The organism is Litorivita pollutaquae, from assembly GCF_003205515.1.
GTDB classification, from domain to species: Bacteria; Pseudomonadota; Alphaproteobacteria; order Rhodobacterales; family Rhodobacteraceae; genus Litorivita; species Litorivita pollutaquae.
The window spans coordinates 171,415-226,877 of the sequence record NZ_KZ826484.1; the positions used below are offsets into that span (position 1 = coordinate 171,415).

57 protein-coding genes and 1 tRNA gene (2 of these 58 only partly in view) are annotated in these 55,463 nt (G+C 59.1%); 27 read left to right on the forward strand and 31 right to left on the reverse strand.

Going from position 1 to position 55,463, the window contains the following annotated elements:
• The 3 genes from DI396_RS09425 to dapF all read right to left on the reverse strand — a co-directional run.
• On the reverse strand, positions 1–591 hold the 5' portion of the coding sequence (locus DI396_RS09425) for an FMN-binding negative transcriptional regulator (protein WP_110795959.1). The gene continues 51 nt to the left of window position 1, outside the view; the window shows 591 of its 642 coding nt (coding positions 1–591); its start codon is at positions 589–591; its stop codon lies off the left edge, out of view.
• Between the two features lie 63 nt (positions 592–654).
• Positions 655–1,923: a tRNA (N(6)-L-threonylcarbamoyladenosine(37)-C(2))-methylthiotransferase MtaB gene (gene mtaB, locus DI396_RS09430; RefSeq protein WP_110796049.1), complete on the reverse strand. Its 1,269-nt coding sequence runs from the start codon at positions 1,921–1,923 to the stop codon at positions 655–657.
• On the reverse strand, positions 1,923–2,756 hold the full coding sequence (gene dapF / locus DI396_RS09435; protein ID WP_235851805.1) for a diaminopimelate epimerase: 834 nt from the start codon (positions 2,754–2,756) through the stop codon (positions 1,923–1,925). Before dapF ends, mtaB begins: the two co-directional genes overlap by 1 nt.
• 107 nt (positions 2,757–2,863) lie before the next feature.
• Here dapF and DI396_RS09440 point away from each other — a divergent pair.
• Together DI396_RS09440 and DI396_RS09445 are read left to right on the forward strand one after the other, a co-directional pair.
• A tRNA-Lys gene (locus DI396_RS09440) sits at positions 2,864–2,939 on the forward strand.
• Between the two features lie 261 nt (positions 2,940–3,200).
• Positions 3,201–3,695: a hypothetical protein gene (locus DI396_RS09445; RefSeq protein ID WP_110795960.1), complete on the forward strand. Its 495-nt coding sequence runs from the start codon at positions 3,201–3,203 to the stop codon at positions 3,693–3,695.
• Positions 3,696–4,176: 481 nt separating this feature from the next.
• On the opposite strand, the gene DI396_RS09450 is transcribed toward DI396_RS09445, so the two are convergent.
• Together DI396_RS09450 and DI396_RS09455 are read right to left on the reverse strand one after the other, a co-directional pair.
• Complete coding sequence (locus tag DI396_RS09450; RefSeq protein WP_110795961.1) at positions 4,177–4,881, reverse strand: winged helix-turn-helix domain-containing protein; 705 nt, start codon at positions 4,879–4,881, stop codon at positions 4,177–4,179.
• Entirely contained in the window at positions 4,853–5,182 is a 330-nt protein-coding gene (locus DI396_RS09455; RefSeq protein WP_235851816.1) for a hypothetical protein, read from the reverse strand. The genes DI396_RS09450 and DI396_RS09455 overlap by 29 nt, the downstream gene beginning before the upstream one ends.
• Positions 5,183–5,361: 179 nt before the next feature.
• Between DI396_RS09455 and DI396_RS09460 the strand changes: the two genes are divergently transcribed.
• From DI396_RS09460 to DI396_RS09470, 3 genes are all read left to right on the forward strand, one after another.
• The gene (locus DI396_RS09460; protein ID WP_110795962.1) at positions 5,362–5,700 is read left to right on the forward strand and encodes a hypothetical protein; all 339 of its coding nucleotides are present in this window, start codon (positions 5,362–5,364) and stop codon (positions 5,698–5,700) included.
• A gap of 188 nt (positions 5,701–5,888) precedes the next feature.
• On the forward strand, positions 5,889–6,545 hold the full coding sequence (locus DI396_RS09465) for a ribonuclease HII (RefSeq protein ID WP_110795963.1): 657 nt from the start codon (positions 5,889–5,891) through the stop codon (positions 6,543–6,545).
• A 90-nt stretch (positions 6,546–6,635) separates the two neighbouring features.
• Entirely contained in the window at positions 6,636–7,739 is a 1,104-nt protein-coding gene (locus DI396_RS09470; RefSeq protein WP_204362825.1) for a site-specific DNA-methyltransferase, read from the forward strand.
• A gap of 121 nt (positions 7,740–7,860) precedes the next feature.
• On the opposite strand, the gene DI396_RS09475 is transcribed toward DI396_RS09470, so the two are convergent.
• Both DI396_RS09475 and DI396_RS09480 read right to left on the reverse strand, forming a co-directional pair.
• Positions 7,861–8,991 carry an alkane 1-monooxygenase gene (locus tag DI396_RS09475; protein ID WP_110795964.1) on the reverse strand — a complete coding sequence of 377 codons (1,131 nt, stop codon included), beginning with the start codon at positions 8,989–8,991 and terminating at the stop codon, positions 7,861–7,863.
• Positions 8,992–9,029: 38 nt separating this feature from the next.
• Entirely contained in the window at positions 9,030–10,100 is a 1,071-nt protein-coding gene (locus DI396_RS09480; RefSeq protein WP_110795965.1) for an A/G-specific adenine glycosylase, read from the reverse strand.
• Between the two features lie 90 nt (positions 10,101–10,190).
• Between DI396_RS09480 and DI396_RS09485 the strand changes: the two genes are divergently transcribed.
• The 3 genes from DI396_RS09485 to DI396_RS09495 are packed head-to-tail and all read left to right on the forward strand — an operon-like array spanning position 10,191 to position 12,524.
• Positions 10,191–10,703: a DUF721 domain-containing protein gene (locus tag DI396_RS09485; RefSeq protein ID WP_110795966.1), complete on the forward strand. Its 513-nt coding sequence runs from the start codon at positions 10,191–10,193 to the stop codon at positions 10,701–10,703.
• 13 nt (positions 10,704–10,716) lie between these two features.
• A complete protein-coding gene (locus DI396_RS09490; protein WP_110795967.1) occupies positions 10,717–11,397 on the forward strand; it encodes a DsbA family protein in 681 nt (226 codons plus the stop codon).
• An 11-nt stretch (positions 11,398–11,408) separates the two neighbouring features.
• Entirely contained in the window at positions 11,409–12,524 is a 1,116-nt protein-coding gene (locus DI396_RS09495) for a CaiB/BaiF CoA transferase family protein (protein ID WP_110795968.1), read from the forward strand.
• 167 nt (positions 12,525–12,691) lie between these two features.
• Here the strand turns inward: DI396_RS09495 and lpxK are convergent, their stop codons facing one another.
• The 6 genes from lpxK to DI396_RS09525 all read right to left on the reverse strand — a co-directional run bounded on the left by lpxK (position 12,692) and on the right by DI396_RS09525 (position 19,066).
• Positions 12,692–13,684, reverse strand: a complete 993-nt coding sequence (lpxK, locus tag DI396_RS09500) for a tetraacyldisaccharide 4'-kinase (RefSeq protein ID WP_110796053.1) — start codon at positions 13,682–13,684, stop codon at positions 12,692–12,694.
• Positions 13,684–14,901 (reverse strand): 3-deoxy-D-manno-octulosonic acid transferase, encoded by a 1,218-nt coding sequence (locus tag DI396_RS09505; RefSeq protein WP_110795969.1) that lies wholly within the window; start codon positions 14,899–14,901, stop codon positions 13,684–13,686. The genes lpxK and DI396_RS09505 overlap by 1 nt, the downstream gene beginning before the upstream one ends.
• A gap of 8 nt (positions 14,902–14,909) precedes the next feature.
• A complete protein-coding gene (locus DI396_RS09510) occupies positions 14,910–15,152 on the reverse strand; it encodes a DUF4170 domain-containing protein (protein ID WP_110795970.1) in 243 nt (80 codons plus the stop codon).
• 117 nt (positions 15,153–15,269) lie between these two features.
• Entirely contained in the window at positions 15,270–16,058 is a 789-nt protein-coding gene (locus DI396_RS09515) for an inositol monophosphatase family protein (protein WP_110795971.1), read from the reverse strand.
• The gene (locus DI396_RS09520; RefSeq protein ID WP_110795972.1) at positions 16,045–17,391 is read right to left on the reverse strand and encodes a TldD/PmbA family protein; all 1,347 of its coding nucleotides are present in this window, start codon (positions 17,389–17,391) and stop codon (positions 16,045–16,047) included. The genes DI396_RS09515 and DI396_RS09520 overlap by 14 nt, the downstream gene beginning before the upstream one ends.
• A 157-nt stretch (positions 17,392–17,548) precedes the next feature.
• Positions 17,549–19,066, reverse strand: coding sequence for a DUF2125 domain-containing protein (locus DI396_RS09525; protein ID WP_110795973.1), 1,518 nt, complete (start codon positions 19,064–19,066; stop codon positions 17,549–17,551).
• Between the two features lie 129 nt (positions 19,067–19,195).
• On the opposite strand from DI396_RS09525, the gene DI396_RS09530 reads away from it, so the two are divergent.
• From DI396_RS09530 to DI396_RS09545, 4 genes are all read left to right on the forward strand, one after another.
• Positions 19,196–19,975 carry an SDR family oxidoreductase gene (locus DI396_RS09530; RefSeq protein ID WP_110795974.1) on the forward strand — a complete coding sequence of 260 codons (780 nt, stop codon included), beginning with the start codon at positions 19,196–19,198 and terminating at the stop codon, positions 19,973–19,975.
• Positions 19,972–20,583 carry an enoyl-CoA hydratase/isomerase family protein gene (locus DI396_RS09535; protein ID WP_110795975.1) on the forward strand — a complete coding sequence of 204 codons (612 nt, stop codon included), beginning with the start codon at positions 19,972–19,974 and terminating at the stop codon, positions 20,581–20,583. Before DI396_RS09530 ends, DI396_RS09535 begins: the two co-directional genes overlap by 4 nt.
• A 108-nt stretch (positions 20,584–20,691) precedes the next feature.
• Positions 20,692–22,029 carry a mechanosensitive ion channel family protein gene (locus DI396_RS09540; RefSeq protein WP_110795976.1) on the forward strand — a complete coding sequence of 446 codons (1,338 nt, stop codon included), beginning with the start codon at positions 20,692–20,694 and terminating at the stop codon, positions 22,027–22,029.
• Entirely contained in the window at positions 22,026–23,207 is a 1,182-nt protein-coding gene (locus DI396_RS09545; protein WP_110795977.1) for a TIGR03862 family flavoprotein, read from the forward strand. The genes DI396_RS09540 and DI396_RS09545 overlap by 4 nt, the downstream gene beginning before the upstream one ends.
• Positions 23,208–23,230: 23 nt before the next feature.
• Here the strand turns inward: DI396_RS09545 and DI396_RS09550 are convergent, their stop codons facing one another.
• The 4 genes from DI396_RS09550 to leuS form a co-directional block, all read right to left on the reverse strand.
• Positions 23,231–23,824: a glutathione S-transferase family protein gene (locus DI396_RS09550; RefSeq protein ID WP_110795978.1), complete on the reverse strand. Its 594-nt coding sequence runs from the start codon at positions 23,822–23,824 to the stop codon at positions 23,231–23,233.
• 107 nt (positions 23,825–23,931) lie between these two features.
• The gene (gene holA, locus DI396_RS09555; protein ID WP_110795979.1) at positions 23,932–24,957 is read right to left on the reverse strand and encodes a DNA polymerase III subunit delta; all 1,026 of its coding nucleotides are present in this window, start codon (positions 24,955–24,957) and stop codon (positions 23,932–23,934) included.
• The gene (locus DI396_RS09560) at positions 24,954–25,469 is read right to left on the reverse strand and encodes a hypothetical protein (RefSeq protein ID WP_110795980.1); all 516 of its coding nucleotides are present in this window, start codon (positions 25,467–25,469) and stop codon (positions 24,954–24,956) included. Before DI396_RS09560 ends, holA begins: the two co-directional genes overlap by 4 nt.
• Positions 25,456–28,014: a leucine--tRNA ligase gene (leuS, locus tag DI396_RS09565; RefSeq protein WP_110795981.1), complete on the reverse strand. Its 2,559-nt coding sequence runs from the start codon at positions 28,012–28,014 to the stop codon at positions 25,456–25,458. The genes DI396_RS09560 and leuS overlap by 14 nt, the downstream gene beginning before the upstream one ends.
• 147 nt (positions 28,015–28,161) lie before the next feature.
• Here leuS and DI396_RS09570 point away from each other — a divergent pair, with 147 nt between their 5' ends.
• Complete coding sequence (locus tag DI396_RS09570) at positions 28,162–29,421, forward strand: glycosyltransferase (protein WP_110795982.1); 1,260 nt, start codon at positions 28,162–28,164, stop codon at positions 29,419–29,421.
• A gap of 110 nt (positions 29,422–29,531) precedes the next feature.
• On the opposite strand, the gene DI396_RS09575 is transcribed toward DI396_RS09570, so the two are convergent.
• Complete coding sequence (locus DI396_RS09575) at positions 29,532–30,032, reverse strand: DUF3576 domain-containing protein (protein WP_162617196.1); 501 nt, start codon at positions 30,030–30,032, stop codon at positions 29,532–29,534.
• 331 nt (positions 30,033–30,363) lie between these two features.
• On the opposite strand from DI396_RS09575, the gene DI396_RS09580 reads away from it, so the two are divergent.
• Positions 30,364–31,233, forward strand: coding sequence for a porin (locus DI396_RS09580; RefSeq protein ID WP_110795983.1), 870 nt, complete (start codon positions 30,364–30,366; stop codon positions 31,231–31,233).
• 116 nt (positions 31,234–31,349) lie between these two features.
• Positions 31,350–32,012, forward strand: a complete 663-nt coding sequence (locus DI396_RS09585) for a YggS family pyridoxal phosphate-dependent enzyme (RefSeq protein WP_110796055.1) — start codon at positions 31,350–31,352, stop codon at positions 32,010–32,012.
• Here DI396_RS09585 and DI396_RS09590 read toward each other — a convergent pair.
• Positions 32,009–32,521, reverse strand: a complete 513-nt coding sequence (locus DI396_RS09590) for a L,D-transpeptidase family protein (RefSeq protein WP_235851806.1) — start codon at positions 32,519–32,521, stop codon at positions 32,009–32,011. The genes DI396_RS09585 and DI396_RS09590 overlap by 4 nt on opposite strands.
• Positions 32,518–33,609: a GTP cyclohydrolase II gene (ribA, locus tag DI396_RS09595; RefSeq protein WP_110795984.1), complete on the reverse strand. Its 1,092-nt coding sequence runs from the start codon at positions 33,607–33,609 to the stop codon at positions 32,518–32,520. Before ribA ends, DI396_RS09590 begins: the two co-directional genes overlap by 4 nt.
• 178 nt (positions 33,610–33,787) lie before the next feature.
• Here ribA and DI396_RS09600 point away from each other — a divergent pair, with 178 nt between their 5' ends.
• Positions 33,788–34,474 (forward strand): response regulator transcription factor, encoded by a 687-nt coding sequence (locus DI396_RS09600; RefSeq protein ID WP_110795985.1) that lies wholly within the window; start codon positions 33,788–33,790, stop codon positions 34,472–34,474.
• Positions 34,475–34,667: 193 nt separating this feature from the next.
• On the opposite strand, the gene DI396_RS09605 is transcribed toward DI396_RS09600, so the two are convergent.
• Positions 34,668–35,198, reverse strand: a complete 531-nt coding sequence (locus DI396_RS09605; RefSeq protein ID WP_162617197.1) for a hypothetical protein — start codon at positions 35,196–35,198, stop codon at positions 34,668–34,670.
• 192 nt (positions 35,199–35,390) lie between these two features.
• Between DI396_RS09605 and DI396_RS09610 the strand changes: the two genes are divergently transcribed.
• The 4 genes from DI396_RS09610 to DI396_RS09625 are packed head-to-tail and all read left to right on the forward strand — an operon-like array spanning position 35,391 to position 38,037.
• The gene (locus DI396_RS09610; protein ID WP_110795987.1) at positions 35,391–36,179 is read left to right on the forward strand and encodes an exodeoxyribonuclease III; all 789 of its coding nucleotides are present in this window, start codon (positions 35,391–35,393) and stop codon (positions 36,177–36,179) included.
• A gap of 53 nt (positions 36,180–36,232) precedes the next feature.
• Positions 36,233–37,138 (forward strand): thioredoxin family protein, encoded by a 906-nt coding sequence (locus DI396_RS09615; protein ID WP_110795988.1) that lies wholly within the window; start codon positions 36,233–36,235, stop codon positions 37,136–37,138.
• A 27-nt stretch (positions 37,139–37,165) separates the two neighbouring features.
• Positions 37,166–37,822, forward strand: coding sequence for an LON peptidase substrate-binding domain-containing protein (locus DI396_RS09620; protein WP_110795989.1), 657 nt, complete (start codon positions 37,166–37,168; stop codon positions 37,820–37,822).
• Positions 37,819–38,037: a Trm112 family protein gene (locus DI396_RS09625; RefSeq protein ID WP_407936305.1), complete on the forward strand. Its 219-nt coding sequence runs from the start codon at positions 37,819–37,821 to the stop codon at positions 38,035–38,037. Before DI396_RS09620 ends, DI396_RS09625 begins: the two co-directional genes overlap by 4 nt.
• A gap of 3 nt (positions 38,038–38,040) precedes the next feature.
• Here DI396_RS09625 and DI396_RS09630 read toward each other — a convergent pair whose 3' ends face one another.
• Positions 38,041–39,291 (reverse strand): UbiH/UbiF/VisC/COQ6 family ubiquinone biosynthesis hydroxylase, encoded by a 1,251-nt coding sequence (locus tag DI396_RS09630; RefSeq protein WP_204362830.1) that lies wholly within the window; start codon positions 39,289–39,291, stop codon positions 38,041–38,043.
• Between the two features lie 50 nt (positions 39,292–39,341).
• Here DI396_RS09630 and DI396_RS09635 point away from each other — a divergent pair, with 50 nt between their 5' ends.
• From DI396_RS09635 to DI396_RS09655, 5 genes are all read left to right on the forward strand, one after another.
• Entirely contained in the window at positions 39,342–40,673 is a 1,332-nt protein-coding gene (locus tag DI396_RS09635) for an amidase (RefSeq protein WP_235851807.1), read from the forward strand.
• A gap of 177 nt (positions 40,674–40,850) precedes the next feature.
• A complete protein-coding gene (locus DI396_RS09640) occupies positions 40,851–42,029 on the forward strand; it encodes an aminotransferase class I/II-fold pyridoxal phosphate-dependent enzyme (protein WP_110795990.1) in 1,179 nt (392 codons plus the stop codon).
• Between the two features lie 16 nt (positions 42,030–42,045).
• Positions 42,046–45,222, forward strand: a complete 3,177-nt coding sequence (locus DI396_RS09645; RefSeq protein WP_110795991.1) for a DNA translocase FtsK — start codon at positions 42,046–42,048, stop codon at positions 45,220–45,222.
• A 180-nt stretch (positions 45,223–45,402) separates the two neighbouring features.
• On the forward strand, positions 45,403–46,014 hold the full coding sequence (locus DI396_RS09650) for a LolA family protein (protein ID WP_110795992.1): 612 nt from the start codon (positions 45,403–45,405) through the stop codon (positions 46,012–46,014).
• A gap of 58 nt (positions 46,015–46,072) precedes the next feature.
• Positions 46,073–46,492 carry a VOC family protein gene (locus DI396_RS09655; protein WP_110795993.1) on the forward strand — a complete coding sequence of 140 codons (420 nt, stop codon included), beginning with the start codon at positions 46,073–46,075 and terminating at the stop codon, positions 46,490–46,492.
• Positions 46,493–46,645: 153 nt separating this feature from the next.
• On the opposite strand, the gene DI396_RS09660 is transcribed toward DI396_RS09655, so the two are convergent.
• Both DI396_RS09660 and DI396_RS09665 read right to left on the reverse strand, forming a co-directional pair.
• Positions 46,646–47,236, reverse strand: a complete 591-nt coding sequence (locus DI396_RS09660; protein WP_110796060.1) for a transglycosylase SLT domain-containing protein — start codon at positions 47,234–47,236, stop codon at positions 46,646–46,648.
• A gap of 110 nt (positions 47,237–47,346) precedes the next feature.
• The gene (locus tag DI396_RS09665; protein WP_110795994.1) at positions 47,347–48,228 is read right to left on the reverse strand and encodes an AEC family transporter; all 882 of its coding nucleotides are present in this window, start codon (positions 48,226–48,228) and stop codon (positions 47,347–47,349) included.
• Between the two features lie 84 nt (positions 48,229–48,312).
• On the opposite strand from DI396_RS09665, the gene hspQ reads away from it, so the two are divergent.
• Complete coding sequence (hspQ, locus tag DI396_RS09670; RefSeq protein WP_110795995.1) at positions 48,313–48,639, forward strand: heat shock protein HspQ; 327 nt, start codon at positions 48,313–48,315, stop codon at positions 48,637–48,639.
• A gap of 517 nt (positions 48,640–49,156) precedes the next feature.
• Here hspQ and DI396_RS09675 read toward each other — a convergent pair.
• Together DI396_RS09675 and DI396_RS09680 are read right to left on the reverse strand one after the other, a co-directional pair.
• On the reverse strand, positions 49,157–49,630 hold the full coding sequence (locus DI396_RS09675) for an ATP-binding protein (RefSeq protein ID WP_110795996.1): 474 nt from the start codon (positions 49,628–49,630) through the stop codon (positions 49,157–49,159).
• A 31-nt stretch (positions 49,631–49,661) separates the two neighbouring features.
• The gene (locus tag DI396_RS09680) at positions 49,662–50,000 is read right to left on the reverse strand and encodes an STAS domain-containing protein (protein ID WP_110795997.1); all 339 of its coding nucleotides are present in this window, start codon (positions 49,998–50,000) and stop codon (positions 49,662–49,664) included.
• Between the two features lie 93 nt (positions 50,001–50,093).
• Between DI396_RS09680 and DI396_RS09685 the strand changes: the two genes are divergently transcribed.
• Positions 50,094–51,266, forward strand: a complete 1,173-nt coding sequence (locus DI396_RS09685) for a thiolase family protein (RefSeq protein WP_110795998.1) — start codon at positions 50,094–50,096, stop codon at positions 51,264–51,266.
• 400 nt (positions 51,267–51,666) lie between these two features.
• On the opposite strand, the gene DI396_RS09690 is transcribed toward DI396_RS09685, so the two are convergent.
• From DI396_RS09690 to DI396_RS09710, 5 genes are all read right to left on the reverse strand, one after another.
• Complete coding sequence (locus DI396_RS09690; protein ID WP_110795999.1) at positions 51,667–51,987, reverse strand: hypothetical protein; 321 nt, start codon at positions 51,985–51,987, stop codon at positions 51,667–51,669.
• A gap of 27 nt (positions 51,988–52,014) precedes the next feature.
• Entirely contained in the window at positions 52,015–52,362 is a 348-nt protein-coding gene (locus tag DI396_RS09695; protein ID WP_162617198.1) for a hypothetical protein, read from the reverse strand.
• Positions 52,359–52,655 carry a hypothetical protein gene (locus tag DI396_RS09700; protein WP_162617199.1) on the reverse strand — a complete coding sequence of 99 codons (297 nt, stop codon included), beginning with the start codon at positions 52,653–52,655 and terminating at the stop codon, positions 52,359–52,361. The genes DI396_RS09695 and DI396_RS09700 overlap by 4 nt, the downstream gene beginning before the upstream one ends.
• Positions 52,656–52,798: 143 nt before the next feature.
• Positions 52,799–54,349 (reverse strand): DHA2 family efflux MFS transporter permease subunit, encoded by a 1,551-nt coding sequence (locus DI396_RS09705; RefSeq protein WP_110796002.1) that lies wholly within the window; start codon positions 54,347–54,349, stop codon positions 52,799–52,801.
• Positions 54,336–55,463 carry the 3' portion of an HlyD family secretion protein gene (locus DI396_RS09710; protein WP_110796003.1) on the reverse strand. 33 nt of this gene lie beyond the right edge of the window, so the window shows 1,128 of its 1,161 coding nt (coding positions 34–1,161); its start codon lies off the right edge, out of view; it ends in the stop codon at positions 54,336–54,338. The genes DI396_RS09705 and DI396_RS09710 overlap by 14 nt, the downstream gene beginning before the upstream one ends.

Consider the following 55,463-nt stretch of genomic DNA (forward strand, 5'->3'; position numbering starts at 1 on the left):
CGGCTCACTTCCAAATCCAAAGCCGTCCATTTGCTTTGACGCGGCAATACGTGCCGATTCCGGCTTGTTTTGACCCAGCTTCCAAGTGCCATCAATCGCCGTGACCGCCATGCGCACCGGCACGACTTGGCGCAGCATTTTCGCGGTGATCTCTTCAGGCATCTTATCCATCGTCCAGGGCGTTTTAGGCAGGAGTAGAGCCTCATTCTTCGCGGAGATCCGATCCAGTATTCCGGAAATTTCTTCCTGTTCCACCAATTCCAATGTGCCGGTCACATGCACGGCGACATAGTTCCATGTGGGCACTTGGTCGTCGAGCTCATACCAATCGGGCGAGACATAGCTATGCGGACCAAGCACGGCGATAGATGCGGGCAAGGGGCCGGATTTCAACGCGCGGGCAATGGCGTTCGAGCGGATGAGATGCATTTCAGCCGACGTGCCATCTTCGGCCAGAATAAAAGGTATATGCGCCAGAACCGGAGGCGCGCCAGCGGGGCCGTTCACACAAAGCATGCCAAATCCCGTGCTGCGGGCAAAGTCGATGTTCTGCGTCCTGGTGGCTCCGCGGAAAATGGGATTGGGATACATAGGGTCGCTCCGTTGGTTGCGGCCGGCCCTTGCGCGCCTGCGCATGCGGAGGGTGCCAGCAGTTTATGCGGTCAGTTGGCCGGCGCGGGTTCCGGTGATCGTTGCGGTGACGATCTGCCCCTCGGGTTGGGGCACATCGAAATGCACCTCGGTGAATTGTTCGGTGCGTCCCATATGTGGGTTTTCCATGAGAATCTGGTGGCTCTTGCCGATCTGGTCTGCGAGGTGACGCGCCACGCGCGCATCCCCGGCCGCCCGTAGGCGCGCTGCACGCTCTTTAATCGCGCGGCCATCCACGGCGGGCATACGCGCGGCGGGGGTGCCTTGGCGCGGCGAATAGGGGAAGACATGCAGCCACGTCAATTCGCAATCCTCGACCAGCCGCAGGGAATTTTCGAACATGGCTTCGGTTTCGGTTGGAAAGCCCGCGATAATGTCGGCCCCAAAGGTCATGTCAGGGCGCAGGCGGATCGCTTCTTTCGCAAAGCGGATGGCATCATCGCGCAAATGGCGGCGCTTCATCCGTTTGAGGATCATGTCGTCGCCGTGTTGCAGGCTCAAATGCAGATGCGGCATGAGACGCGGTTCGGTGGCAATCGCCTGCATCAGGTTTTCATCGACCTCGATGCTGTCGATCGACGAGATCCGCAAGCGCGGCAGATCGGGCACCAATTTGAGAATGCGCATCACCAGATCGCCGAGCTTCGGCGCGGCGGGCAGGTCGCCCCCCCAAGAGGTCAAATCAACACCGGTGAGCACGACCTCGTTGAACCCCTTGTCCACCAAACGTTTGATTTGATCGACCACAACCCCCGCAGGGACAGAGCGCGAATTGCCACGGCCGTAAGGAATGATGCAGAAGGTGCAGCGGTGATCACAGCCGTTTTGCACCTGCACATAGGCGCGGCTGCGGGTGCCGAACCCGTCGATCAAATGGCCGGCTGTTTCGGTGACGGACATGATGTCATCGACCGCGACACGTTCGGTTTCACCGATGAAATCGGGACCGGATTGGGCGGCAAGGCGGGACCATGTGTTTGCCTGCATCTTTTCGGTATTGCCGATCACGCGGTCCACTTCGGTCATGGCGGCGAAGGTTTCCGGTTCGGTTTGCGCGGCGCATCCGGTGACGATGATTTGCGCCTCGGGGTTGCCGCGGCGCAGCTTGCGGATTTCCTGGCGGGCCTTGCGCACGGCTTCGGCGGTGACGGCGCAGGTGTTGACCACAACCGCGCCCTCCATGCCCGCCTGTGCGGCGAGATCTTTCATGGCTTCGGTTTCATAGGCGTTAAGCCGACATCCGAGCGTGGTAAATTTGGGCGGGCTATGCATCATAGTGAGGCAAGAAACTGTGCGGTGAACGTGCCGTTTGCGACATGCATCGTTGCGCCGGTCATCCAAACCCCATCCTCACGCCAGTCAATTTCAAGGCTGCCGCCGTCAAGTTCAATCAAAACGCGCCGCCCTGTCAGCCCGCGCCGCGCGGCGGCAACGGCCGTGGCGCATGACGACGAGCCAGAGGCCATGGTGATGCCCACGCCCCTTTCCCACACCCGCATACGCAGGTGGTCAGGTCCAATGATCGAGGCAACTTGCACGTTCGTGCGTTCAGGGTAGAGCGGATGATGCTCGTAGCGCGGTCCGAACTCTTCGAGCGGTATCCGTCCGGCATCTTCAACGAAAAACGTGCAATGGGGGTTGCCCATGCCCGTGGCGGTCGGCGCGCCTTCGATGGGCAATTCCAGCGTATCCATGTCCTCGGCCAAGGGAATCTCGTCCCATGCCAATTGAGGCGCCCCCATATTCACCGAGGTGAGGCCATTTCCGGCATCGACGGCATAGAGATCGCCGCGCTCGGTGGTCAGGTGCAGAGTGCTTTTGTCACTCTCGTCCATAAGATACCGCGCGATGCAACGGGTGGCATTGCCGCAAGCGCCCGAGCGCGATCCATCGGAATTATAGAACACCAGATGCGCATCGGCGGTCGGGGCGGTTTCGATCACGGCCAATTGGTCGAATCCGATTCCCGTGTGACGATGCCCGACGGCCCGCACCAATGCTTCCGTAACGTCATAGACGTGCGTGCGGGAATCAATGACAACAAAGTCGTTTCCCAGCCCGTGCATCTTCATAAAGGGCATATCGATATGGTTTTGAGCGCTCATGAGACCGCATATAGACCCGCCGGATTGATGAATCCAGCCAAGCGATGACAAATCTTGGTTTTTCGGGGTTGACCCTGCCCGCCGGTGTTTCTAGAAGCGCCTCCAGTGGGCCTGTAGCTCAGTTGGTAGAGCAACTGACTTTTAATCAGTAGGTCTCCGGTTCGAACCCGGACGGGCTCACCACTCATAACAATGTGACGAATGACGATTGATCGTTCTAGTGGTTACCTTATTGCCAGAGAGCGCAAAAATAAATTTGGAATATCAGCCAATGCTGCGCGTCTAGACGCGGTTTGCGAGATATTCGGAATGCTAACCGCACGCATTCGCGTGGCTAGTGAAAGATATAGGCCCCCAAAAAATAGAAGATCATAATCTTTTTGGCGTCGCAGTGTTGGACCCTGAATGATAACTGGTGTGTGATGTGAAGAATGGGATGTGAGCATGATAGTTGCTGAAAATGGGGTAATTGAAAACTTCCAGGTTATCGCGTGTATCGTATCTTTTTCTCTCTTTGTCTGGGGGGCAAAAGTTCAGTTCGGAAAAAACAACTTAGATTGGGCGGCGGTGTCGCTCTTCTTCAGTTTGATTCCGTTCGTTGGCGCAGGACGCGAGTTAAGCTTCGGTGCGGTTCTTAGTCTTCATGGAACGGGTTTGCTTTACACGAAGTATTTTCTATCAGTGGTTTTAGTATTAATGCTGTCGCTGTCTTTGATACTTTTGGTTGTGGCCGCCCGTAGGAAAAAACTGCACTGGAGGCAGGCACTATCGGGACATGTGTTTTTGGTTTTTGCGATTTTGAGTATTATAATTGCGCAGATGTTCGAAAAAGGTCAGTTGGGTTTTCCAAAGAATCAAATCCTCGAAGAGCTAATGGAACTCTTGGCGTATTTGCTTTTGGTGTACCTATCTTTCTATCGGCTTAAATCCACGAGATAGGGACTATCATGCGGAGGTGGCTCTTCCACACGCCTGCGAGCCTTGCGGGATAGATGGCAGAACAGAAAATAGCCTCTTCCCATCACCCTCTTGACGCGTTCTGGCCGTTGGACACACGGTCAACCTTTACGCATGGTGGATGTGAGTTTCCTTTGAAATCCTTGGCCTCTTTGTGCTCCCGCCTCGGGTGACGCAGGTTATTTCAATGGAGCTTCACGCCGTTCGCCGGTCGTGTGAACACGGCATCGGCAATGGGATTTCGATGAAAAATTTGATCACGACGGCAGGCATGGCGATCTTCATGCATGCATGTGTTAAAGGCATTTTGTCCTGCGCCCGGCGGTTCGCAAATTCCCGTTTGAGGCGTGAGGGGGAACCTTCGACCACGACTTGTTTTTCACCGGTTACATTTCCCTACGCCGCCGTCTAAGCGCGGCGCTTGCCATGGCCAGCGGCCAGCCGATGTTTGCGGGTAGGGGGGTTAGATGACGCGGATAACGTCTTTGCCGACCGATAACATATACCCGCGTCGGGCGATGTTTTTGACTAAAAGCTCACTGACCATTTGATTGCCCAATGTGTCACGCAGCCGTTTGATCCGCGTTGCGCCTGCGGCTTCTTCGCAATCTGTCGCGGCGCGTCCGGAGATCACACCTTCGATTTCCGCGCCGGTCATGACGTCGTCATCCATGCGCGCCTCTGCCAGAACGCTTAAGGTTTCCATCGCGGCGGCGGTCAGCTTGAACCCCATATTGTTGAGGTAGACAGTGTTTTCCTCGCGGCTGATCAACAAAGACGACACCTGAATGCCGGCGCGTTCAATTTGTGCCATGCGGCGATTCATCGTCACCAACATCACCAAAAATACCAATGCCGCGACCAATAATGCGGCGGCAAATAGCATCAGCACGAAGATCACCGTGCGATAGCCCGCCAATGTGTCGGAAAACGCCGTGCCCGATTGGGCGAGAATCTCAAGCAACTTGATCTCGGCCTGTGCGGTTAAATCGGCGTTCTCGACAAACAACTGCTCGACTCGAGCGTTGAAGGCATTGGCGCTGGGCAGGGCGGCAAAGAGCACGGCGGCGGCGGCGGTCAACGCCAGAACAATCGCCGTGATGCCACCATAGATGATGCGGCTTCCCGAACGCCGCACGTCAGAAGCGGAGGTAGTACGGTCCGGCATTGGCCTTCCTTTTCTCGAGGTCTGTGGCATCAAACACCGACAGGATGGTGAGCAAGGTCCAACCGTTTTGGCCCAACCGTGCGGCAACTTCTTGCGTGGCAGATTCTTTGGAGCACGCGCCGCGCAGCGCCATGACGCCGTAATGTAACTTCAAGGGCGATTCTTGCTTGGCCTTATAGTCGGCATAACATTCTGCGGCCCGCGCGGGCGCGGCGGTCAGACTTAAGCCAAGCCAAGCAGCACCGGCCAGAAGGGCAAGGCGCGATGCCGCTTTGCGGTGGGGAAAATATCTATGTGTCATCATGCGGGGCACTTTGCGCGCCGCCGCAGTGATATTCAATAACCAAGGGAAAATTGGCCGGATGGACGACGTTGATATCCGATAACAACCCGGCGTTATTGCCTGTCTTTACCCGCCGCGCCCATCGTTGGTCATCATCGACCCCAGTGCATGACGCACCAACATGGAAAGGACACCCTATGTCCCGCAAATTCATCTCTGGCATTCTTGCCGCTTCCATTGCCATTTCGGCCCTGTCTGCCGTTCCTGCCCGCGCCAATGAGCGTGATGCGGCGCGGGTTGTCGCCGGGCTTACCGCCTTGTTTATTCTTGGCAAGGCGATTGAAAATGGCCGCCGTGACAAAGCCACCGTGACCCGTCACCCGGGCCCTTCGCGGGCCGAGATCCTGCGCCGGCAGCGCGAACAAGAGCGCGCCCGGGCGCGTGCCCGTGAACGTGACCGGCAGCATGGTCATGGCGCATGGCGCGATCACGATCATCACGCCCGCAAAACCCAGCCGCGTAGACATATTCGCTAAGGTGGCCTGTCCCTGTGGTTGGGTGCCGTGACAGTTGCCGGGGTATATATCCGGTGATCGGGATGGCCCGCCGCCGAGCAGAGCACATATAACGTGCCGGCGGGCGGGAGAGGCGGCTTTGACGGGCTGCCTCTCCCCTTGCGATATGCGCCCTTGCCAATGTGGGCATGCTGCGCTTTGACAGGGGGATGAACACGCAGCCCAAAACCGCCCCCGATTATTCGTTTGAAACCCTTGCACAAGAGAACGGCCATTTGATCGTTGCCGGTGTGGACGAGGTCGGGCGCGGTCCTTTGGCCGGTCCTGTCACGGCCGCCGCGGTGGTCCTCGACCCTGCTGATATCCCCGAGGGTCTCAACGATTCCAAGAAACTATCGGCCAAACGTCGCGAGGCATTATATGCGCAGATTATGGCGGGGGCCGAGGTTTCAATCGCCCACGCATCCGTCGAAGAGATCGACGACATGAATATCCTGCGGGCCTCGCATTTGGCGATGGAGCGGGCCGTGGCCGGATTGCTGCGCCGCCCCGATCATTTGCTGATTGACGGAAATATGATCCCGCGCGGTCTCACGGCGGAGGGATATTCCACCGAGGCGATCATCAAGGGCGATGCCCGTTCTGTGTCGATTTCGGCGGCCTCAATCATGGCCAAAATAAGGCGCGACCGCATCATGTGGGATTTAGCGCAACAGTTCCCCGGTTATGGGTGGGACACCAACGCCGGATACCCATCAAAAAGTCACAGGTTGGCGCTCCAGAAATTAGGGGTAACCCCACACCATAGACGTTCGTTCAAACCGGTCCACAACATCTTGTATCAATCAAAAAAACTAAGTGACTGATTCAAAAAAGAATTTGACCGCGAATCGTCTTTGACTCATCCTGACCTCAACCAAAGAGCGCAAACAATTGCGCCGGTACCAGAGGCAGATATGAAGACAATGACCCAAGCAAAGAGCGCGCCTGCGCTCCCTCTCAACACGATTCTTGATGGCGATTGCATCGAGGCGATGAACTCTCTCCCGGAGAATTCTGTCGATCTTATTTTCGCCGATCCTCCCTATAATCTCCAACTCAAAGGCGATTTGCACCGGCCCGACAATTCGCGGGTTGATGCGGTGGATGACCATTGGGATCAATTCTCCTCCTTTGCCGCTTATGATAAATTCACCCGCGATTGGCTCAAAGCCGCGCGGCGGATTTTGAAACCGAATGGCGCGATTTGGGTGATCGGCTCATATCACAACATTTTCCGTGTTGGTGCGGCGTTGCAGGACGCCGGATATTGGATTCTGAACGATGTGGTCTGGCGCAAATCCAACCCGATGCCGAATTTCCGTGGCAAACGGTTCACCAATGCGCATGAAACGATGATCTGGGCCTCTAAGCAAGAAGGCGGCAAATACACCTTCAATTACGAGGCGCTGAAATCGCTCAACGAAGGTATTCAAATGCGTTCGGATTGGGTTTTGCCAATTTGTAACGGCGGTGAGCGGATCAAGGATGAAAACGGCGAAAAAGCCCATCCAACGCAAAAACCCGAAAGCCTGCTGCACCGCGTTCTGGTCGGATCGACCAACCCCGGCGATGTCGTGCTTGACCCGTTCTTTGGCACCGGCACCACCGGTGCGGTTGCCAAGATGCTCGGCCGTGAATTTATCGGGATCGAGCGCGAAGAAGCCTACCGCAAAGTGGCGCAGAAACGTATCGCAAACACCCGCAAATTCGACCGCGAGGCCTTGCAGGTCTCGACCTCGAAACGCGCCGAGCCGCGCGTGCCCTTTGGCCAATTGGTCGAACGCGGCATGTTGCGCCCCGGTGAGGAGCTCATGTCGATGAATGGCCGTCACAAAGCCAAAGTGCGGGCGGACGGCACGTTGGTTGGTGATGATGTCAAAGGATCCATCCATCAGGTCGGTGCCAAACTCGAAGGCGCGCCCAGTTGCAATGGCTGGACCTACTGGTGCTTTAAACGCGATGGTAAAACCGTGCCCATCGACATTTTGCGCCAACAAATCCGCGCGGAAATGGGTTAACCCCGCCGCGCGCATCCCCCAGTTTTATCGGAGTTGTTCTTGGGAACACCGCCGGTGCTTGCGGCTTGGGTCGCGGCACCTACTTGCCTCGCCTTTATTGGCGGGGCTTTTTTGCCTGTAGCTATGTCGTGCCGTGATCGCCGGTTTTATAAGGCTGCCAATCTGCAATCTCGGGGTAATGCTGTTTGCGCCACGCCCGCACGCGCGGGTTCATCTGGCGACGCCACAGCGGCGGGACCATCGCAATCGATGCCATCAGCGGATAGCCGAAGGGCAATTGCGGTGCGGCGTCCGCCGCGTAATTTTGCAGCAAGGGAAACCGTCGGTCGGGTTTGTAATGGTGATCCGAATGACGTTGCAAATTGATCAAAAGCCAATTGGACGCCCGATGCGCCGCGTTCCATGAATGATGCGGTTTCACGTGTTCGAATTTACCACCGCCGAGATATTCGCGCGTTAAACCATAGTGCTCGACATAGTTCGTTAGCTCCAGTTGCCAGACTGCCGAAAACGCCTGCCAAAGGAACAACAAAAGCCCGATCCAACCGCCCAGAACAACTGCGATGGCAAGCATGGCCAGTTGCAGGCCGGCATAGAGCCAGAAAGGATTGCGCCGGTTCGTCGGGCCACGACCCAGACGGGCGAGCATCGCAACCTCTGCGGCCCACGCCGATTTCGGACAGGCACGCAAGACCCGCCAAAAGAACCGGTGGAACCCTTCATTATAGCGTGCGGTCACCGTATCACGGGGCGTGGCGACATGGATGTGATGCACCAGCAAATGCTCGGACCGGAAATGTGAATAAAGCACCATGGCCAGCAACAAATCCCCAAGTCGCCGCTCCAGCCTGTTTTTCTGATGCAGCAATTCGTGGCTATAGACGATGCCGATCGAGCCGGAGATCACGCCGACCCCAAAGAACAGAACGATCATTTCTAGCGCGTTCAAATGATCGCTATGCGCGACATAATAGATCAAACCGAACACGGTCACGAACTGCACCGGAAACCAGATCATCGTGATCGCGCGATACCAAAACAGATCTTCGGTTTTGGTTTGCGGATCTGCGTTTTCAAGGTTCAGCCCGGTCAGCGCATCCAAAAGTGTGAACAACCACCAACCCGACAGCGGCAACAACAGCACCGTCCATCCGCCAAAGATCGCGCCAACCCACGCCAGAGGCACCAGACCGAGCGACAGCCAGAACGGCGCAGCATTGCGAAAACGACGAAGAGTGGCGGCCGGGATCATCGGGTCTGTCCATACATCACGATAGAGTCAGGGCAGTGTCACTCTTTGCGGGCCCCAAGTGCAAGATCAAATGCCTTACGCATCACCGTCGGCAGATCAGAGGCGCGAAACGCATGCGGGGCGATGAATTGCATCTCGTCGGGCGCCTGCGCCATCGGCAGATCCGCGACCCTCACCGCAAGGCGTAGATGAAAATGCGTAAACGTATGGCGGGCTTCTTCAGATAAGGCGCGCCAATCGGCCTTGATGGGCGGAGCTTCGATAAATTCATCGCCCCAAACGGCCCCAGGCCATCCGAGCATCCCACCCAAAAGCCCCGTATCGGGGCGACGTTCCATCAAATAGGCGCCGTCACTGCGCCGTCCAATATAGACCACACCAAGCCTCAGGGGTTTGGGTTTTTTCGGGGTTTTCTTTGGCAGTTGCGCCGCCGTGCCCCGCGCCCGCGCCGCGCAGGGGCCACGCCATGGGCATATGCCGCAGGCCGGAGATTTTGGCGTGCAAATTGTCGCGCCCAAATCCATCACCGCCTGGGCGTAATCGCCGCAGCGCTCCGGCGGGGTCAGTGCCGCAGCGCGTGCCATCAATTCGGGTTTCGCAGCGGGCAGGGGGGTGTGAATATCATAAAGCCGTGCCATCACGCGTTCGACATTGCCGTCCAACACCGTTTCATGCCGATCAAAGGCAATCGCAGAGAGGGCAGAAGCGGTATAGGGGCCGATGCCCGGCAGTTTCAAAAGCGCGGCATGATCGGATGGAAAGCGCCCCGCGTGCTCGGCCGTCACCACGCGGGCGCATTTGAGCAAATTGCGCGCACGCGCGTAATATCCAAGCCCCGCCCATTCCCCCATCACATCACCGTCTTCGGCAGCGGCCAAATCTTCCACGCGCGGCCACCGTGCGGTGAAACGGGCGAAATAATCTTTGACGGCCGCGACGGTGGTTTGTTGCAGCATCACTTCGGACATCCAGATCAAGTAGGGATCGGGGCGCACCCCGTCGCGCGATTGTGCGGGCGGCACGCGCCAAGGCAAATCGCGCGCATGCACATCATACCAAGCCAGTAACCCATCGCTGAGCTTCTCATGATTGACGCTGCTTTCTATCATCTCACGTAATCTTTATGCCTCTGCCGCGTTTCGGGGCTGTTTTGCGGCGCCGCTGCCACTAGAATAGCGTTCACACATAGGATTCAAGTCATGGCCGACCGGCGCAAACCGACCACACGAGGCTTCGCACAGACCTCTAGCCTCTTGCAGGACCGGATCCGCAAGGCGGGCGAGACGCGCGGATTCGCGGTGACGCGGCTTTTGACCCATTGGCCCGAAATCGTCGGGGACGACATCGCCGCCATCGCGCGGCCCGTGGATGTCAAATATGGCCGCAGTGGATTTGGCGCAACGCTCAGCCTTTTGACCACCGGCCCCCATGCGCCGATGCTGGAAATGCAAAAAGAGCAGATCCGTGCCAAGGTCAACGGTGTTTATGGCTACAATGCGATCTCGCGCCTGCGGATCACCCAAACCGCGCCGACGGGATTTGCCGAAGGCCAAGCCGAATTCACCTATCGCCCGAAACCCAAACCCAAACCGGAGCCGAAACCCGAGGTTGTCGCCGAGGCGCAGAGCCTCGCCGCGCCGGTGGGTGACGACAAATTGCGCTTCGCGCTTGAAGCACTGGGCCGGAATATCTTATCCAAGACGAAACGCTAGAAAGGGTTTGTTGATGAACCGTAGAACGATGATGGTCGGGGCCGCAAGTGCGGCAATTGTGGCAGGTTTGGGAGGCTGGATCGGCTTCGCGGGCCGCGGTGCGGGCACGCCACCGAACCCGCTTGGCGCGGCCAATGCAGCCGATGACACCGCCGAGATTGACACCTCCGGCATCAAGGAAATGACCCTGGGCGATCCGAATGCGCCAATCACCGTGATTGAATACGCCAGCTTCACCTGTCCGCATTGCGCCAGCTTCCACGAAGACGTGCTCAAGCCGTTCAAAGCCGAATATGTCGATACGGGCAAAGTCTACTTCATTTATCGTGATGTCTATTTCGACCGCTTCGGCCTTTGGGCTTCGATGCTGGCGCGCTGTGGTGATGGCATGCGCTTCTTTGGCGTTGCCGATCTTTTGTATGCGCAACAAAAACAATGGCTCGGCGGTGGTGATCCGGTGTCGATCGCCAATGCTCTGCGCAAGATCGGGGCGATTGCAGGGTTGGACGAAGACACCGTGACCCAATGTCTTGAGGATGGAGACAAGGCGCAGGCCTTGGTCGCATGGTATCAAAAGAACGGCACGGCTGACGATATCACCGGCACGCCGACCTTGATCATTGATGGCGAGAAACAGGCCAATATGAGCTACGGTGAACTCAAGACTTTGATCGACAGCAAGTTGAGCGATTGATGCCTAACGCAATGCCTGCGCCATTGGCTGGCGTCAAAGTCATCGAATTGGCCCGCATTCTGGCGGGTCCATGGGCGGGGCAAACCCTTGCCGATCTGGGCGCGGAGGTCATCAAGATCGAATCCCCTCACGGCGACGATACCCGCTATTGGGGGCCGCCCTTTGTGGAACGCGATGGCGACAAAAGCGCCGCCTATTTTCACGGCTGCAATCGCGGTAAAACCGGCGTGACGATTGATATCTCGACCCCCGAAGGTCAAGCGCAGGTGCGTGAATTGATCCAGGACGCCGATATCCTGATCGAGAACTTCAAGGTCGGCGGATTGGCCAAATACGGTCTTGATTACGCCAGCCTGAGCGCGGTGAATCCTGCGCTGATCTATTGCTCGATCACCGGCTTTGGCCAAACCGGCCCCTACGCCCACCGCGCCGGATATGATTATATCATTCAGGGCATGTCGGGTTTGATGTCGATCACCGGAGAGCCGGATGGCGCGCCGCAACGGGCGGGTATCGCGGTCACCGACTTGTTTACCGGTGTCTATTCGAGCACGGCAATCCTCGCAGCCCTGCACCAACGCGGCAACAGCGGACAGGGGCAACACATCGATATGTCGCTGCTCGATACGGCGGTTTCGGTGACGGCCAATCAGGCGATGAATTACCTGACCACCGGCACCCCTCCGGGGCGGACGGGGAATTACCACCCCAATTTGACACCCTATCAGACATTCGAAGTCAGCGATGGATACATCATCATTGCCACCGGAAATGATTCGCAATATCAACGGCTTTGTCGTATTTTGGGGCTGCCTGAAATGGCCGAGGCACCGGAGTATCTGATCAATCAGGACCGTGTTGCGAATCGCGAGGAGATGATCCGCCGGTTGTCCGAGGCCTGCCTTGGATTCACCCGCGACGCATTGTTGGCCGCATGTGAGGCCGAAGGTGTTCCGGCCGGACCGATCAACCAGATGGACGACGTGTTTGCCGATCCACATGTCAAAGCCCGCGGGATGCAAATTGAGCTCGACGGCATTCCCGGCGTGCGCTCGCCGTTCCGCTTTTCCGGTGCGGATCTGGTGCTGAACCGGCCAAGTCCGAAATTGGGCGAAGGCAACGGTTAAAGAACGCGGCGCGCCGAAAAGAGCTGGAAGAACGGGCCGCGCCTATCGCGCGGCTCGGAGCCTCCGGCGGGGATATTTATGGAAAGTGGAAAGCGCGGCCCGAACAGGTGGGGCCGCCGTCTCACGGGGCGGGCGTATCGTTGGGGTGTAGTGCTCGCGCCTAGGGTTTAGGGCAGGATCCTGTCCAATGCCGCATCGAGCGCCGATGTGTCGGGAATGTCGAGCCGCACGGGCAGGGTGAGCACCTTTTGCCGGAAGCTGGCGGGCAGGCGCACCGCGTCTTTTTCGGTGGTGACCATCTGTGCGCCAAGCGCCTTTGCCTCGGCCTCGAGGCGCGCCATCAATGCTGGCGTCAGCGGTTGGTGATCGTCCAAAGCTTCGCTGCGCAGCAGGGTCGCGCCAAGGCCGCGCAGAGTCGCGAAAAACTTCTCTGGATGGGCGATACCGGCAAAGGCCAAGACCTCGGTATCTTGCCAATCCAATCCCATTTCCAAAGGCCGCACCGCGCCGGTGACATGCGGTATGGGGATCGCGCCGCGCCATGTTGCGGCAAAGGTTTCTTGCGGGGCGGATTCCCCCAGTGACAGCAGCAGATCGGCGCGCGGTAATCCGTCGCTCACCCTCTCGCGGAGGGGTCCGGCCGGCAGGCATCGGCCATTGCCAAAGCCTTTGGTCGCATCCACGACGACGATCGACAGGTCTTTGTGCAGTTGCGGATTTTGGAAACCGTCGTCGAGAAGGATTACATCCGCCCCCGCTTCGGCAGCGGCGCGCGCGCCCGCTGCACGGTCCTTTGCGACCCATGTGGGCGCGAAGGCGGCGAGCAATAGCGGCTCGTCACCGGTTTGATCGGCCTTATGGGTGATGGGATCGACGCGGGCGGGACCGGTGAGCGATCCGCCATACCCGCGCGACACCACATGCGGCGCCAGCCCGCGCGCTTGCAGATGGGCGATGAGAAAAATCGCGGTCGGGGTCTTGCCGGTGCCGCCCGCATTGATATTGCCGACGCAGATCACCGGAACCTTAGCCCGGGCGCCCGCATCCGCCGCGACCCTGCGCCGTGTCAGCGCGCCATAGATCCACCCGAGCGGCGCCAGCAGGCGGGTTTGCCATGCCGGTTGGTCGGGCGGGCGATACCAAAACAGCGGTGCGCGCATCATCCGGCCTCCATCAAATCGAGCGTGTCTTGCACCAGATCGAGCACCTGATCAGTCACTTCCGCGCCTTCGGTGGCCACCCCCCACGCGGCAGCCGCCATGGAGGCGGTTTGATCCGGTGCCATTAACCGGCCAAGAGCCGCGGCGAGAGTTTCGGCATCTCTCACGATCCGCGCGGCCCCTTGGGCGGCAAAGCGTGAATAAGCGCCCAGATAGCGACCGATATTCGGACCATAAAGCACCGCAGAGCCAAGCGCGGCGGGCTCGTATGGGTCGCGCCCGCCAGCCCCGCCCACCAAGGAACTCGCCATAAAGGTAATGGGCGCGAGGCGATACCAAAGCCCCATTTCACCGCGCGTGTCGGCCAGAAGGATTTGCGTGGTTTCGGTCGGCCCCTCGCCCTCGGACCACACCGAGACGCGCCAGCCGTCGGCGCGCAGCCGGCGCAGCATCTCCGGCCCGTCGCTTTCGTCATCGGGGACGAGGATCATCAAGAAACGCGGCGCATAGCGCGAGGCGCGCCGGTGCGCATTGGTCACCACCTCCAGCTCTTCCACTTGGACCATCGCGGCGAGCCAAACCGGACGCCCGGTGAGATCCTGTGCCATGTCCTCGCGTTCGGTTTCGTTACACGGCAGGGCAGTGCCGCCCTGTTGGAGTGGGCCGGACACTTCGATCTCTTCGGCCGCCACGCCCAACTTGCGTAAGCGCTGCGCAGCATTGGCATTGGTGGCGAAATAGGCGCTGAACAGCTCCAACAGCCCGCGACTCATGTCAGGCAGCCAGCGCCAGCGGGCCTCTTCAAACCCGCTTTCTTCGGCATCCAGAAGGATCATGGGAATGTCTTCTTCGGCGGTTTGGGTGACCAAAGCCGGGCGTAGATATCCGCCGGTCCAGAGGCACAGGTCGGGCTGCCAATGGGACAAGAAATGCTCCACGTGGTCCACGTATTCCGGGGGCACCTGTTGCCATATCATCCCGTCACGCAAATGATCCGGCGCCGGGATACCATCCGATGTGGTCAACAACAGCGCCAGATCGGGCCGTTGCAGCTGTAGCCGGTGGAGCAATTGCATAAGGGCGGCAGCTTTTTCAAGGCTTGTCGCATGGCCCCAGATCAATTCGCCGCTGGGCCGCGGCACAGTGATCGGTTCGGGCCGCTGCGGCGCGCGCGCGGCAAGCGCCATATAGGCCTTGAGGCTGAGCGAACGCGCCATAGAGGAATTTAGCCGACAGGTTCGGTGGACGACGTTTCGATTTCCTCGTCGTGCAACCGATGAATATGCGCCAGAAAATACCGCATATGGGCATTGTCCACGGTGCGCTGCGCGTTTGATTTCCAAGCGTCATAGGCCGAGGCGTAATCGGGGAACATGCCGACGATATGGATGTCTTTGACGTCCTTGAATGTGGTGCCCGAAGGGTCAACCAATTCACCGCCGAAAACGAGGTGGAGCCGCTGTGTCATAGGGAAAATCCTTTTGGGTGCGTGCGGGGCGCAGGGTATCTCACCGCGCGCCAGCGTCAAGGTGACGATCGGCGCGACAGTAAGGCCGATGACATGAAGCCGGTGAGGTTACGGCGTTTATTCGGGCAACTGGGGGGCCAATGCGTCAACCAACGCGCTGTGGATATTCGGACCGGCCGACACCACACCGTTCAAAAGCGGGCGGGCATTGTTGAACAACAATGGCGTGCCGGTGCGGTCCGAGGTCCGCGCGCCTGCCTCGCGGCCAATCAAGTCGCCGGCTGCGATGTCCCATTCCCAACTGCCGCGCAGGGTCAGCATCGCGTCGAACCGCCCCTGCGCCACAAGGCTCATGCGAAAGGCCAGCGAGGGCCGGTAATGGCGGCTTAAATCCGGCACACCGTCGCGCCAATTGCTGCCGTCATAGCTGGGCTTGGCGGCCAAAACCCGTGCCCCCGGGAGGTCGCGGCGCGCCGAGGCGGTCAGGCGCTCGCCATTGAGTGTCGCGCCTTGGCCCTTGGCGGCCAAATACATCCGGTCGAGCACCGGCAAATAGACGGCGGCGGCGATCACCTCTCCGCGTTCGGCGATGGCAAGGGCATGCGCCCATGTGTCGTCGCCTTTCATAAAGCTGCGGGTGCCGTCGATGGGATCAACGATAAATACCCGTTCAGCGTGCATGCGCTCTTCGTCGTCTTCGCATTCTTCTGACAGCCACCCGTAGTCGGCGCGTGCGGCGCGCAGATCGGATTTCAGCATTGCATTGACCGCCAGATCGGCTTCGGTCACCGGCCCTGCGCCATCAGGTTTGTCCCATGACTGCGCCGCCCCGCCGGTATAGCGCATGGCGATTTTACCGGCCGCCCGCGCGGCCTCTTCGAGAAGTTGCAGGTCAGTCTCCGGCAAGGGTCATCCCTTCGACCAAGAGCGACGGCACCACGGTCGACAGATATCCGCGCGCGTCATTGGCGGGGATCAGTTTGCGCAGCATATCGCGCAGGTTGCCCGCGATGGTGCATTCGTTGACGGGATAGGCAATTTCGCCATTTTCGACCCAAAACCCCGCCGCGCCGCGCGAATAATCGCCGGTATTGGGGTTGATCGTTGCGCCGATCATCGAGGTGACCAAAAGGCCGGTGCCCATGTCGCGGATCAAATCCGCACGGCTGGCTTTGCCCTGTGTGAGGGCAATATTATAGGTGCCCGGATGCGGCGGGGCGCTTGGGCCGCGCATGGCGTTTCCGGTCGGGGCCATGTCCAATTTGCGCGCGGTGGCCAGATCCAGCGTCCATCCCATCAGCACGCCGTCTTTGACCACGGCGCGTTTGGCGGTGGGCAGACCTTCGGCGTCAAACGGGCGCGATGCGCGGATGCCGGCGCGGTGCGGGTCTTCGATCACCGATAGGCCTTCGGGCAAAACCTGCGCGCCCAGATCGTCGCGCAACCACGATCCGCCGCGTGCGATGGCGCTGCCGTTGGCGGCTGAAAGCAGGTGACCGATCAGAGATGAAGAAATCCGTTCATCATAAAGCACCGGAAAGCTACCGGTGGGTGGGCGGCGTGCGCCAATGCGCTCCAAGGCGCGGGCAGCCGCCGTTTTGCCGATCTCTTCGGCAGAGCGCAGGTCCTTGCCGAAAATCCGGCTGTCGCCATCGCTGTCGCGCTCCATGCCGGCACCGGTGCCGGCAATCGCCACCCCGTAAAGATGACGTTCCGAGCGTGCGTAACCGCCGGAGAATCCGTTGCTGGCGGCGATATGCACCGCAGTGCGACCGTATCCGGCGGCGGCGCTGTCCATTTGGGTGATGCCCTCGACGGCCAATGCGGCCTCTTCAATGGCGCGGGCGTCTGCTTCGAGATCGGCGGGGGAGGGTTCGCCGGCGGGATCGAATAATTTCAACGCCTCGGCGTCCCAATTGCGCGCCAATTGGTCGTCGCTGGCCAAACCGATATGCGGGTCTTCGGGGGCTTCTTTGGCCATGGCCACGGCGCGTTCGGCCATGATGGTCATGGTCGCGTCCGAGGTGTCCGACGACGACACGCAGGCTTGGCGTTTGCCGACGAATACCCGCAATCCGATGTCGGTGCCTTCGGAGCGTTCAGCATGTTCCAAGGCGCCTGCGCGCACGTCGATGCTGATGCTGTCGCCGGAATAGGCCATAGCGTCGGCCTCATCGGCACCGGCACGGCGGGCGGCGTCCAAAAGCGCATGCGCAAGATCATCGAGGGGCTGGGTCATGGGGTACTCCGCGTAGGGTCTCAAGGGAGGTAGACCGCGCAAGCCCTGCTTGCAAGGGTCGGGCGGTGATCAAGGCAGATCAAAGCAAAGGCCGCGCCCGAGATACAGGCGCGGCCCTTCATTTGGGTAAAGATCGGGCAGGGCCGCCCAGCAGGACCTATTTGAGGCGCTGCCCGTTGGCCAAGACATGACCTTGATCGTTGACTTCGATTTTCGATTTCAACGTATCCTCACCATCGCCCGGCACCGCGAAAAGGCCCATCATCATCCGCGCGCCCATGGCTTTGTCGGCAGGCAAAAGGCCAATTTCGATCAGATTGTCGATCAGAGCATTGGCACCGGTCAGTTTCAAATCCACCGAGCCTTCGGGCGCGGGCGTGCCCGGAAAGCTGGAGGTGTCGGTTTTATCAAAAGTGAAATCGCCCGATCCGGTCAATTCCGCCCCCGCCACATCCAAACGCAACGCATTGATGGTCAGGCTTTCCGGTTCGCCCACTGGGCCGGTAAAGCCCTTCATGGCTTCGGGATTAAAGATATCGGCAAAGAGTTTCACCTTGCTGCTGACATCCACCAAAAGCGTCGCCGGATCGCGAGGCAGTTTGCCGGTCGGGTCGAACAGACCCCATAGCATTTCAGACATGGTCAGATCGGACAGGCCGACCCGCAATGCGGCATCACGGGCCTCGTCGCCGGGTGTCGAAGGCATGGCAAGGGCGAAATCGAACGCGTTAAAGGCAACTTCGATCGGCAGAGGGAAATCCGACGAAAGCGCCGTGGTCTTGCCACCTGTGCTGCCACCGGCATAGCGCAGACCGTCGGCATCCATCGCGACGCTCAACCTGCCGGTTGCGGATTGCGATGTCATGTCGATGGTTTTCTCACCGGTTTCGGTGATCTTGGCGGCTGATTGACCGTCCGCATAGGCAAAGTCACCGGTAAAGGCGAAGCCTGCCGCGAGCATTTTGGACAAATCGGTCGTGTCGAAGGCGTTTGGGTAGGACCCTTCCCCTGCGAAGGTCAACGTGTTCAAGCCGCCGGATACTTTAAACGCTCCGCCCTCGGCTTCGGGCAACACCATATCCACGTCATAGGCCATGCTTTGCGCGCTCAGGCGTTGTGTCATATTGCGGATATTGCCGGTCGTCATCGTCGACAGGCCTTCAAGGTCGGCCATCGTTGCTTCGGCTTTGTTGATCTTAACCGTTTCGCGGTCGGCAGTGACTTGATTCAGGCGGACGGTGACGGCATCGGCGGAATATGTATATGCCATTTGCGCGGCATCGCCGGATACGATCATTTCGAAATCGTCGAGCAGATAGCTCAGCCCAAGTTGCACAGCTGCGCCAGTCTTGGGTGTCATATTGGCCGTCATCGGCATCGTCTCGGCGAAGTCTACCGACACGCGGCCATCCCCCAAATTGCGCAGGTGAATATCCCCCACTTGCATTTCGACGGTGCCTTCGCCTTCGGGAAGCTCCATGCGCATGATGGTATCGGAGACGGTCAATGTGTCGCCGGAGGTGCTTTCGGTGCCGGTCAGAGTATAGCCGTAGTTTGTGATATACTCCTGCCAGTCGATCCAAACCTGCTGGGCTGTGACATCGGCCAATGTGGCCGCAGGTGTCATCAAAAATGCGAGGGCGGATACGCTGCCCAGTTTCCGTAGTCCGGTCATAATGACCCCCTTTTTACAATGTTGCTCTATACTTCGGACCTCATGGGCGCGGGGTCAAGGGCGCAAGCGGCTGGACCCCGCGCGATGAGCGGTTTACCACAAGGGGAAATCGACACAGGGAGTGTGACAATGGCAGACCCGATATCTGACATGGGCGGCAAATCCGTATTGATCACCGGTGCCAGCCGCGGCATCGGAGCAGAGGCCGCGCGGGTGTTTCACGCGGCGGGGGCCAATGTGGCGCTGGTTGCGCGCAGCAGTGCCGCGACAGAAGTCCTGGCCGAAGAGTTGAATGCCAAAGGTGGCGCCAAAGCGATGGCAATCCCCTGTGACGTTTCCAATTTCGCGCAGGTCGAGGCGGCGGTGAATACCGCGAACAACGCCTTTGACGGGCTCGATGTGTTTATTGGCAATGCGGGCGTGATTGATCCGATTGATCCCATGGCCGAAGCCGACCCCGCAGCATGGGGCCGTCTGATCGACATCAACCTCAAGGGTGTGTTTTACGGTATGCGCGCGGCGTTGCCGGTTATGACCGCCGCAGGGGGCGGCACGATTTTGACCGTGTCCTCGGGCGCCGCCCATGGCCCTGTTGCCGGATGGAGCGGATATTGCGCCTCTAAAGCAGGGGCGGCGATGCTCACCCGGTCGGCGCATTTGGAATATGGCGGCGCGGGCCTGCGGATTATGGGGTTGTCGCCCGGCACCGTGGCCACACAAATGCAACGCGACATCAAAAGCAGCCGCGTCGACAATGGCGTGCGGCGATTGGAATGGGACGACCACATCCCCGCCGATTGGCCCGCGCGGGCGCTGTTGTGGATGTGCAGTGCCGCGAGCGACGGGCTTTGCGGCGAAGAAATTTCATTGCGTGATGAAGGCATCCGCAAACAGGTGGGCTTGATATGATCGAACTGGATAAAACCGACGGCCTTTGGACCGTAACGATCAACCGTCCGGACAAGGCCAATTCCCTGACCGAAGCCATGTTGACGGAATTGGTTGAGATCGCGGAAGCGGCGGGCGCGGCGCGGGCATTGATCCTGACGGGGCGCGGCAAGGTTTTCTCGGCGGGTGCGGATCTGGAGGCGGCCAAAGCCGGCCTCGCGGTCAGCCCGTTGTGGGAACGCCTGTCTTCGGCCATCGCGGCGCTTGACGGGATCACCGTGGCCGCGCTCAACGGCACTTTGGCGGGCGGGGCGACGGGCATGGTCCTTGCCTGCGATTTGCGGATCGCGGTGCCGACAGCGAAATTCTTCTATCCGGTGATGAAGCTCGGCTTCTTGCCGCAGCCCTCCGATGTGGTGCGTATGAAGGCCCTGATCGGGCCGGCGCGCACCAAGTTGATCCTGATGGGCGGGCAGAAAATCACGGCTGAAGACGCCTTGTCCTTCGGGTTGATCGACCGGATTGTCGAGGGTGAGGTATTGCATGAAACTGCGCGCGCTCTGGCCGCTGATACGATTGCCGCCCGGCCCGAGATCGCGCATGGGATCAAGGCGATGTGCCAATCTTGAGGGTGCCGGGCCGTTGCAACGGCGGCTTTTTCTTGAATACCTCTGCCTGCGCGGGTCTTATCGCGCGGGCAAACGGGGGATGGCACAGGTGAGAACGGTGGGTTTGGGATGAACGGTCAATCTGAATGGGTGCAAAAGGCGCTGGGCCTTGTCGAGCAAGGTAAGGAGCTGGCGTTGACATGGTTGGTCAGCCCCGCCGCATGGTCGCAATTCGGCCTGTTGGTTCTGGCTTATCTGGCGGCGCTTGTGATCACCCGCCGCCTGCGACCCGTCGCCATGCGCCTTTTGACGCCGTCCGCAGACAGCGCGCATATCCTTGCAAAGTTGCGCCGCTTCGGTTTGCTCTTTGTGCCGCTGCTCTTGCCGCTTATTGCCTATGTCCTCACCGGCATCGGGGAAAGCGTGACCCGCTCGCTTTTCGGCTCTGGCGCGGTGATTGCCTTTGGCAAGCGGCTGTTTTTGTTCCTCGCCGCGCGCATTCTGGTGCGCGAGATCATCACCGAGCCGTTCTTGAAAATGCTGGGCAAATATATCCTGATCCCGGTGATGGCGATTTATACGCTGGGGCTGCTTGATCCGGCCATCGCCAAATTGTCAGCCACGATGATCAACATTGGCAATATTTCCTTTTCGGTGATGTCCTTGGTGCGGGGCGTCATCGCCGGATCGCTGTTGTTTTGGTTCGGACGCTGGTCGAACGACCAATCCGCCGCCTATATTGGCAAGAATGAAGAAATGCGCCCCGCCACGCGCACCTTGGCGATCAAGACGGCCGAGATCCTGATTTTCGGCATCGCCTTCTTGTTGTTGATGAACATCATGGGCATTTCCTTGACCTCGCTGGCGGTTTTGGGTGGTGCGATTGGTGTCGGGTTGGGGTTCGGGTTGCAAAAGATCGCATCGAATTTCATCTCCGGCGTGATCTTGTTGCTCGAAGGCCAAGCGACTGTTGGCGATTTTGTCGAGTTGGACGGCGGCGAGGCAGGGACGATCGTTAAAATGACGGCCCGTGCCGCAGTTTTGGAAACCTTCGATGGTCGCTGGGTCGTGGTTCCGAACGAAGATTTCATCACCACGCGCGTGGTGAATTACTCTGACAGCGGGTCGGCCAATCGCTATGAAGCGCCATTTTCCGTCAGCTATGACACTGATATCAATCTTGTACCCGCGATCATCGAAAAGGCCGTCGCCACCCACCCTGATGTGCTTGACGCGCCTTATCCGCCCGATTGCGAATTGCGTGGCTTTGGCGATAGCGGCATAGATTTTGCCGTCGAATTTTGGGTCAATGGATTGGATGACGGGCCGAATAAATACTCGTCCGATGTGCTGTTCCTGATCTGGAATGCGCTCAAAGATGCCGGTATCGAAATCCCCTATCCGCACCGCGTTGTGGAATTCAAAAACGGTCTGCCGACCGCAGATCCCAAGGCCGGTCCGGTGTGAGCAACGCACCACAGGCATTGGTGATCGGCGCGGGACCGGCGGGATTGATGGCCGCCGAAAGCTTGGCGCGCGCCGGCGTCGCCGTGACGGTGGCAGAGGCCAAGCCGTCGATCGGGCGCAAATTTTTGATGGCGGGTAAATCCGGCCTCAACCTGACCAAAGACGAATCTTTGGACGATTTCATCGCCGCCTACGGCGATGCGGCGGACGCCCTTGCGCCGATGTTGCGCGCCTTTGGGCCGCGCGAGGCGGCGGCTTTTGCCGAAGGGTTGGGACAAGAGATTTTTACCGGCACCTCCGGTCGCGTGTTTCCGCGCGCGATGAAAGCCTCGCCCTTGCTGCGCGCCTGGGCGGGGCGCTTGGCGGAGATGGGCGTGGCGGTGCGCACCCGCTGGCGGTGGAGCGGATGGGACGGTGATGCCTGTCTGTTCGAGACGCCCGAGGGCGCGGTGCGCGAGGCACCCGACGTCACTGTTTTGGCCTGTGGCGGCGCAAGCTGGGCGCGGCTCGGATCGGATGGGGCATGGGCGGCGTGGATGGGCGATGTGCCCATTGCCCCGTTCCGGCCCGCCAATATGGGATTTGTTATTGATTGGTCGCCGCATATGCGCGCGCATTTGGGGGCGCCCGTGAAAGGCGTGGCATTGCGCGCCGGCGCGGTCCGTTCGCGCGGCGAATGTGTTTTGTCACAGCGCGGAATTGAGGGCGGCGGCATTTATGCGGTCGCCGGCGCCATGCGTGATGGCGCGCCGCTGACGTTGGATTTGTTGCCGGATTTATCCGAAGCCGATATTCGTGCGCGCCTCGCCCGTCCGCGTGGTAAATCCAGTATGGGCAGCCACCTGCGCAAAACCCTTAAATGGTCTCCTGTGAAGCAGGCCTTGTTGATGGAGTTTGGCCGTGCAGATGGCGCTTTGCCCGATGACCTCGCGCCCTTGATCAAGTCGCTTCCGATCCGCCACCAAGGGCCGCGCCCGATGGATGAGGCGATCTCGACCGCAGGCGGCATTGCTTTTGAGGGACTGGACGAAAACTTGATGCTGCGCGCGCGCGTAGGCGTGTTCGCCGCCGGGGAAATGTTGGATTGGGAAGCGCCCACAGGGGGGTATTTGCTGACGGCAAGCATGGCCACGGGGCTTTGGGCGGGTCAGCACGCGGCGCAATATGCCGGACGCTGACCCCCTGTATTGTTGCGCGGTGATTACTTTGCCGCCGCGCGTTTGAACGCATCGCGGTCCTGCATCCGGCTCTTGTAAGCCAGAAGGGTTTCGTCCTCGACAGCGAATTTGGCATTCTCGGCCCAATTGAGGCAATGGGTCGCCAGAATATCCGTGATCGTCATTTCGTCACCCATTACAAACTCCCCGCCGTTTTCAGCGAAGATCGTGGCGAATTTGGCGATGTTGCGGGCAAATTCGGCCCGCAGGGTCGGGCGAAGCTCCGGCACGCGCTCGGCTTCGGGCAGGACGAAGGCGTGCCGCGCGGCGGCCCATAGAATGCCTTCCAGATCGTCCAGAATCATATGGGTGACCGAATCCTGTTTGGCCCGTGCGATGGTTCCGGCAGGGGCGGTCAGTGCCCCGTGCTTATCCGCCAGATAGGTCACGATTGCCATGCTGTCACGGATCGCGTCATCGCCATCCAAAAACACCGGAATTTTGCCCAGAATGCTGTGCTTGCGCACGGTTTCCCCATGCGGGCCTTCATTGATATGCGTATAGTCCTGCCCCAATTCTTCGAGCATCCACAACACGCGCAGGCCGCGAGAGCCGGCCATTCCGATGACTGTATACATGAGCATCCTTCCTTATTGTCTCGCGCCGAACAGACCCGAGCCATGCGGCGAAATCCACCCCTCATGTCGCTGGCGACGTAAGGTCAATGCGACAATGTCATCGGTCGTCAGCGTTTGGACATCATTGCCAACCGGATCATCATCCGTTCCACCAAGGCCATGGCCGGTGCATGTTGCCCCGCAGAGCGCAGCGCCAGATCGGTGTCGGTGAGAGTTTGCAATGCATCTTCAAGGCGTTGCACACGCCATCCCTGAGCTTGGCGGATCATCCGGTCGCGGCGCGGGCCAAAGACCGGCGGGCGCAATTTTGCGACCCCGCTTGACGCGCCTTGCGGATCGCTTGCCGCCGTGTAGAGCATCCGAAAATGCCGCATCGCCATGATGCAAAGCGCGACGGGCTGCACGCCCTGACTTTTTAGACGGCTCATGATCGGGCCGATTTCGGCGGCTTTGCCTTCGGCCACGATATTGAGCACATCATCCAACGCCGCCTCGGTCGAAACGGGGGCGCAGGCGAGGATATCGGCGGCGCAAAGCGGGGCGTCATCACCGATTTTATAAAGCGCCAGCTTTTCCATCGTTTGGCGAAAATCACCCGGATCAATCGTGCGTGCCAAGGCGGTCAGATCATTCATCACCTCGCCAGAGGGTTGCGGCAGGCCGGATTTGGCGATGATGGCTTCGATTTCGGCGCGGCCGGGCGGCTCATCATAGATCGCGGCGGCATAGGCGTTGGGATGGCTTTCAAAAAACTTGCGCAGCTTTGAGTTGGCTTTCAACGCGCCTGCGGTGATCACCACCTGCGCGTCCCCTTCTTGCCAATCGTCCAGCGCAGAGAGGATTTTCGCCGCCAAAGCTTCGGTCGCATCCTCGACAAAAGCCACGCGTGGACCTGGGAAAAAGCTCTGGGCCTTGATTGCATCATTGAGCTGCGCGGGATCTTTGCGCAATTCACTCGCCGGTATCCGCGTCAGCCGCATTTCTTCCTCGCCTTGCGGGCCAATCAATGCGGCAATCACCTCTTGGCGGCGCAGCGCCACGCGCATGGTATCCGCGCCAAAAATCAGCAGACCGGTTTTGCGCCCGTCCGGTTTTGCAAAATATCCGGCCGCATCGCGGGGGCTGAGCTTCATTGCGACCTCGGCGCGGCAAAAGACGGCGCGGCGGCGATCAGTTTAGCGGTGATCATATCCGCCAGAATCACCATCAACCGTTCGCGCGCATCGCGGCTGGCGGCCATGGTGGCCACCGTGGTGCTGGTGGCGGAATAGCCGGTGAAGTTTTGCACTGTGCCGGTGTTCACCACGGCGCCGGTGGCCAGATCGCGCAACGCATAGGTGGCTTTGCCAGTGATGTTAAAGCGCAAGGTGATGTTATCGGCGCGCACCGCCTTGCGGGTCTCGCCGGTGGTGATGGCGATCGACAATCCGTAATCCGCCACCGCACCGCGGCCCAGTTTGCTTTCGATTTGCTGCGTCATCAAATAGGCGTCGCGGTCCAGCGGATCATCGACCCGCAGGCGGTCTTGCAATAAGGACGCGCCGCCCTGAGGGCCGTAAGACGGCGTAAAGCCGCAGGCCGCCAAAGTCGCGAGCCCGCCCAGAGACAAAAGGCGCAACGCGCCGCGCCGGTTAGATGACCACATTCACAATCCGCCCGGGGACGACGATAATTTTTTTGGGCTGGGCCCCGTCCAGCGCCTTTTGCACAGCATCCTGCGCCAGTGCGATTTTTTCAACCTCTGCCTTGTCCATATCTGCCGGCACGCTGATTTCCGCGCGGCGTTTGCCATTGATCTGGATCGGCAAGACGACCTCGTCATCTTTGAGCATGGCCTCTTCCGCCACGGGCCACGGCGCAGAGGCAACAAGCCCCGTCCCGCCCAAAAGCGCCCAAATCTCCTCGGCCAGATGCGGCGTCATCGGTGACATCAATTGCGCCAGAGCTTTCGCCGCCGTGCGCTTGGCCTCTCCGCCGGCTTTGGATTTCGCCAATGCGTTGGTAAAGGCATAAAGCCGCGCGATCGAGGCGTTGAAACCAAAGCTTTCTACGCCGCCGGTCACGTCATGTATGGCCTTGTGCATTTCGCGCAGCAATGCGTCATCCGCGCCATTCGCGGGACTGTCGTCACTCGCGATTTCGGCGCAGATGCGGTGAACGCGGCTGAGGTGTTTGAAGGCGGCTTCGGCCCCCGATGCGGTCCATTCCACGTCGCGTTCGGGCGGGCTGTCGGACAGAACAAACCACCGCGCGGTATCGGCGCCATATTGCGAGACGATGGCATTGGGATCGACCACGTTGTTTTTGGATTTCGACATTTTGGCCGAAGGAATGACGTCGACCTCGGAGCCGTCCTCTTTCAACACGGTTTTGCCGTCGCGCTGTTCGACCTGTTCGGGGTAGAAATAGACCGGTCGGCCATTCGCGCCCTGCTTTTGGTAGATCGCGTGGGTCACCATGCCTTGGGTGAAAAGCGCGTTGAACGGCTCTTTGGATTTTTCCGGCAGATGGCCGGTGATGTTCATCGCGCGGGCAAAAAAGCGCGAGTAGAGCAGGTGCAAAATCGCGTGCTCGATCCCGCCGATATATTGATCGACGTTCATCCAATATTCGGCCTCGGCCAAATCGGTCGGTGTGGTGGCATGGGGCGAAGTGAAACGCGCGAAATACCACGAACTATCGACAAAAGTGTCCATCGTGTCGGTCTCGCGGGTGGCCGCCGCGCCGCATTTGGGGCAGGTGCAATTGCGCCATGTCGGGTGCCGGTCAAGCGGATTGCCCGGCACGTCGAACGTCACATCATCGGGCAGGACAATCGGCAGGTTTTCCTTGGCCTCCGGCACCACGCCGCAGGTGTCGCAATGCACGACCGGAATGGGGCAACCCCAATAGCGTTGGCGCGACAGACCCCAATCGCGCAGACGGAATTTGGTCACGCCCTGACCGACGCCATTGGATTCGCAAAATGCGATTGCGCTGTCGACACCCGCGTCGCCGGTTTGCACCGTGTCTCCGGCAAAGCCACGCAGATATTGAACCTTTTCGGATTTCATCGGCACGAAAGCTTCGGATAATGGCGCATCATCCGCGCCTTCCGGTGCAAACACGGCAGGGATTGGCAGGCCGTATTTTGTGGCGAAATCAAAATCGCGTTGATCATGGGCGGGGCACCCGAAGATCGCGCCGGTGCCGTAATCCATCAAGATGAAGTTGGCGATATAGACCGGCAATTCCCATGATGTATCGAACGGGTGGCGCACCGTGAGGCCGGTATCAAAGCCAAGCTTTTCGCCGGTCTCGATCGCCTCTTCTGTGGTGCCGCCACGGCGGCATTCGGCGCAGAATTCCGCGATCTCGGGATTGTCTGCTTCAAGCTGTTTTGCGAGCGGGTGATCTGGCGAGATGCCGACAAAGCTGGCGCCCATCAACGTATCGGGACGGGTGGTGTAGACTTCGACGCGGTCGTGACCGGCGATTTCATCCACCATCGAGAATGAAAATTGCAGCCCGCGCGATTTGCCGATCCAATTGGCTTGCATCAATTTGACCTTGGCGGGCCAATCATCCAACCCGTCCAGATCGGCAAGCAGTTCTTCGGAGTAATCGGAGATTTTGAAGAACCATTGCGTCAATTCGCGCCGTTCGACCAATGCGCCTGACCGCCATCCACGCCCGCCTTCGACCTGTTCATTGGCCAGAACGGTCATATCAACCGGATCCCAATTCACCACTGCGTTCTTGCGATAGATCAGTCCCTTATCGAGCATATCGATGAACATGGATTGTTGTTGGCCGTAATATTCCGGATCGCAGGTGGCAAACTCGCGGCTCCAATCAATCGACAGGCCAAGCGGTTTCATCTGCGTGCGCATGTCGGCGATGTTGGAATAGGTCCATTCTTTGGGGTGGCCACCCGACGCCATTGCGGCGTTTTCGGCAGGCATGCCAAAGGCGTCCCAGCCCATCGGATGCAAGACATTATGCCCCGTCGATATTTTGTAGCGCGCGATCACGTCGCCCATGGTGTAATTGCGCACATGGCCCATGTGGATGCGCCCCGACGGATAGGGGAACATTTCCAACACGTAATATTTCGGCTTGTCCGCGCTGCGCACTGCGCGGAAAATATCGGCTTTGTCCCAAGCCTGTTGCCATTTCGCTTCGATCTCGGCGGCGGAATATCGCGACATGAGAGTGTTCAACCTGTCTGTAGAAAATCTGTTGCAAGCGGTGATAGGGCCGCGCGCCCTGCGGGTCTAGGGCTTTGGCGCGAAAAACCGCTTTTACGCGGCGGGGCACATGGGGCTATAGTCCGGAAAAACAATTGGCAGAGCAGTATGAATATTCTTTTCATCCACCAGAATTTTCCTGGGCAATTTAAAAACCTTGCGCCGGCTTTGGCCAATGAGGGCCACCGTGTTGTGGCGCTGACCCTGCGCGTCAAGGAACCCCTGACATGGAAGGGTGTGCGCATCCTGCCCTATGACATCAAACGCAAATCGGGGCAAAATGTGCACCCGTGGCTGGTGGATATGGATACCAAGGTCACCCGCGGCGAGGCGTGTTATCACGGGGCGATGGCGCTCAAGAAGGCCGGTTTTAACCCCGAGGTGATCATTGCTCATCCCGGGTGGGGCGAGTCGCTGTTTCTGCGCGATGTCTGGCCGGAGGCGCGCATCGGGCTGTATTGTGAATTGTACCATGAGGGGGGCTATCCGCATGTGAACTTCGATCCCGAATTTCCCAGCCGCGAAGGGGGCGCCGAACCCTTGCGTATCCGGTTGAAAAACCTTAATAACCTTATGCATTTTCAGATCGCGGATGCGGGGGTCAGCCCGACAAAATTCCAAGCGGACACTTTTCCGCCAAGCTATCGCAACGAGATTAGCGTCATTCATGATGGCATTGACACCGACCATGTGGTCGCCAAGCCCGATGTGGTGTTCGAGGTTGAAGGTGGTCCAACGTTGAGCCGTGATGACGAGGTGATCACTTTCGTCAATCGCAATCTGGAGCCCTATCGCGGCTATCACATCTTCATGCGGGCGCTGCCTGATTTGCTGAAACAGCGCCCCAACGCGCAGGTTTTGATCGTCGGCGGCGATGACGTCAGCTATGGCGCGCGTCCGGCCAAAGGAAAGACCTGGAAGCAGATCTTCATCGACGAAGTGCGCGATCAAATCCCCGACGCCGATTGGGCGCGGGTGCATTTCTTGGGGCGCATTCCCTATGATAAATTCATTGCCCTGCTGCAAGTCGCGCGGGTGCATGTCTATTTGACCTATCCCTTTGTGCTCAGCTGGTCCTTGTTCGAGGCTATGAGCGCCGAGGGTGCGATTGTGGCCTCTTCGACCGATCCGGTTCTCGAAGCGATCGAACACGACGTAACGGGGCGGTTGGTGGATTTCTTTGATCCTGCGGCCATGGTGCGCGAAGTGTGCGAGTTGCTTGATGATGATGCATCGCGGGCGCGATTGGGCAAAGCGGCGCGGGCACACATCACACAGAACTATGATCTAAAACGCATTTGCCTGCCGCAGCAGATGCAATGGGTGGCTGATCTGGCTGCAAAAACACCGCGGCCGATCCCGGAATAGTCGCGCTGGGCTGCCGGGTTCGCGCGCCTAGGTGAGGCCACTATTCCAAACACAAAAACGCGCGCAGGTCTCCCTGCGCGCGTTTGTCATCTGTGAATTCGGGAAGGGCTTTACAGCTTGCCGTCGGCAATCCGCAATTGTCTGGCGCGGGCCAGGATCGCATCTTCGACCGCACGCTGGGTTCCGGCCGCCACCGGCCCGCTGCGGGTTTGCAGCGCCACATTCAAAGATCGCGCATCCAAGGACGGGTCTTTGATATAGATCGTGGCGCGATACGCGCGTCCGCCGCCGGGCGGTGTGCCGTATCCGGTGACAATCACGCCAGTGAACGGATCAACCGATTCAATCGGCAGGAAGTTCAATGTCTCAAGCGAGGCGTTCCAAAGATACCGGTTTACCGAAACTTCGGTGCCGAGGTTTTTCTTGCGGAAAGCATCCCAAATCGTGGTGCGCCCCTGTTGCGGGTATTCTTCGGGAAGCTCCACTTCGGATGTGCCCTCGCCAATGCGCAGCAAATTCTTGCCGCTGCCACCGGATCCGCCACAGGCAGACAGGGCCAAAGCCATCGAAAGAGTAACCGCCGCGCGCATCATAATATATGTCTTGGTCATGTCCTGTTCCTGCATGCCGCATCCGAAAGGGCCGGACGTCAGGCTCTTTTTGTCCTACCCAAGCCTTGATGGGGAGGCAAGGAATTAGTTGCGCAGTCGCGCGCATCCCACCTTATGACGCACTATTCATAGTGTATAGGGCGGCGTCCGTCTATTCGCGCCGGCGGCGTGTCCCGGCCTGACGGCACTGTGGCAAAGCTGCACCAATTTTTCCGGACGGGCATGTCGGGTTTTTGTGATGCTTGCAATTGCACCCTGAAACGAGCGAGAGAAGGGCATACCCAACTGGATGACCCAGCTTGGGGCATCTTTTTAAACCGAGGGAAAAACCATGAAAAAGATTCTCTTTGCAACAACCGCACTCGTTGCGACTGCTGGTGTTGCTTCCGCTGACGTATCGTTCTCCGGCAACGCCGCGTTCGGCGCGCTGAAAGTTGCTGGCGCAGACGATTTCGAAATCGCGCACCGCATCGACCTCTATGCTCGCGGCACAGCCGAAACCGACACCGGCCTGTCGTTCCACGCCATCGTTGAATTCGAGCAACTCGAAAACACAGGCGTTGCAGCCGACAAAACCGGCGACAACGACACCACCACAATCATTGGCATGTCCGCCGGCAACGTGACCGTTCAGTACGGTAACACCGATGGCGCAATCGACAAAAACACTTCCGAAGCCTACCGTATCCGTGGTGTGGATTTCGAAGGTTGGGGCGGTCGTGTTGACAACAAAGACGACGGCGAAATCTTGCGCATGGACTACGTCATGGACGCACTGCGCGTGTCCTTGTCCTACGCTGACACAGACGAAGCAGCCGGCATCGGCTTCTCGTACACTGCTGACCTCGGCGGCACGTCGGTTAACATCGGCCTCGGCTACGAAGACGGCGACCAGGGCGACCTCGCAGCCATCACTTTGGGCGCACAGTTCGGTGCCTTCGGTGCTCGCATCGGTTACTGGGACGGTTCGGAAGACAATGCTGAGCAAGTCGACATCTCGGTTCAGTACCAAGCCAACGATCTGACCCTCTGGGCAGAATACCTGATGAACGAAACCGCCGACACAGACAACTACACTGTTGGCGCGACTTACAACCTGGGTGGCGGCGCAACCGTTTTCGCTCAAGTTGGTACACGTGACACAGCCGCTCTCGGCGACGAGCAAGAGTTCGCTTCGTTCGGTGTTGCATTCGGCTTCTAATTCCCGCAACGGAATTACAGTCTAAGAGAGGGCGGGTCTTTGGACCTGCCCTTTTCTTTTTGTCCGATCTGGTGTTCTTTGCAACGACCCTGCCTGATCCCGCGACCGGAGCCACCATGACCCTTGCTGATATCAAATCCCGCATTGCCACTGCTGAGGAAAACGCCGGACGCGCGGCCGGATCGGTGCAATTGATCGCCGTGTCCAAGGTGCAGCCGGATGAGCGGGTGCGCGGGATTCTTGCCGAAGGCCAACGCGTGTTTGGTGAAAATAAAGTGCAGGAAGCCGCTGGCAAATGGCCCGACCTGCGCGCAGGGTTTCCCGGCGTTTCGGTACACCTCATCGGGCCGTTGCAAACCAACAAGGCCCGTCAGGCGATGGCGCTTTTTGATGCGATACACACGCTTGACCGGCCCAAATTGGCGGCCACCCTTGCGCGTCTGGCACAAAAAACCGGCCATTGCCCGGATGTTTTCATCCAAGTGAACACAGGCGAAGAACCGCAAAAGGCCGGCATTGCACCGCGCGAGGCCGATGCTTTTATCGCCGAATGTCGCGGCTTGGACCTGCCGGTGCAGGGCCTGATGTGTATCCCGCCGGTGGATGAGGAGCCCAGCTTGCATTTTGCGCTTTTGGCGAAAATTGCCGCGCGCAATGGCCTGAGCGGTCTATCCATGGGGATGAGCAGCGATTTTGAACGCGCGATTGCCCTTGGCGCGACGCATGTGCGGGTCGGGTCTGCGATCTTTGGCGCGCGCGTGCCGCCCGCCGCAGGTTAATCCACGATCACCCGCGTGCCCGGCGCCACCTGCGCCGCGACGCTGCGCAAATCGGCCCGCGACAATGCGATACAGCCCTCGGTGGCAAATCCGCGCCGCCGCCATTGGTGGATGAAAATCGCCGACCCGAAGTGGGGCGCGGCGGGGCCATAATTCCAATCCAGCACCAAAATGAGATCATACATCGGATCGGCGCGGCGCAAGACCTCGTGGCTTGCCCCATAGGGCGCGCGCACAAGGCTGTTATAATCAGGGGCATCGGGCGCATCAGACCATAGATCGCGCGGCCCAATGGGGGTGGCCCAGACCGCTGGCGATGCCATCCGATCGGGGCGGTAAAGCATTGCCTCGATATGATGCACCCCGCGCGGCGTCGCCCCGTCGCCTTCGCGCTTGTCTGAGCGCACCCCGCCTTTGCCGATCGTACATGGATAATGGCGCCCGCCGCACCAAAGCCCGCGCCGGCTGAGCCGCAGATCACCCGCCCGTTGAAGGCGGCGTGGGATCAAAGCAAATGCCCGGATTTGGCCGCCTTGGTGGCAAGGTAGGCTTGGTTATGGGCATTTTCGCCGACTTTAAGCGGCACGCGCTCGGTCACGCGCACGCCGGCCTTTTCCATCATCGCAATTTTGGCGGGGTTGTTGGTCAGCAACCTTACGGCCGTAAATCCCATGGTCTTGAGGATTTCCGCCCCCAAACGAAAATCGCGTTCATCATCCTCAAAGCCAAGGCGGTGGTTCGCCTCAACGGTATCAAAGCCTTGGTCCTGCAAAGAGTAGGCGCGCATTTTATTGGCCAGGCCGATGCCGCGTCCCTCTTGATTGAGGTATAGCAACACGCCCGCGCCCTCTGCCCCCATTTGCGCCATTGCTCCGCGCAACTGCGGGCCGCAATCGCATTTCAAAGATCCCATCAGGTCGCCGGTAAAGCAGGCCGAGTGTAGCCGTACCAGCGCCGGTGTGTCGCGGGCCGGATGTCCGACTTCCATCGCGTAGTGTTCCTCGCCGCCATCCTCGGGCCGGAACACATGCAAGCGCCCGGCCTCGGAGACGTCCATCGGCAAGCGCGCGGACACCACCGGATTCAAATGTGAGGTGACCGCGAGCACAGGGGCGGCGTGCACCGCATCAACGCGGGTCAGATGGTTTTGTTCCGCAAAGGTCGCGCCGTCGGGCAAATCCAACATCACCACCGCCGGCAAAAGCCGCGCGGTTTTGGCCAATGTGATCGCCATCCGGTGCAGCACCGCATCGCCGCCGCGCGCCGCCCGCAGCGGCCCCTTCATCGGGGTTTTGAGATCGTCTGCCGGATCGGCCACGCCCAAAATCCATGCCAAATTTGCACCCGCATCGATCAATATTCGCGCCGTGTCGCCGTCATAGGCCACGGCCTTGAGCGTTTGTGCCCGCCGTGCCGTAATCGCAAGAACCGGCGCGCCCCCAAGAGCATGCAGATCCGCAAGCCGCTGCGCATCAAGCGTTTCCGCCGCCAGAACCAAGGCATCGCCGTGTGCACCGGACAACACAACCGGCACCCCCATACGCAAATCTGCACGGGCGCGAGACAAGGTTTCGGTGATGTCGGGGGCAAAGCTCATCGTAGCGCTCTTTCGTGGTTCTGGTCGGGTATCCTATGTTTCATGTAACCCTTGTCGACATGTATTGAAACAATGATGGCGGGTTTTACACGAGGCCGTGAGCGAAGTGCCACAAATCTTGCCGATGCCATTGGGTCGCCTCACATGATATCGCAATAACGTGAAAAGGAGGCCCATCATGGGACAGCTTAAGAAAATTCTTCTGGTCGATGACGATGACGACCTGCGCGAGGCGCTTGGCGAGCAATTGGTGATGACCGAGGATTTCGATGTCTTTGAGGCGGCCGATGGCGCCGGGGCGCTCGAAAAGGCCAAGGAACAGATTTACGATCTGGTGATCCTTGACGTTGGCCTGCCAGATACCGACGGGCGCGAATTATGCCGCTTGTTGCGCAAGCAGGGTGTCAAAAGCCCGGTGGTGATGCTCACCGGCCACGACAGCGACGCCGATACCATTCTTGGTCTCGATGCCGGCGCGAATGATTACGTCACCAAACCATTCAAATTTCCGGTGCTTTTGGCCCGGATCCGCGCGCAGTTGCGCCAGCACGAGCAAAGCGAGGACGCGGTGTTCCAATTGGGGCCGTATACTTTCAAACCCTCGATGAAGATGTTGATCACCGAGGATGAGAAGAAAATCCGTCTTACCGAAAAAGAGACGAATATTCTGAAGTTCCTCTACCGCTCTTCCGAGGGCATCGTGCCGCGCGATACGCTGCTGCATGAGGTTTGGGGATATAACGCAGGGGTAACGACTCATACGCTTGAGACGCATATCTATCGCTTGCGCCAGAAAATCGAGCCCGATCCTTCAAACGCACGGCTGCTGGTCACGGAAAGCGGCGGTTACCGTTTGGTGGCTTAAAACATCGGCGCGTTTTCTTTCATCACGTGGCGCGCGTCAGAACCGGATTATGCGGGGTTTATCTCGGTTCATTCCGGGACCTGCCTGCCCACATGAATGCACCTCTTCTATGGTTCCGGCGCGTTGTGCCGGTACCATAGTTCTTTAAAAGGATGCTTGCCGGTTTACGGGGGCGTGCGCAGCGGGCCGCAGCTTAGAATTTAAATTCACGCTTTTTGAAGAACGGGTAGGCGCTGCGCAGCATATCGACATGGCCTTCGGATTGCACCCGCATCAGATACCATGCGCCGCCTTCCTTGAGCGCCAAGAGGTTTTGCGGCGCATCGACGGTTTTGCCACCCGCCGTGACCACAACCTGCGCCGGTACAAAAGTATATAATACCTCTGTCCCGTCGGGCATTTTACCGGTTTTCGCCTTCAGCTCCGACAGATCTGTGGCAAAGGTATCGACCGTGGATTGGCCCATGACCTGTGCGCTTTGCGCTGCGAGCATCTCACGCAGTTGCGCGGCGGGAACGCCGACTTGCGCGGCCATCGCATCAACCAATCGTGGCGGCAACGTGTCGATCACCTGTTCAAAATCGTTGCTTTTCATTGCGGTGGAAAAGCTTTCTACCGTTTGAGACAGCATGGCATGTTCGGCGTCTTTTAGCCCTTTGGCCACCAACGGAAGCGGCGCAGACAAAACCGTGGCTGTGAGGAGCGTGGCGAGAAAAAGACGCATGGGTGATATCCTTTCGGTCCATTGGCAGGGCAGATTTAGGCGCAACCTCACATACCGGTTGTAACAGCGCAAGCGGCCCGCCTGTTGCGTCACGCCGAGCGGCGCGGCCCCGCCGCGCAAAGGGGCGAAAGCCGTTTGCATATTTCGGCCCGCTCCGGTCTAACTGTGCGTGTATCTTTGAGAGGGATCGGCATGGCGTTTACATTGGCAACTTGGAACATTAACTCGGTCCGATTGCGCGAGCCGATTGTCTGTAAGCTGATGCAAGAGGAATTGCCCGATGTATTGTGCTTGCAAGAATGCAAATCCCCCGTTGATAAAATCCCGCTCGAGCAGTTCCACGCGCTTGGCTATCATCACATGGTGGCACGCGGGCAAAAGGGATATAATGGCGTTGCGATCTTGTCGAAATTGCCCATCGAAGAGGCGGGCGCCGAAGATTTCGCATCCCTTGGTCACGCCCGCCACATTGCCGGACGGCTGGAGAACGGCGTGACGATCCACAATTTCTACGTCCCTGCGGGCGGCGACGAGCCGAACCGTGAGCGCAACGAGAAATTCGGGCAAAAGCTCGATTACCTGACCGAGATGCGCGACTATTTCCACGCGCAAAATCCCGAAAAATCCATCCTCGTCGGCGACATCAATATTGCGCCGCGCGAAGATGATGTGTGGGATCACAAGAAACTTTTGAAAATCGTCAGCCACACACCGATTGAGGTCGAGCACCTCGCGCAGGTGCAAGATAGTGCCAATTGGGTCGATATCACCCGTCAAGATATCCCCGAGGGCTTGCTCTATTCGTGGTGGTCCTACCGCGCCAAAGATTGGGATGCGGCCGATAAGGGGCGTAGGCTTGATCATATCTGGGCGACGCCGGATATTTCGACGGCCGCGCACGACAGCCGTATCGCCCGCCATGTCCGTGGATGGGAAAAGCCCAGCGACCACGCACCGGTTTTCGCCAGTTTTGACCTTTGAATTTATGCCTGCCGCCCTCATATAAGGGCAAACGAACCTAAGGAGCCACACCCATGTTGGAACTCGGCCAATCGCAAAATGCCCCAGCGGGCGACATCATCAAAGACGTCTCTGAAGCCACCTTTATGGCGGATGTTGTCGAGGCCTCCAAAGAGGTGCCGATCATTGTTGATTTCTGGGCGCCGTGGTGCGGGCCGTGCAAAACGCTGGGCCCACAACTTGAGGCCGCTGTGACCGCAACCGGTGGCGCGGTGCGCATGGTCAAGGTCAACGTCGACGAAAATCAAGGTATTGCGGGGCAATTGCGCGTGCAATCCATCCCCACGGTTTATGCGTTTTGGCAAGGCCAACCCGTTGATGGTTTCCAAGGCGCCGTCGCAGGATCCGAAGTGACGGCATTTGTGGAGCGCACGGCGCAATTGGGCGGGGACGGCGGATTGGCCGATGCAATTGCCGCCGCCGAAGAGATGCTCGCTGAGGGCGCTGTCGCCGATGCGGCGCAAACCTTTGCGGCGATTTTGGAGGAAGATCCGAACAATGCCGCCGCCTACGGTGGGTTGGTCCGGTCCTATGTCCTTGCCGGGGATTTGGACCAAGCCGAAGCCACATTGAACGGCGCGCCCGTAGAGATTTCCACAGCGCCGGAATTGGAAGCCGCCCATGCGCAATTGGAACTCGCCCGCCAGGCCGAAGGCGCCGGGCCGGTGGATGACTTGCGCGCGGCGGTCGACGCCAATCCTGACGATATGCAGGCACGGTTCGATCTTGCTCAGGCTTTGCACGGCGCGGGTCAGGTCGAAGAAGCGGTTGAGGCGCTGCTCGAGATGTTCCGCCGAGATCGGGATTGGAATGATGGTGCCGCCAAAGCGCAGCTTTTCACTATTTTTGATGCTCTCAAACCCAATGACCCGATTGTGCTCAACGGGCGGCGTAAATTGTCGTCAATGATATTTGTCTAAAGGCGCAGCGGGGCTAGATAGAGGAAGATGAAAACTATCATTCTGCCCGACATCATCCCGGTTTTTCCTTTGCCGGGCGCGCTATTGCTGCCGCGCTCGCGTTTGCCGTTGCATGTGTTCGAACCGCGATATCTGGCGATGCTGGAAGATGCGCTCAAAACACCGGAGCGGTTGGTCGGGATGATCCAACCCATCGCCCGCCCGCCCAATCAAATCGCAGCGGAAGGCAGCACCGGATTGCATCAAATCGGATGCGCGGGCCGTGTGACGCAGTTTTCCGAAACCGAAGACGGGCGTTATATGATCACGTTGACCGGTGTGTCGCGGTTCCGGCTTCTCGAAGAGGTCCAAGGGTTTACACCCTACCGGCGGGCCCATGTGGATTGGCAGGATTTTTCCGCCGATCTGGGCCGTGTGGAAAAAGATGACGGTTTTGATCGTAGCGGTTTTCTGCGCCTGTTGTCGCGTTACTTCGACGCGCAGGAGTTGGACACCGATTGGGATGATCTGGACGCGGCCGACGACGAATTGTTGATTAATTCGCTCTCGATGATGTTGGAGTTCGAGCCCGAAGACAAGCAGGCGCTTTTGGAAGCACCGTCCTTGCGCACCCGGCGCGAAACCTTGGTGACACTGATTGAATTTTCCCTGCGCGGCGGGGATACGGAGGAGATATTGCAATGATGGATGACACCCGTAGCGCCGAGACGCCGGAGGTTGCGCGCGAGCTTGGCTTTGATCCCAAGATGCTTGAAGCTTTGGTCTGCCCGCAAACTCAATCTGTGCTTGAGTATGACGCGGCGGCGCAGGAGTTGATCAGCCGGTCCGCACATCTTGCCTATCCGATCCGCAACGGCATTCCGGTGATGTTGGTGGATGAGGCGCGGCGTCTGGAGTAAAACCTACCCGCGCATCAAATCGGGCAGATCGCCGGTCAAACCGGCGGCCTCCCGAATGAAGCTGCGCCTGAGGGCCGGTAACGCATTGACCACGCCCATGCCAATATCACGCCCCAATCGCAGCAGGGGATTGTCATTTGAAAACAATTTATTGGTTAAATCCGTGGCCATCGCCAACGTCGCCGTATCAAATCGCCGCCACGATTGATAGCGCGCCAGAACCATCGAAGATGCGATGTCTTCCCCGCGCCGGTTGGCGTCGCGCAAGACCTGCACCAATGCTCCGACATCGCGCAGACCGGCGTTTAATCCCTGGCCTGCAATCGGGTGCATCCCATGGGCCGCATCTCCGACCAAAGCCAGACGTTCCCCGATGAAGCTGTCGGCAATGGTCAGCGCCAGCGGGTAGCTGAATCTTTGACCGGCCAAGGCAATATCGCCAAGAAAATCGCCAAATCGTGGGCGCAGGGCCGCCATATATCCGGCTTCATTCAACCGGTTCAGTGCGGCAGCGTTTTCCTGACTTTCGCTCCATACAATCGACGACCGGTTGCCGAGCAGCGGCAAGATCGCCAAGGGCCCCTCGGGCATGAAGAACTGATGTGCGATGCCGTGATGCGGCAGCTCATGCTCAATCGCACAGACCAGCGCGGTTTGCCCGTAATCCCACCCCGTCCGGGTGATACCCGCCCGCGCCGCTGTGCCTGATGCGCGCCCATCGCATCCAATGATCAACCGCGTGCGGTGCACATTCCCATCCTCAAGCGTCAGCACCGCGCCCGTATGCGAGACCTCTTGGGCCACAACGCGGGCCTGAATTTGTGTGACACCTGCTTGGTCATCCAGCGCATCCAAAAAGGCACCGCGCAAATGGCGATCCTCCATCATGTATCCCATCGGGCCTTCTTCGATCTCGGCGTGATCGAAATGCAGGCCGAGCGGCGATGGCCCCGCACCCGCATGCCCGTCGGACACTTTGATCTCTAACATCGGTTGGGCGTGGTCTTCGATCCTCTCCCAAATGCCGATCCGATCCAATAGACGCATCGACCCATGGGCCAACGCATAGGCGCGCCCGTCGAAGTCTTTGGCATGTCGGTCGGGGGCCGGGAGGGCATCGATCACCGTGACCGAAAACCCCGCTTGGGCCAAGGGCAAGGCCAAAGCAGGACCGTTCAGGCCACCACCGACGATGGCGATATCGCTGTCATATGTCATGCGTTTCAATATGGCCGCGCGCGCGGGATTGTCCATGCGGTTTTGCGCCGCTACGTTGATATTCGACGGATACGGAAGGGCGGACAATGGACAAGGCATGGCAAGAGATGAGTGCGGCGGATCTGGGCCGCGAAATTGCGCGCGGTGAACTGGACCCGCGCGAGTTGACGGCGTATTTTCTCGACGCGATCGCGGCACATGATTTTGGCCCGCGCATCTATGCCCGCACCACGGAAGACCGCGCAATGGCCGAAGCCGAAGCGGCCTTGAAACGCGCGAAAAACGGTTTGCGGGTGTCCCCCTTGGATGGCGTGCCGGTCTCATGGAAGGATTTATTTGACAGCGCCGGTGTGGCGACCGAAGCAGGCTCGGCCTTGCTCAAGGGGCGCAGGCCAGAGGCCGATGCCGAAGCGCTGCGCAACGGGGCGGCGATGGGTTTGATTTGCCTTGGCAAAACTCACATGAGCGAATTGGCGTTTTCGGGGCTGGGCCTGAATCCGATGACTGCGACGCCGCCTTGTGTAAATGATTTGGCCGCCGTATCGGGCGGATCGTCCTCGGGGGCCGCGACCTCTGTGGCCTTTGGATTGGCGGCGGGGGCCATTGGGTCGGACACCGGCGGCTCCGTGCGTATTCCGGCAGCCTGGAATGATTTGGTCGGGCTTAAGACAACCTCGGGACGGGTCTCTCTCAAGGGCGTGGTGCCGTTGTGTAAACGGTATGATACAGTGGGGCCATTGGCGCGTACGGTGGAGGACGCGGCATTTTTGCTTGCCGCCATCGAGGGCGGAAAGCCCGCTGATTTGCGCGGTGCATCGCTGAAAGGCGCGCGGATTGCGGCCTTGCAAACCGCCGTGCTGGATGACGTGCGCGGCGCGCCGATGGCGGCGTATCGTTCTGCGGTGGAGCGGTTGCAGGCGGCCGGCGCCGTCATCGACAAAATTGACGCGCCCGAAGTCGCCCGTGCGCTCGACCAGTCCGCCGTCAGTTTCACAGCAGAGGCCTATGGGCTTTGGCGCGAGGCCATCGAGGCGGCACCAGAGAAAATGTATGGCCCTATTCTTGAGCGGTTCCGCTCCGGCGCGGCCTTCACCGGTGCCGATTATGTCGCCGCGTGGGAGGTCCTTGCCGAATGCCGTGCGGTATGGAATGCGCGGGTGGCGGGATATGATGCAGTGCTCTTGCCAACCGCCCCGATCCTGCCGCCGGATATGGCCCGTTTGGAAACCGATGAGGGTTACTATGTCACTGAAAACATTTTGGCTTTACGCAACACTCGGGTGGCAAATGTTTTGGGGCTGTCGGCGATTACGCTGCCCACCGGCGTGCCATCATGCGGGGTGAGCTTGATGGGAAAACCCATGGGTGAAGAGGCTCTGTTGCGGGTGGCCTTCGCGGCCGAAGCCGCGCTGTCGTAACGGCAGGGGAGGGGACGAAGCTCCACGTTGCGACTTTTCTGTCACGCTCGGTAGGGGTCCGTCGATCAAAATGCCACAAAAACGCGCCTGACCGCTTCGGCATGCTGGACGGAGCGGCGGGGGGTGGTGTAGTTTCGATTCAAACGGGACGCCAATGATCCCGAAATTGAGGCAGTTATGATGTTCCCCGAGCGGTTTTCGAACCTACCGGCCTATGCGTTTCCGCGTTTGCGGAGCCTTCTGGACGCGCATGCGCCCGGAGGTGAAGTCATGCATATGACCATTGGTGAGCCTCAACACGCCTTTCCTGATTTTGTGCCGCAAATTTTGGCCGACAACGTGGCGGGATTTGCCAAATACCCGCCAAATGACGGAACGCCCGAATTGCTTGAAGCGATTTCTGGCTGGTTGAAGCGTCGTTTCGATGTGGCAATTCCCGACACCCAGATTATGGCGCTGAATGGCACGCGCGAGGGGCTTTATAACGCCTTGATGGCCCTTTGCCCCGAGCAGAAGAACGGCAAAACGCCGGTGGTTTTGGTGCCAAACCCGTTTTATCAAGTCTACATGGTCGCCTCCCTCGCGGTTGGGGCCGAGCCGGTCTTTGTACCCGCCACCCGTGACACCGGATTTTTGCCCGACTACGTCAGCCTGCCGAAGGAAATTTTGGAGCGCGTTGCGGTTGCCTATATCTGCACGCCGTCGAACCCCCAAGGCGCGGTCGCATCGCGCGACTACCTTGAGGAATTGATCGGGCTGGCCGAACGTTACGATTTTCAGATTTTCGCCGACGAATGTTATTCTGAGATTTACCGCGACACGCCGCCGATCGGTGCGCTGACGGTGGCGCGTGATATGGGCGCGGATCCCGAACGTGTGGTGGTGTTTCATTCGCTTTCGAAACGCTCGAACCTGCCGGGATTGCGGTCGGGGTTCATGGCGGGTGGGGAGCAAAGTATTGCCCGGGCGCGGCAATTGCGCGCCTATGCCGGCGCGCCCTTGCCCTTGCCGTTGCAGCGCGTGGCTGAAGCCACGTGGCGCGACGAGGCGCATGTTGATGCAAGTCGCGCGCTCTACCAAGAGAAATATACCGTCGCCGACACCGTGTTTGCGGGGCTTGACGGATATCTGCCGCCCGAGGCGGGATTTTTCTTGTGGTTGCCCGTTGAGGACGGCGAAGAGGCGGCGATGAAGGCATGGACGCAAACCGGCGTCCGTGTGCTTCCGGGGGCATATTTGAGCAAAGACACCGGTGCGGACACGCCCGGTCAAAGATATATCCGGGTCGCAATGGTGGCCCCAAAAGACGAGATGGAGCGCGGCCTGATCCGCCTGCGCGACTGTCTCTATGAGTAAAAAAGGCGAGGCACGAATGGCTTATCAGGCACGCGGACGTGATCCGCTTTTTGACAGCAACATGCAGGCGGCGATTGAAAAGCGCGGTAAGGAATTGCTGGGTCTTGGCTTGATGTTTGTCGGGCTGTTGGCGGCTGCGATGATTTATTCCTATTCGCCCGACGATCCCAATTTCATGATGGCGACGGATGCGCCGGTGAAAAACTGGCTGGGCCGGATCGGTGCGTCGATCGCTGCACCGCTGTTGATGATTGTTGGTCTTGGGACATGGGCTGTGGCCTTGGTTTTGCTGGCATGGGGCGCGCGATTTGCGCTGCATCGCGGACAGGAGCGCGCCATGGGTCGCGTGATTTTCGCGCCGATCTGGATCGCGGTTGTGTCGGTCTATGCCGCAAGCCTGACCCCGGGAGATCTCTGGGGGCAAACCCATGATTTCGGTCTTGGCGGTCATTTTGGCGATACGGTTCTGAGCGCGCTTTTCGTGGCGCTGCCGTTTGGAAATGTCTTTGCTGTCAAACTCCTGTCGCTGATCTTTTTCGCGGCAACTTTGACTGTCGGTGCCTTTGTCCTTGGCTTTACCAAACTTGAGCTGGCCCGCATCGGCCGGTTTCTCTTGGTAGGCTTGATTATGTCCTATGCGATGTTGTTGAACGCATTGGGGCGCGGTGCAAAAGGTGCACGTACTGCGGCTGCGGCGTTGAAAGAGAAAACCGCTGCCCGCCGTGCCGCACGCGCCGAGTGGCGCGCAGAAGAGGCCGCATGGTTGGCGCAGCAAGAGGCTGAAATGGCGGCTGCGCATCCGGCGCAAACCCAAGCGGCCCCGGCGGTGCACCGGCATGCTTACGGTGCTGAGGCTACGGTGCCTTATGGGGCGGACGACGGGACGGGCGGTTATGATGACGGCTCGTTAATCGAAGAATCCGCACCGCAACGGGCGGAAAAACCCAGCCTTCTGTCGCGGATGCCAACATTGATCAAACGCGCCGACCCCGCGCCGATGCCGGAACCTGAATTGGTCGAGCCGCAGGCGCTTGAGTATCACGATATGGACCCGGCCCAAGGGGATGCGCGCATTAAGGCGAAAATCGCCGATGCGGTGAAAAGCCGCGTGCGTTCTGGCGGCGCGCTGACCCCGCCGCCTTCCGCGCCGTTGACCCGTGGCCGTGGCCACGGTCCGCAACCGTTGTTGTTGAACGCCGGTTCCAACGGTCCGCAGGCCGGATTGCCGCCGGAGCCGCCTTTGACGGCGGCGCATGTGGCGGGTCATGCCGCGACGCAGGCCGCCGCGCCAATGGCAGCCGATGCTGCTGCCGGTCCTTTGTCGATGCAGATGACACCAGCCGCCGATGCGCCGATGGGGCAGGATGCGCCGTTGCAAGAAGCGGTGCCGACAGAACGCTACGCCGAGGCCACGCCGCGCATTTATGATGGTGGGTATACGGACGACATCGCGCCGATCCCTGCCGATACGGTGCCTGCGCCCCATGTGCCCGAAGACCATCACAGCTTTAGCGCGCAGGGCTATGTCCCCGGCGCGGCGGGCACCGATACCGGGCCGATTCCGGTGCCGGAAGCCAAGAAAGTTGTGCAGCATACGCCGCGCAAAGCCCCGCAAAAATCCACCCGTGCCAAAGCCGAAGCACAGCCGTCGTTGCAATTCGAAGACAGCGGCACAGACTTCGAATTGCCGCCTTTGCAACTTTTGTCCAACGCCCAACCGACAGAACATCATCACCTTTCTGACGAGGCGCTGGAAGAAAACGCGCGGATGCTGGAAAGTGTTCTGGATGACTATGGCGTCAAAGGCGAGATCGTCTCGGTGCGGCCCGGCCCTGTGGTCACCATGTATGAATTGGAACCGGCTCCCGGTTTGAAGGCCTCGCGTGTTATTGGTCTTGCCGATGATATTGCCCGTTCGATGAGCGCCCTATCCGCACGGGTGTCGACCGTGCCGGGGCGGTCGGTAATCGGGATCGAATTGCCCAATGATCACCGCGAAATGGTTAGCTTCCGCGAGATTCTGTCGAGCCGCGAATATGGCGACGGCACCCAAAAATTGCCGCTGGCCTTGGGCAAGGATATTGGCGGCGATCCTGTGGTCGCCAACCTTGCCAAGATGCCTCACCTGTTGATTGCGGGGACCACCGGTTCGGGGAAATCCGTGGCGATCAACACGATGATCCTGTCGCTTCTTTATAAGCTGACGCCGGATGAATGCCGTTTGATCATGATTGATCCCAAGATGTTGGAATTGTCGGTTTATGACGGCATCCCGCATCTTCTAAGCCCCGTTGTGACCGACCCGAAAAAGGCCGTCGTCGCATTGAAATGGGTCGTGGGCGAGATGGAAGAACGCTATCGCAAGATGTCGAAAATGGGCGTGCGTAACATCGACGGTTACAATGGCCGCGTTGCCGATGCATTGGCCAAGGGCGAAATGTTCACCCGCACGGTGCAAACCGGTTTTGACGATGAGACCGGCGAGCCGGTGTTCGAGACCGAAGAAAACCAGCCCGAGAAAATGCCATATATCGTGGTGGTCGTCGACGAGATGGCCGATTTGATGATGGTCGCGGGCAAGGAAATCGAAGCCTGCATCCAGCGCCTCGCACAGATGGCGCGGGCATCGGGCATCCATTTGATCATGGCGACACAGCGTCCCTCGGTCGATGTGATCACCGGCACGATCAAGGCCAACTTCCCGACGCGGATTTCTTTTCAGGTGACCTCGAAAATCGACAGCCGCACGATCTTGGGCGAAATGGGAGCCGAACAATTGCTGGGCATGGGAGACATGCTTTATATGGCCGGTGGTGCGCGGATCACCCGGTGTCATGGCCCGTTTGTGTCCGATGAGGAAGTCGAAGAGGTGGTCAACCATTTGAAATCCTACGGGCCACCTTCCTATATCGGTGGCGTGGTCGAGGGACCGCCTGAAGGCCGCGAAAGCGATATTGACGCGGTGCTGGGTCTCAATACCGGCGGCAATACCGATGGCGAGGATGCGCTCTATGACACCGCCGTGGCGATCGTCATCAAGGATCGCAAATGCTCGACCTCTTATATCCAACGAAAATTGGCGATCGGATATAACAAGGCCGCGCGTCTGGTTGAGCAGATGGAGGACGAAGGTGTCGTTTCCTCGGCCAACCACGTTGGCAAGCGTGAAATTTTGGTGCCCGAGCAGCATTAAGCCGCAGGCTCACGTAGATATGAAAGGGCAGCTTACCCGCGCGGGGGGCTGCCCTTTTTCCATCCTGCGCGCCATGTCGCACATGTGATGAATTGCGAGGTGCGCAAGCCCGCACACCACCCTATATTGAGCCAAGCATAATTTTCCGGATCAAAGCCGGATCAAAGAAAGGGTCTGCCGATGGTATTTTTTTCCGCTCTTCGTGCTGCTGTTCTGGCGGTGCCTGCGGCCTTGATATTGGCCATGCCGGCGCAGGCTGATAAACTGCCGCTGTCGCGTATTTCCAACTACCTCAATGCATTGAAAACCGCCCAAGGCGATTTCACACAGATCAATGAGGATGGCACGATCAGCACCGGAAAAATCTATATCAAACGTCCGGGGCGCATCCGGTTCGAATATGCGCCGCCGCAAGAGTTGTTGGTTCTGGCCTCTGGGGGGGCTGTGGCGATTCATGACCCCAAGGGCTCGACCGAAACCTATCCATTGAACAAAACGCCGCTGTCTTTGATCCTTGCGCAGACGGTCGACCTTGGCCGTGCGCAAATGGTTGTGGGTCATACATCGGATGGCAAAACCACCACCGTGCGTGCCCAAGACCCCGAGCATCCCGAATATGGCAGCATTGATCTGATCTTTACCGATAACCCCGTGCAGTTGCGTCAATGGGTGATCCACGACGAAGGCGGGTCCGCGACGACCGTGGTCTTGGGGGAGCTGAAATCCGGCGTCGCGCTCGGCAGCGGGTTGTTTAATATCCAAGTGCAGACCCGCAGTATGGGCGGCCAATAGGCGGGGTCAAATCCAAAATGCGTGTCTGCAAGCACGCCTGCGGTGAGGAGCATCGAGAATGATTGCCTATGTCACTGTTGGGTCGGATGACATCGCGCGGGCGAAACGGTTTTATTCGGCGTTCCTGCCGGCTCTGGGTTACCACCTGAAGGAAGGGCCCGAGGGGTTGAGTTATGCGCTGCCGCGAAAGCCGGGGCAGCCTGTGACCCTGCCGGATTTTTATGTCAAGCCGCCCTTCGATGGACGTCCCGCCGCAGCGGGGAACGGGGGCATGACTGCATTCGAGGCACATACTCAAAAGCAGGTGCGCGGTCTACATTCTGCGGCACTTGCCGACGGAGGTTCGGACGAAGGCTCACCGGGTTTTCGCGCATCCTATGGCCCCCGATTTTATGTCGCCTATCTTCGCGATCCTCAAGGGAACAAGATCGCGTTGTTCTCCTGCAATCCAAACGAGCCCGGGCGCGACGATGATTAGCTTGTGGCGCAGCACCGGTTTTAAGCCTCTTTGGCACCTGTGCGTGCGCCGCTGACCGCGTCCAGGCCTAGGAAAAACATGAAAAAAGGGCCGCCGGAAATACCGCAGCGACCCTTTTATATGTGTAACCCTATCGGTGTAGTTCAGCGGCGATCAACGTCCCCGCACGCGGCAACTGGCCAATTGCTGTTCATAGGTGATGGACCGCGCACCGACCTCTCCGGCGACCCGCAATAGCCACGGTTTGGCATTGTAGGAGCCGCGGTTATATCCGGTGTGACCCTCGTGATAAGCGAGGTATTGCCCCCGCGCATCGTTAAGCGGGATGCCGTTGCGTTCGCGGGTCTGGTTCATATACCAACCCATGAAATCCGCCGCATCGTCGATCCGGTCGCGTTTGGAGCTGAAGCGGCGGGTGTCTGCGCGATATTCGTCCCAAGTCGCATCAAGCGCCTGAGAATAACCATAGGCCGAGCTTTGCCGCCCCATTGGTAGCACGCCTAGCACATAGCGGTACGGTGTGCGGGCATTGCCGATGAATTTGCTTTCTTGATAGATCATGGCCATCAAAACATGCGGCTGCACGCCCCAACGGCGTTCGGCCTGTCTGAAGGCACTCATATAGGTCGGGCGCTGCTTGAGGATTGAACAGGCATTGTCCAAATTGCGCGGCGCGGAAAAATTCCCGCCCCCGCATGAGGCCAACAAGGCAATCATCAATATCGCGCGAAGAGTTCTGCTCATCTGCCTCTCGCTTTTTGTCATGCGGTGTTTCCCCGCGTTTGAGGGGGTTATAGCGCAATTTTGGTGCGGTTGAAATCCTGTTTTGCGCAGCGCGGCGGGAATGTGCCGCGTCAGAGCAGCATCGCCAACAGCAGTGGAATCGCCAGCACCGACATCAAGGTCGAGACCACGACAAGCCCCGCCACCGCATCCGCATCGGCGCCGTATTTTTCCGCCAAGAGATAAGAGGTGACGGCGACCGGCGTGCCGACTTGCATCAACAGAACCGCAAAGGCGGTATCATCCAAGGCGAACCAACGTCCGACTCCCCATGCGATGCCAACACAAATTACCAGTTTGAGAGCCGATATTGCGATGGCCTGCAACGTCCGGCCGGGTGTCAAACGCGCCACTGCCACGCCAAGGGTGATGAGCATGATCGGGATTGCCATTTGACCGATCAATTCCAGCGTGTTGGTCAAAAAACGCGGTGTCTCCCAGCCTTGCCACAAGAATAGCCCGCCCAGAAGCGTGGCCCAAACCAACGGTTCTTTGAGCACTCTGGTCAGGCTGCCACCACCTGCGACGACCCAGATGCCAAAGGTGAATGACCAAATGGCCATGATCGCAAAAACCACCACCGCATAGCCAAGCCCGGTTTCGCCAAAGGCAAATAATGCCAAGGGCAGACCCAGATTGCCGGTATTGCCAAAGATCACCGGCGCCAGATAGGTGCGCATTTTCAACCGCAACAGCATCATCAACCCGGCCGCTGCGACGGTGATCGCGCCATAGGCCACAATCGAGGCCAAAGAAAGCGTTGCCAAAGCCGCCGGATCGACCTCGGTTTTCATCAATGCGGTGAAGATCAAACAGGGCGTCGCGAACGTCATCGCCAGCTGCGTGACAAATTCGAGGCGGTATTCAAACCCTGCTTTGACCCATCCAAAGCCGATGGTTGCCAAAATAAACACCGGAGCGGTGATTTCTAAGACTGTCAGAGCAAGGTTCACAGACTGTTTCCCTTAAAATTAGGTGAAATATTGGACATTACCCTTTGTAAATGATTACTAACACCTGTTAGGGGCTGCAATGCTATGTTGAAAACACGAGCCAAATACCACCTCGGGCAGGTTGTCCGGCATAAAAAACACCCGTTTCGCGGGGTGGTTTTTGATGTCGACCCGCAATTCAACAACACCGAAGAATGGTATGCGGCAATCCCCGAAGACAGCCGGCCACGACGCGAACAGCCGTTTTATCATCTGCTCGCCGAAAACGATCAAAGCTATTACGTCGCCTATGTGTCCGAGCAAAACCTTGTGGCGGATTACTCTGGCGAGCCGGTCGATCATCCTGACATTCCCGACCTCTTCGGTCCGTTCGAAGACGGGCTATATCCGCTGCACTTCCAACTGAACTGATGTCTGCGGGCGATCTGTGACGTCAGTTCGCCAAGGATGCGTTTGCCCGCGCGAGTGTTGAGGGCCAGCGTCCAAACCTGCCCCCCCCTATAAATCCGTGAGGACGAGCCGCATTGATCCGCGAAAATGCGCTGCGCATTCCTCCGATGGCGCGAAAGCCCTGCAGATCGAAAGCTCTTAGATGTTGCCATGTGGTGGCGCGAGATCTTTTTTGGGGGGGGGGTAAGTCCCCGGCGTCGCGCACTGGGTGGGGGCTGTTGAAACGCGACGCCGAGGGAAGCTATATGCAGCTACCCGTCCTATGTGGCATTTGTTTCGGGCGGGAATGCGAAGTGAATCGGGCCATTCTGCGGCGTTTGGCTTTTTTGCGGCCGCCGCGAAAGTTATCCAGCGCAGCGCCCAGATTGAAAGGCCATGCTGGTGGCGCCGCTTTTTGACGGCACAACATGCGGATAGAATAAAAAGCCCCCAAGGCTAAGCATGGGGGTTGGGCAGTCATTGACCAAGGGGCGGGCGTTTAATTGACCCGATGGTCGATACCGACAGAGATCCGGAACGACAAAAGATTAAGCCCGTCGTGGCGGCGATACTGCACATCTTTGGCCAGATCCTGAATCAGGAACCAGCCGAATCCGCCCTCAGGCAGCGCGTCGACGACATCGCTGATGTCGGGTCGCTGGCCAATAGGCAAAACCCCATCGGGTAACGGGCGGCCTTCGTCGCGCACCAGAAAATGCAATCCGTTAGGGCGATGCGCACAGCCCACTTCGATCCAGCCGGGTGTTTCATCGCCATAGGCATGCTCGACCACATTGTTGAGCACCTCTGCAAGCACCAATTCCACCGCGCCGCTTTCCTCGAGATCAAGCGATAGAAAATCGAGCCCCGATAAGACAGCAGTCAAGGCCTCGCGCACGGCAAATTCGCCGCTGGGAAAGGTCAGCAAGATATTCGGTGCATCCAGTGTTAGCGCTGTTGCGGAAGTTGTCATACCTGTCACGCCCTTCGTTGAAGTCTGCGGGTTAACCTGCATTGGCCGCAATGGCCGCTTTGGCGTTCTGATGAAGTTTGAAAACCGTGTCCATCCGCGTCAAGCGAAACACTTTTTCAACCGTGGGCGACAGGCCGGCAAGCTCCAACACACGTGCGCCACCCAGTTGTTTCATCGATGCGACAATCGCGCCAAGCCCGCTCGAATCAATGAATTGCACCGCGCTGAGATCAAGGACCACCCGTTTGGGGCCGTCCACGGTCAACTCACGCATACGGTCCTTGAACTTGATCGCGACGGCGGCATCAATGCGATTTTCAACGACGGTGACGATGCGCGCATCGCCGATTTCTTCGGTTTTGAGGTCCATATCCGCTCCACAGGTTTCGCATGGGTTACAAAACAGGCTAGACGGCAAACCTTACCATTCGGTATGCAAGATTAAGCATAGGAGGTGCATTATATGAAAGATGTGGTTATTGCGGGCGCGGCCCGCACGCCGATGGGTGGTTTCCAAGGGATTTTCGCCGGTACGCCCGCAGCAGAACTCGGCGGTGCTGCCATACGGGCCGCTCTCGCGGATGCGGGCACCACCACCGTTGATGAGGTTCTGATGGGCTGTGTTTTGCCCGCAGGTCAAGGCCAAGCGCCCGCGCGGCAAGCCGGTTTTAAAGGCGGCTTGGGTGAAGAAGTGCCCGCCACCACGCTGAATAAAATGTGCGGCTCTGGCATGAAAGCCGCGATGATCGGTTTTGATCAAATTGCCTTGGGTCATACCGATTTGATGATCGCAGGCGGCATGGAAAGCATGACCGAAGCGCCATATCTTTTACCGCAAATGCGCGCTGGCGCGCGTATTGGCCACCAAGGCGCCATAGACCATATGTTTTTGGACGGGCTTGAAGACGCATATGACAAGGGACGCCTGATGGGCACCTTCGCGGAGGAGTGTGCCGAAAGCTACCAATTCACCCGTGAGGCCCAAGATGAATATGCCTTGCGCTCGCTGTCGAATGCTTTGGCCGCACAAGAAAGCGGCGCCTTCGCAGGCGAAATCGCCCCCGTCACGCTCAGCACCCGCAAAGGCGATGTGACATGGGATGCCGATGAGCAACCGGCCAAGGCGCGGCCTGAAAAAATACCGACACTGAAACCCGCGTTTCGCAAGGATGGCACGGTGACGGCGGCGAACTCTTCGTCCATTTCGGACGGCGCTGCGGCGCTTGTGATGGCCTCGGAAGAGGCGGCCGAGGCCCAAGGTCTCAATATCCGCGCCCGCGTTTTGGGCCATGCCAGCCACGCGCAGGCGCCTGGACTTTTCACCACCGCCCCGGTGCCGGCTGCGCAAAAGCTGCTCGCGCGGCTTGGCTGGAACAAAGACGACGTGGACCTGTGGGAGGTTAACGAGGCCTTCGCTGTGGTTCCGATGGCTTTCATGCATGAAATGGGCCTCTCGCGTGACGTGGTCAACGTCAATGGCGGGGCCTGTGCGTTGGGCCACCCCATTGGTGCCTCCGGTGCGCGCATCATCGTGACATTGCTGAATGCGCTCGAAAAACGTGGGTTGAAACGCGGTGTTGCGGCCATCTGTATCGGCGGCGGTGAAGGCACAGCCATCGCGATCGAGCGGGTGTAACCAATACGGGCGGCGCGGGTGCGTCGCCGCCCGTATTTGCGGTCACAAGGTATGTTCTGTAACGCTTTGGGTACGGTCCGGCGCAAACAACAACAGGGGCAAAGCGCGTCTAGAGGCGCGCTCACCGATCGCTCATCCTATGCAAAGTCAGCACAGACGCCTGCCGCGTCTTACGCAGCGCGTTCAGGCAAAGCGCGTGATGACAAATCTTGCGATACGGGTGAGGAGCGGCACAAGGAAATAGGCTGGCGCGGGCACGGCGACGCTGGCCTATTGGGTCATTCTGCGGTGCGATTGGCCCAGGTTTGACTGGCGGTCAAGTCGTCTGAGCAGGGCTGCAATGTGAGCGCTATCATCTGGTTCTCTTCGCTCCGGCCGGTGCGGGTCTCTCCGGTTAGGGTCAGGCACATTTCGGGCGCGGATGCGGGGGCAATTGTGCCCGCACACAGACATCAAATTCTGGCGTGAACAGCACGCCATTGGCGAATTGATCAGAGGCAAATGCCTGATCAACAAAAATCTCGCCAGAGGGGCTATAGCAAGTGTGTGCCTGCAGTCCGTCATCGGGGTTGGCTTGTGCCCCCTGTCCCTTTGCGATGCCGAGGCAATATCCGTTTTGGATGTTATCGAGCATGTCGGTGGCGTAGATTTCTACATTTTCCGCGTGGGCCACGCTTGCGGTCAGCATGGCGATAAAACCGCCAACGGTTGATCTGAACATGGTTTTTTCCTTTAGTCTAATTGCAAATCAGCCGACTGTGAAACGGCAAAGCACGGTGTTGCTTTGTTCTAGGTCAGGACCCCAGATCAGCCGGGCAGTGTCACCCCATGTGATGTCGTTATACCTAAATTTGGGACCGACCGCTGCGGCGGTATAGACACGTGCTTGCGCCCAGCCGGAGGCCTCGAACATGGGCCTGTCCCATCCGCCAGGCTCTTCGGATATGTCAAACCCACAGGGCGCTTGACCGGCGACCGGGTGCCTCTCGCTTTCGCAAGATTTATCGAACGGCGCGGTGTGTATGACGCGGCATTGCCAGCTGTCATCGCTGACCACAACCGTTCCGCCGGTGGCATCCCGGATCTGTAGGATCACGCCACCATCCCCCATTTGTTGACGGGGGTGCCGATATATTCCAGCCCCGTGTCATTTTGTTTGAAGTCTTTGGCGACGAGGCCAATCACAAATGGCGGTTCTGCCTCGAACGAGAAGTTTTCCGCGTTGAACGAACGCTCGGTCGTGATGGGAACGCTGTCTTCGACCACTTGCGTGCCATTTAGGCGCATCTCAAACCAGTTGTCGGCCCATACATCCACGTCATAGGTTTCGCAATGTAGTGGCCCGCTGGATACGCATAATGTGGTCAGAACCATGGATAACATACACATGACACTCTCCGGGCTGCTGTCGATTAAACCTTACACGGTGCGTTTGCTGATTTCCGGCGGTTTATTGGCGTTGGCAGAAGGCGAATTTTGCGCGTATGCCAGCAAGGTTAGCGCGCAGCATCCTTGGGGCGGCCGTCGTCTGGTTAGGCGGTGGATTTGCCGGCGCGCCACATAAACCAGGTCGGGATCAGGGCGATCAAGAAGACGCCGCAGATGATCATAAAGCCATCCTGAAACGCGGCATTTGACGCTTGAATCACGACGGTCTGCCCCAGAAACGAGGCCGCAGCGGGCATCAGTTGGGCGTCGGGCACCCCTGACGCGTGCATCAGGCCAGCCACCTGACCCAACAATTCCATCGCGGTCGCGTTGTCACTGGTCTGGGTGGCCGCGAAGGCATCCGCGTGCATGATCGTGCGCCGCTCTATGAAGACGGTCAAAAGGTTGACCCCAAAGGCGCCGCCAAGCTGGCGGATGAAATTCACCGCGCCGGACCCCTGGCCGAGAAGATGGTGGGGCAAAACCATGAGGGATCCCGAGGTGATCGCCGGAAACACGAGCCCAAGCCCGATACGTGAAAGCACCGTCAACCACGCCAGCGTCCAGAAAGCGGTGTGCACATTCGCGTCGGCCATCAACCATGAGGACCAAGCGAAGACCGCCATGCCGATGCCGATCATGATCGCCGGCGTGACCTTGTCGGACAATCGTCCTGCGATTGGGAAAACCAGAAGCATCGCAAAGCCTGACGGCATCAGCAGCAGGCCCGCTTGCGTCGGCATCAGCCCCTGAATCTGCTGCACGAACACCGGCAGAAGGTAGGTTGATCCGAACAGGCCCGCCCCCATGATGAATGACACCACCGAGGCCGAAGAGAAGGCAAAGCTGGCGAAAAGTCGCATGTCCAGCATCGGTTTCGGCGTGCGTAATTCCCATAGGACGAATGCCACCGACGCGCTGGCGGAGACCGTAAAGCCCAGCAAGATGGTGTTCGAATCCCAACCCAATCTTTGCGCGTTGGACAGCGTGCTGAGCAGCACCGACAGAAAGATCGCAAGGATCGCGACGCCCACAAAATCAAAGGCGGGCCGCTTACCGCTGTCCTCACGGCCGGGAAGAAACAGGTTGGATAGAACGATTGCAATCGCGGAGAAAGGCAGACCCAGATAGAAGACGGACCGCCAGTCAAAGGCATCCATCAAGACCCCGCCGATCCAGGGCCCCAACGCCGGAGCCAACACCACCCCCACGCCATAAATACCCATGGCAGCACCGCGCTTGTCGGGCGGAAAAACCTTGAAAAGCAAGATCATCGCCATCGGTTGAACGACGCCGGCTGCTGCCCCCTGCACGACTCGCGCAAAGGTCAGAACAGATTCGTTCGGGGCGAGGCCGCCGATCACCGAACCGATCAGAAAGACCGCCATGGCAGCATTCATTGTCGCCCGCATGCCGAAGGCCCGGTCGGCCCAGTCGGCCAGAAGCATCGTTGCGGTCATCGCCGCGAGGAAGCCTGTCGAAATCCATTGTGCCTGAACCGCACTAATCCCGAAGGTCCCCATGACGGCCGGAATGGCGACGTTTACGATCGTCGTGGACAACACCACCGAAATGGTCGCCACCATGCTAGCGCCGGTCGCATACCATTTATAGGCAGGGCCATACCGTTCGAAGTAACGGTCAATCTGCGACATCAATATAGACCTCGACCATCATGCCGGGCCTTAGCTCAACGCCGTCGGCGTCGATCGAAAGCCGTATCGGCAGCCGCTGAGTCACCTTTGTGAAGTTGCCAGAGGGATTGGGGCTGGGCAGCAGCGCAAGCTGGCTGGTCGCCGCGCCGCCCACGGCAATCACCTCGCCATCGAAGGTCCGGTCAGGAATGGCGTCGACGGTGATGCGCGCCTTTGAACCGACCCGGATCTTGCCGAACTCTGTCTCTTTGACGTTCGCGTCGATCCATGTTCGGGCAGGGGCGTGATACATCAAAAGCCGCGTGCCCGGCGTCACGTATTCGCCGACATCCACGAAGGTGGCATCGACGATACCGTCAAATTCCGCAGTGAGCGTGCGGTGGACAAGGTCGGTTTCCTTCAGGCTCCGCTCGGCCTCGGTTCCGGTGCGGCCGGCCAAAACCGACGCGATTTGGCTGTCGAGCATATCCAACTGCGCAGCATCGGCTTCGACAATGGTCAGGCTGGCCCTTGCGCTTTCGATGGCCGCGAAGGCTGCGCGTTCCTGTTGCGCGGCGCTGTCAAAAGCCGCACGCGCCTCGTCAAGGCTCTGCTCGGACACGATGCTCTGACCGGCCAGTGTATTGACCCTTTCGTAGCGGCTTCGGGCATTGGTCAGGGCCGCCAGCGCCGCTTCGTGGTTCGCTTCGGCGACCGCAATGCCCGCCAAGGCCGCTTCGCGTTGCGCCGCCAGCTGTTTTTCAATCATTTTCTTGCGGGTTTCGATTTCGGTGACCTGCGCGTCGATGGCGGTAAGCTGTGAAAGCACGGCGGCGAGTTGCGGCTCTGAAGATGTGCGGTCGATCATCGCAATCACGTCATCGGCGGCGACGGTATCTCCGACCACGACGGGAAGGGATGTCACCCGCCCTGCGACCTCGCTCGACACGGTGACAACGCTGGCGGCGATCCGCGCGTCGTTGATGTGGACTTGGGTGAACCGCGCCATAAGCCATGGCGCGCCGAACCAGATCGCACCGCCGATGACGCCCGCGATGATGGCAACCCGCCCCCACCGTGTCCGGTTCCGTTTCGGCGATGCCGTCGACTTGGTCTCCGCCGGGGGCACATCGGC

Coding starts and splice junctions, on each gene's coding strand:
- DI396_RS09475 (WP_110795964.1), bottom strand. CDS start 8,991: ATGATCCCGGCCGCCACTCTTCGTCGTTTTCGCAATGCTGCGCCGTTC.
- DI396_RS09455 (WP_235851816.1), bottom strand. CDS start 5,182: ATGACACATAGATATTTTCCCCACCGCAAAGCGGCATCGCGCCTTGCC.
- DI396_RS09445 (WP_110795960.1), top strand. CDS start 3,201: ATGATAGTTGCTGAAAATGGGGTAATTGAAAACTTCCAGGTTATCGCG.
- DI396_RS09690 (WP_110795999.1), bottom strand. CDS start 51,987: ATGTTCAGATCAACCGTTGGCGGTTTTATCGCCATGCTGACCGCAAGC.
- DI396_RS09490 (WP_110795967.1), top strand. CDS start 10,717: ATGAACCGTAGAACGATGATGGTCGGGGCCGCAAGTGCGGCAATTGTG.
- DI396_RS09450 (WP_110795961.1), bottom strand. CDS start 4,881: ATGCCGGACCGTACTACCTCCGCTTCTGACGTGCGGCGTTCGGGAAGC.
- DI396_RS09645 (WP_110795991.1), top strand. CDS start 42,046: ATGGCTTATCAGGCACGCGGACGTGATCCGCTTTTTGACAGCAACATG.
- DI396_RS09605 (WP_162617197.1), bottom strand. CDS start 35,198: ATGCGTCTTTTTCTCGCCACGCTCCTCACAGCCACGGTTTTGTCTGCG.
- DI396_RS09630 (WP_204362830.1), bottom strand. CDS start 39,291: ATGGACAATCCCGCGCGCGCGGCCATATTGAAACGCATGACATATGAC.
- DI396_RS09535 (WP_110795975.1), top strand. CDS start 19,972: ATGATCGAACTGGATAAAACCGACGGCCTTTGGACCGTAACGATCAAC.
- DI396_RS09460 (WP_110795962.1), top strand. CDS start 5,362: ATGTCCCGCAAATTCATCTCTGGCATTCTTGCCGCTTCCATTGCCATT.
- DI396_RS09625 (WP_407936305.1), top strand. CDS start 37,819: ATGATGGATGACACCCGTAGCGCCGAGACGCCGGAGGTTGCGCGCGAG.
- hspQ (WP_110795995.1), top strand. CDS start 48,313: ATGTTGAAAACACGAGCCAAATACCACCTCGGGCAGGTTGTCCGGCAT.
- lpxK (WP_110796053.1), bottom strand. CDS start 13,684: ATGCGCGCACCGCTGTTTTGGTATCGCCCGCCCGACCAACCGGCATGG.
- DI396_RS09680 (WP_110795997.1), bottom strand. CDS start 50,000: ATGGACCTCAAAACCGAAGAAATCGGCGATGCGCGCATCGTCACCGTC.
- DI396_RS09525 (WP_110795973.1), bottom strand. CDS start 19,066: ATGACCGGACTACGGAAACTGGGCAGCGTATCCGCCCTCGCATTTTTG.
- DI396_RS09570 (WP_110795982.1), top strand. CDS start 28,162: ATGAATATTCTTTTCATCCACCAGAATTTTCCTGGGCAATTTAAAAAC.
- DI396_RS09495 (WP_110795968.1), top strand. CDS start 11,409: ATGCCTGCGCCATTGGCTGGCGTCAAAGTCATCGAATTGGCCCGCATT.
- DI396_RS09640 (WP_110795990.1), top strand. CDS start 40,851: ATGATGTTCCCCGAGCGGTTTTCGAACCTACCGGCCTATGCGTTTCCG.
- DI396_RS09635 (WP_235851807.1), top strand. CDS start 39,342: ATGGACAAGGCATGGCAAGAGATGAGTGCGGCGGATCTGGGCCGCGAA.
- DI396_RS09485 (WP_110795966.1), top strand. CDS start 10,191: ATGGCCGACCGGCGCAAACCGACCACACGAGGCTTCGCACAGACCTCT.
- leuS (WP_110795981.1), bottom strand. CDS start 28,014: ATGTCGCGATATTCCGCCGCCGAGATCGAAGCGAAATGGCAACAGGCT.
- DI396_RS09685 (WP_110795998.1), top strand. CDS start 50,094: ATGAAAGATGTGGTTATTGCGGGCGCGGCCCGCACGCCGATGGGTGGT.
- holA (WP_110795979.1), bottom strand. CDS start 24,957: ATGAAGCTCAGCCCCCGCGATGCGGCCGGATATTTTGCAAAACCGGAC.
- DI396_RS09480 (WP_110795965.1), bottom strand. CDS start 10,100: ATGATAGAAAGCAGCGTCAATCATGAGAAGCTCAGCGATGGGTTACTG.
- dapF (WP_235851805.1), bottom strand. CDS start 2,756: ATGAGCGCTCAAAACCATATCGATATGCCCTTTATGAAGATGCACGGG.
- DI396_RS09585 (WP_110796055.1), top strand. CDS start 31,350: ATGACCCTTGCTGATATCAAATCCCGCATTGCCACTGCTGAGGAAAAC.
- DI396_RS09600 (WP_110795985.1), top strand. CDS start 33,788: ATGGGACAGCTTAAGAAAATTCTTCTGGTCGATGACGATGACGACCTG.
- mtaB (WP_110796049.1), bottom strand. CDS start 1,923: ATGCATAGCCCGCCCAAATTTACCACGCTCGGATGTCGGCTTAACGCC.
- DI396_RS09660 (WP_110796060.1), bottom strand. CDS start 47,236: ATGAGCAGAACTCTTCGCGCGATATTGATGATTGCCTTGTTGGCCTCA.
- DI396_RS09615 (WP_110795988.1), top strand. CDS start 36,233: ATGTTGGAACTCGGCCAATCGCAAAATGCCCCAGCGGGCGACATCATC.
- DI396_RS09620 (WP_110795989.1), top strand. CDS start 37,166: ATGAAAACTATCATTCTGCCCGACATCATCCCGGTTTTTCCTTTGCCG.
- ribA (WP_110795984.1), bottom strand. CDS start 33,609: ATGAGCTTTGCCCCCGACATCACCGAAACCTTGTCTCGCGCCCGTGCA.
- DI396_RS09505 (WP_110795969.1), bottom strand. CDS start 14,901: ATGGCGCGTTCGCTCAGCCTCAAGGCCTATATGGCGCTTGCCGCGCGC.
- DI396_RS09675 (WP_110795996.1), bottom strand. CDS start 49,630: ATGACAACTTCCGCAACAGCGCTAACACTGGATGCACCGAATATCTTG.
- DI396_RS09655 (WP_110795993.1), top strand. CDS start 46,073: ATGATTGCCTATGTCACTGTTGGGTCGGATGACATCGCGCGGGCGAAA.
- DI396_RS09470 (WP_204362825.1), top strand. CDS start 6,636: ATGAAGACAATGACCCAAGCAAAGAGCGCGCCTGCGCTCCCTCTCAAC.
- DI396_RS09510 (WP_110795970.1), bottom strand. CDS start 15,152: ATGACACAGCGGCTCCACCTCGTTTTCGGCGGTGAATTGGTTGACCCT.
- DI396_RS09530 (WP_110795974.1), top strand. CDS start 19,196: ATGGCAGACCCGATATCTGACATGGGCGGCAAATCCGTATTGATCACC.
- DI396_RS09700 (WP_162617199.1), bottom strand. CDS start 52,655: ATGTGTATGTTATCCATGGTTCTGACCACATTATGCGTATCCAGCGGG.
- DI396_RS09560 (WP_110795980.1), bottom strand. CDS start 25,469: ATGTGGTCATCTAACCGGCGCGGCGCGTTGCGCCTTTTGTCTCTGGGC.
- DI396_RS09550 (WP_110795978.1), bottom strand. CDS start 23,824: ATGTATACAGTCATCGGAATGGCCGGCTCTCGCGGCCTGCGCGTGTTG.
- DI396_RS09580 (WP_110795983.1), top strand. CDS start 30,364: ATGAAAAAGATTCTCTTTGCAACAACCGCACTCGTTGCGACTGCTGGT.
- DI396_RS09465 (WP_110795963.1), top strand. CDS start 5,889: ATGAACACGCAGCCCAAAACCGCCCCCGATTATTCGTTTGAAACCCTT.
- DI396_RS09610 (WP_110795987.1), top strand. CDS start 35,391: ATGGCGTTTACATTGGCAACTTGGAACATTAACTCGGTCCGATTGCGC.
- DI396_RS09575 (WP_162617196.1), bottom strand. CDS start 30,032: ATGACCAAGACATATATTATGATGCGCGCGGCGGTTACTCTTTCGATG.
- DI396_RS09705 (WP_110796002.1), bottom strand. CDS start 54,349: ATGTCGCAGATTGACCGTTACTTCGAACGGTATGGCCCTGCCTATAAA.
- DI396_RS09650 (WP_110795992.1), top strand. CDS start 45,403: ATGGTATTTTTTTCCGCTCTTCGTGCTGCTGTTCTGGCGGTGCCTGCG.
- DI396_RS09520 (WP_110795972.1), bottom strand. CDS start 17,391: ATGACCCAGCCCCTCGATGATCTTGCGCATGCGCTTTTGGACGCCGCC.
- DI396_RS09540 (WP_110795976.1), top strand. CDS start 20,692: ATGAACGGTCAATCTGAATGGGTGCAAAAGGCGCTGGGCCTTGTCGAG.